Genomic DNA, 52,597 nt, shown 5'->3' with positions numbered 1-52,597 from the left:
TGTTATGAGGGAGGTCTCGACAAGAACGGCAAGCCTGCCGACACGCGTACTCCAGCCCAGAATCAGGCTCTGTATTCACTTCTGGAGAGCCTCTGCCTCTCCTATCCAGATGCAGAGATACTGGGCCACCGCGATTTGCCGAACGTTCACAAAGACTGTCCGTCGTTTGATGTCAAGCGATGGCTGAAGTTGGTAGATTTCCACATCTAGCCGAAGCCAGAGGATATAGATGTCTAAACTAAGAAAATTACAAAAAAAGGGTGTGTCATGCAGTTATGACACACCCTTTTTCTGTTTTAAGAACATAAACGCAGGCTCGTAAGTCAGCTAGGCGTGTTAGAAAGAAACTCATCAACAAAAGATTTTCATATCCCATATTTTTCTTCCAGATACTCATCACGCAGTTCTTTATCACTTTTATCTGAAGCGAACATGCCGCCCATTTCTTCCCAACTGAACATTTTTGACTCAGCAGGAGCTTTCATATCTTCCTTTTCAGATATATCAACAACAATTTTTTGCAGGATTTTATTTACCCAATCCTCAATATTAAGTTTATCTTTTCTTGCAAAGATTGCCGCTTTGTCATATACATCTGGTCTTAATGTAATTGTTGCCATAATAATCTTTTTCTATTTAGCAATTGCAAAACTACATTTTTTTATTGAAAGTGCCAAATGAATTTGAAAAAAAATGCATTATTTTACTCTTTTTCCTCATATAACGGAATTTTTCCCGAATCCCTGCTTATCGTACAAATCTCTCAAATATACGCAACGACAGAAGAAAATTGGATTGCATTGTATTTATTTTTTAAGTTGATTCAAGCCCCACAGGTAGTATTCCTGCGGGGCTTTTTCTTTTTCATCGGCGTTATATGAACTATTTATCAGAAAAATCATATACGAAAATGGAAAAAATAGCATCAATTTGTAAGAATGTGAAAAAAAAAGTGCAGAATTAACATTTAAAAGAGGTTATTTTTCGAAAAATATGTTATCTTTGCAGAAGATAAGCTGCACTCGGCAATTTGAAAGCAAGCTTTCATTGCGCTCATTTGCATTATCTTTGCAGAAGATAAGCTGCACTCGGCAATTTAAAAGCAAGCTTTCATTGCGCTCATTTGCATTATCTTTGCAAACTATATATAGCAAGAACTTGCAGAAACATGCACAATAAAAAGCAAGAGTTTGCAGAAAAACTAGAAATAGAATACGAGAAACAAAAAATAAACTTTATGCAAAAGAATCAGTTTACCCCTAGCGCTTGCCGCTGGATTTTGCTAGGTTGTTGCCTCACCCCTCCATCCCTTGCCTCGATACAGGCACAGAATGTGAATGGGAACGCAGCAGCCCAAACAGAAATTGCTGTTAAGCAAGGAGTGATAGAGGGAAAAGTTTTCGATAGCGGTGACCATGAACCCATGATTGGTGTAACCGTAGCTATCGAAGGTACAACCAACGCCGTAACTACAGACATCGACGGACACTTCGAACTGCCTGTCAGGAAAGAGTGCAACATCGTACTCTCCTTCATCGGCTATAAAAAGACAATAATCCGATTTACAGGCAGTAACCATGCCGACTTTGCCCGCATCATGATGAAATCTGAAGCCCAGAGTATCAAGGATGTGGTGGTTACAGGTGTATACCGACGCAAGAAGGAAAGCTTTACCGGTTCTTCGGCTACCTTCAAGGGCGATGAACTCAAGAGCGTGGGTGCACAGAACGTGCTCCAGAGTCTGAAAACCCTGGACCCATCTTTCAAGATTATGGACAACGCACTCTCAGGATCTAACCCTAACAAGATGCCTGACGTGGAAATCCGTGGCAAGTCGAGCGTGGCGGGACTGAAGGAGGAATACGGTTCCGACCCTAACCAGCCGCTCTTTATTCTGGATGGCTTCGAAACAACCCTGGAAACCGTGATGAACCTCAACATGAACCGCGTAGCATCGGTTACGCTGCTCAAGGATGCCGCATCTACAGCCATCTATGGTTCAAAAGCTGCCAACGGTGTGGTTGTTATCGAGACCAAAGCACCGGTAAAGGGTAAGCTGCAGATTTCATATAAGGGCGACTACAGTCTGGATTTCGCTGACCTTTCAGACTACAATCTGATGAACTCCCGCGAAAAGTTGGAGTTCGAAAAACTGGCAGGCGTATACAAGGACAATACCAATGATCCGTTCAACCAGATCAAGTTGGATAATCTCTACAATTCCCGTCTGCGCGATATCGAGCAGGGCGTAGATACCTACTGGCTCAGTGTGCCTCTGCGCACCGGATTCACCCATAAGCACAACGTATATGCCGAAGGTGGAGAAGGCAACGTGAGATACGGACTGGGACTTAACTTCGGACAGGTGAACGGCGTAATGAAGGGCTCAGACCGCCAGACTCTGGGCGGAAACCTCGACCTGATTTACCGCACCGGCAAATTCCAGTTCAGTAACAAACTCTCCATCGACTATCTGGAGACCAACAACCCGACCGTTAGTTTCTCGGAATATGCCTATGCCAACCCATATTACAGAAAGTATGGTGCCGACGGCAAGATCAGCAAATATCTTTACTATCCAGAAGAGGGGCTGAATGACAACCCTGTATCAAACCCACTTTGGAATGCGCATCTCAACAACTACGACAAGGGACAGCGTTTCGGCTTTACCAACAACTTCATCGCCGAATGGTTTGCTACAGCTGATCTCCGTGTGCGTGGCAAATTCGGTATCACCAAGTATGATGATACCCAGGACAAGCGCCTCTCGCCAGAGCATACCGACTTTGATGACCAGGAAGCAACCCAGAAGGGACTATTCCAACACAGCCTGCAGAAATATCTCTACTACGAAGGCGACCTTTCTGCCACCTACGGAAAGCTGATAGCAGAGAAGCATCAGATAAACGCCGTATTGGGTTTCAACTTCAGCAATACCACCAGCAAGACCAATGGCTATTCAGCCACCGGTTTTACCGACGACCAGTTTGATGCCCCATCCTTTGCCAACAACTACCCTACAGGCGGCAAACCAAGCTACAGCGAAAGCATCAAGCATGCCTCCAGTTTCTATCTGAACGGTGGCTATGCCTACGACAACCGCTATCTGCTGGACTTCAACCTGCGCAACGATGGTGCCTCAATGTTTGGCACCGACAACCGGTTCCGTACCACCTGGTCAGTAGGTCTGGGTTGGAATATCCACAACGAAGAGTGGATGCAGGAGAACGGCATTTTCCAGATGCTCAAACTGCGTGCCTCTGTGGGTAATCCGGGCAACCAGAACTTCTCTGCCTACCAGGCCTATACCACCTATATGTTCAACAGTCTGATGACCAACGTATTCGGTACCGGTGTCATCATCAACAGCTTGGGCAACAACGATCTGGCATGGCAGGAGACCATCAACTACAACGTGGGAGCCGATATCACCACGCTGGGCAACCGTCTGAATCTGACGCTTGATTACTACATCAAGAACACCGACCCATTGCTCGCCATCATCACCACCCCAGGTTCTATGGGTGTAACGAGCGAGGCTCTGAATGCCGGTAAGCAGAAGACCAACGGATGGGAAGCCACCATCAAGTTCTCGCCTATTTATATGCCTCATGAGCGCATCAACTGGAATATCTCGCTGAGTGCCACCCACTCCAAGTCGAAATATGCCAACATCGGCAATGCCTTCAGCGCACTGAACGAGAGCGGAAAGACAGGACTCCACAACACCACCCGCTATTACGACGGCGGAAGTCCAACAGCCATCTGGGCAGTACGTTCAGCAGGCATCGATCCTGCTACCGGCAAGGAGCTGTTCATCAAGCGCGACGGCACCTATTCGTTTACCTATGATGCCAGCGACGAGGTAGTATGCGGCGATACCGAACCGGATGTAGAGGGACTGCTGGGAACCACCTTCTATTACAAGGGATTCTCATTCAGCTGTTTCTTCCGCTACCAGTATGGCGGCCAGCTCTTCAACAGTTCGCTCTTCGACAAGGTAGAGAACATCGGAACAGCCGACATCTACAACAACCAGGACCGCCGTGCCCTCTACGACCGCTGGAGCATCAACAACCGCAATGCCCAGTTCAAGGGCATCTCGATGGTACAGAAAACCGACAAGTCATCCCGCTTCGTAATGGATGAGAATACACTTACGTGCGAGTCAATCAATCTGGGTTACGAATTCCCGCTCAACATCGCCAAGAAGTTTGGCATGCAAGCTCTTTCCGTTCAGGCCAACATGAACGACATCTTCCGTTGGTCAACTGTAAAGGCTGAGCGAGGCATCGACTATCCGTTTGCCCGTACCGTGTCATTCTCAATAGGTGCAACATTCTAAACAGAACGCAATGAAAAAGATATTATATACAATGATTTTAGCCTGCAGCACGATGATGGTATCGTGCGACAGCTGGTTGGAAGTGAAACCATACGACAAGATATCGGAGGGCGAGCTTCAGAAATCAGAAGAAGGCTACCAGAAAATGCTCAACGGTATCTACATCGACCTCAACAGCGATGCACTCTACGGTCAGTCGCTGTCGGTAGAGATGATTGAGGTGATGGGTGGTGCATACGCCATCGGTACCGACAACAGCGTATGGGGCAACTACAAAGACCTCTCCAACTACCAGTATGGCACAGAATACTGGCGCAACCGCCTGGACCAGACCTGGAACAAGGCTTATGCGCTGATTCTGAACTGCAACAAGATTCTGGAAAGTATCGACCAGAACCAAGGTCTCTTTACAGGCGGCAACTATTATGCCGTAAAGGGAGAAGCACTGGCGCTGAGAGCGATGCTGCACTTCGACATGCTACGCCTCTTCGGTCCGGTTTATGCCAAGGACAGCGATAAGAAGGCGATACCTTATTATAATAAGCAGACCAACAGTCCGGAGCCTATCCTCACAGCCAAGGAGGTGGCAGAGAAGGTGGTTGCCGACCTGGAGGAAGCCCGCATCCTGCTTGCCAACGACCCGGTGAAGACAGAAGGAACCCTGATGAGCGGTTCGCAAGACGGTACGAGCAACTTCATGCGCTACCGTGCTCTCCGACTTAACTACTATGCCGTAGAGGCCCTTCTGGCTCGTGTGAATCTCTATATGGGCAATAAGACCGAAGCGTTCAAGTATGCCACCGATGTCATCAAGACTGCCGACCAGGGCATCTTCCCATTCGTAGACAAGAGTCTGGTTATAGGTTCGCCAGCCGACCCTGACCGCATCTTCTCTTCAGAGGTACTGTTTGCACTGACCAACACCAGCCGCAGCAAGATTCACAAGAATTTCTACGATCCGTCACGATTGCCAAACTATGTGTTCCGCATGGACGATAACCTGATGAGCAACATCGTATATGGCGGTGCAGCAACAACCGGCGGCTATCAGGACGACTACCGTTACCGTGCCAACTGGATAGCAACAGGCAGCAACCGTTATTTCTACAAGTATAGCGATATGGTGGCTAACGGAAGCATCCAGAACACGATGATTCCGATGATACGTCTGGGTGAGATGTTCCTCATAGCAGCCGAGAGCCAGAGCGACGATCTGGCAAAGGGAGTACAGTATGTCAACGCCCTGCGCAGAAACCGTGGTGTAGCAAACCTTCAGACCCTGACTCCTGATTTACTGAAGTATGAGTACATCCGCGAGTTGTATGGCGAAGGCCAGCTGTTCTATCTCTACAAGCGATTGAACTGCGACATCATCACCTCTTCTAACGCGAACAAGAATCCAAAGGCAAGCGACCTCATCTTCGTGGTTCCACTGCCTGACTCTGAGACAGAGAACTAGTTAAGAGTTTATAGTTAAGACTAATTATATACGATTTTTATATGAAATATCAGATAAAGACTCTATTGATTGGAGCGATGGCAGCCCTATCTCTAGGCTCATGTAGCGAACAGGAACCGGATGTTTTTCAGAACATTAACGGCGTTTACCTGAACAATCGCTCCAACACCAATATCCTACAGGCAAACACCAATGTGACCTTTGTCTATCAGAAAGGCGATGAGATGCAGGTGCCTGTCAAGATACAGCTGGTAGGCCGTCCTACAGACCACCCTCGCGAGATAGCCCTCACGGTTAGCTCGGAGGATGCACAGGAAGGCACAGACTACATCCTGCCGGAAAAGGCTGAGATGCCAGCGGGCGAAACCGTACTGGAATATATGATTACGCTGAAACGTACTGCCATCCTGAAAACTCAGGAGAAGCATATACAGGTAAGTCTGCAGCCTAACGAGAACTTCACTCTTCCTGTTACCGAAGAGACGACAGCCAACGGCGATGTGGTTTCTACCCTTACTTATCAGATTATCTTCTCTGACAAGTTTACCACGGCACCAAAGGCATGGAAGACCGATCTGCTCGGCGGTTTCACCCAGCAGAAGTTCGAACTGGCTTGCAAGGTACTCGACCTGGACCCAGCCGATTTCAACGACGATTCAAAGATGACGCTTGCCATGCAGAGCTATGTAAGTTCTGAGATGCAGAGCTATGTGAGAGAGCAGCAGAAACTTCGCAACAACGGCGAGGCATACGATGCCGATGCATTCGATGCAAAGGGCAATGCGCTGGCTTTCTATGGAGAATAAAAAAAAAACTGGAAGATTATGAGAAATTATAAAATAATGGCAGCGGCTCTGATGATGGCTACGATGATGGCAGGATGCTCGCAAGATGAGGGCAACTACGATTATCACAGTCTGAACGAGCCTACTATCACCGGCGTACCTGAGACCATCTCGGTACTCACCCATGCCAACATCGACCTCGACCCGAATCTGGGCGATAACATCACCAACCTCGATGCCTACAACTACGAGTGGAAGGTCATCAATAAGTCGGGCAACAACGAGGTAACCGTACTTGGCAACGAAAAACATCTCGTGCAGGAAATGACGCTTCCTGCAGGAGAATATACCCTCTACTTCACCGCAACAGAGAAGAAGACCGGACTCTTCTGGCAGCAGAACTATACACTCACCGTGAGCGATACCTCTTCAGAAGGCTGGATGGTGCTCTGTGATGTGAACGGCAAGACCCGTCTCGACATGATATCGAAGATTACAGGAAAGACCTATCTCGACATCCTCAAGAGCAGCGGAATGCCTGAGTTGAATCATCCATACAGCATCCAGTATGCGCCAAACAGCGGACATTCCGACTCTCCTTTCTATCTCTTTACTGCCGACGGAGCCACCCGTCTGTCAAAGAACAGTTTTGTATGGCAGAAGGATTACGACTTCAAGTACGAGGTAGCCAAGCAGACCAATCTGAAGCCACAGAGCATGGTATGCGACCAGAGCGGCATGATGAGAATGATTGTGAGCAACGGCTATGCATATTCGGCATCCAACATGGGTATCCAGGGACTCTTCGCTGCCGTCAACAAGCAGCCTGTTCTTGCACCAGCTGTAGGAGCCAACATCGGAGCATCCTCTTACGCATCCATCTATCTGCTTTATGATAATGTGAACAAGTGCTTCATGTCCTGCTGTCCATTCCTGCCGGGCCTTTCACTCTCTGATGTTTCCTATCACAGCATGAAGGATATGGAAGAGATAGCTACCGGATACAAGGGATCGGATATGATAACCGGCAAAGCCTTCAGCGAATATCCTACCGGCAAGGATTTCGTGTATATGGAGAATACGAAATATGACCCGGGAAATGCCAAGATGGGCATCACATATACCATCCTGCGCAGCGGAAAGAAATATGAACTGTATGGCATCCAACTGGGTGATATGCTCTGCTATGCCGACTGCACCTTTGCACTGGGTAAGGCTTACTACGGCGACTTGAGCGACTGCAAAGACATCACCAATGCCTCTTGCTTCGCCTTCAGTTCGCAGAAGAACTACATGTATTATGCTGTAGGCGGTACCGTTTATCGCGTGAACCTCTCAGAGAAACCATTGAAGGCAGAGCGCCAGTTCAGTTTCAACGGCGAAACCATCACGATGATGAAGTTTAATTTCTATCAGAATTCAGCTTCAGCCCATGATTACGATCTCATCGTAGGTTCAGAGAACAGCAATGGTTCGGGTACACTCCGCATCTACGACGGCATGAGCGCAGAGGGCGATTTCTCTAAGGTTACACCTACCAGCTATTCAGGCTTCGGCAAGATTGTAGATGCTACTTACCGTGAGCGTACCAACTAATCATCAACTTTAAAAAAGAAAGTAAAAATGAAGAATAGAATATTATCATTGCTTCTGTTCCTGCTGGCTGCAGTGAACATGCACGCCGCTGAGGGCATCACCATTAGATTTGACGTCAAGAATCCGGTGCTCTCCAATGTAGTACTCGTTTACCACATGAGCGTCAACGAATTTCCACTGACCGACGGAAAGGCTACCGTGCAGCTCGACGGCATGGATGCTCTCTACGCCAACGTTTATTATGGCGAGAAGACAAAGAACGTATATCTGCAGAAGGGCGATGATGTAACCATCTCGTTCGATGCCAACGATTTCGACAACACTTTCGCCGTAATGGGCGGCAACGAGAAGGCTATCGATTACTTGAACAAGATTCAGTTAACCGGCTTGCCTAATGAGGCTTACATCCAGCCTTGGAGCGAGTTTAAGGCTACCGTTGACAAGAAGATAGCTTCGATGAAACGCCTGCTGAAGGCACGCAAGTTTGCTGCCGACGACAAATTCCTGAAGATGGAAGAAGGCAGAATCACCTACTTCTATGCCAATGCCTTCCTGATGTATCCGGTAAGTCATACTTATCTCACTCAGGATACCACTTTGGTATTGGGTAAAGACTATTACGATACCCTGCGCCAGTATGTGAAGGAGGATGATGATCTCGCCGACAACGATGAGTATCGCAACTATATGATTGAGACAGCCCACGTATTTGATGAAGCGGGAAAGAACATCCGCCAACTCTATCCTAAGGTGCTTGCAGAGATGAGCTATATCGGCGAGAATACGAAGAGCGACAAGGTGCGCGAATCGCTGATTCATTTCCTGGCTTTCACCTATGTTGAAGGTAATGGCGTGGAGAACATCACCGATCTGCAGAATCTGTACTATACCTATGTTACATCGCCTCGCCTGAATGACATCTTCAAGAAGGCATGTGCCAAATGGGACAAAGCGGCTGTGGGGCGTCCATCACCTATGTTCAAGGGTGTGGATGTAAACGGCAAGGAGATGACGCTCCGTGATTTCCGTGGCAAGTACATATATATAGATATGTGGGCTACCTGGTGCGGACCATGCCAGAAAGAGTTGCCATTCCTCAAGAAACTGGAAGAGAAGTTCAAGGGCAGAAACATCGTTTTCGTAGGTCTTTCTATCGATCAGGACAAGGCGAAGTGGGCAGCCCGGGTAAAGAGCGGTGCACTGAGCGGTACCCAACTTTATATCGGTAAGGGCAGCAAGTTCCAGAGCGATTACCGCATCAGCGGCATTCCTCGCTTCATCCTCCTCGATCCTAACGGCAGAATCGTGAATCCAGACATGACCCGTCCTTCAAGCGAGGACACAGAGAAGATTCTGAACAGTCAGCCTGGGTTGTAGGAATAGAGTTTAAAAACAATATATTTATTAATTAATTAAAACACAGCACTATGAAAAAATTGATTTCAATGATGTTGATGCTTTGTGCATTCATCACTTTCTCAGCGTGTTCGTCAGACGACGATGGGCCTACTAACCCAGTAAGCAATGCAGTGGTTCCAACTTCTGCAAAGATTGGTGCCGAGGTCACAGTACAGGGTAGCGGTTTCGCTGCTGGTCAGACTCTTTATCTCCAGCCTGAGCAGGGAACTGAGGTTAACACCAATGCCAAGATGTCTTCTAACGGTGCAACCTTCACCATTCCTTACACCATGACTGAAGGTAAGGTAAATGTAGTATTGAAGACAGGTAATGATAGCTGGACATTGGGCAGCATGACTCTTCTTGCAGCTGACAACCCAATCTCTACCTTGTCATTGCCAGGCGAGATGGGTATTGGCGAGGAAGTAACCCTTACCGGTATCGGTTTTGCTCAGGGCGACAAGATTGTAGTTGGTGACAAGAAATTAGAGACAACAGTTACAACTGATGGCGTAAAGGTTACTATTCCTGCTGATTTGGCAGAGGGCGAATATGCCGTATCTCTGGTTCGCGGCAATGCTTCTTGGGAGTTGGGTAAGGTATATGCCTTCCAGAAACGCCAGATTGAGAGCATTACTGTATCAGATAATACGGCACTCAACATGTATGCCCCATACTTGGGTCTTACAGAAGGCGTTTTAACTCTCAACATGTCTTACAATGAAGATGGAACTCTCAAGGAAATTACTTCTAATGGTAATCTTGGTTGGGTTTTCAATTACAACGGGAAAACTGTTTCTGTAGAGAATAATCCTTATACTTATACTCTTGATGACCAGGGTCGCGTTATCAGCAGTACAGGTATGGATATGATGACAGGCGAAGATGTAACTTATACATGGAGCTACGATGCAAACGGTTACCTAACAAGCGTTAAGCAGGTAGGTGCAGCAGATGATGCTGATGTAAATTTCCTGAGCACTTATACTGATGGCAACTTGTCTGCTTATACTCTAAGTTTAACTAACGAGTTCACAACAAATAAGAGTATCCGTACATGTCCAAACACCGTAGAGCCTTATTATTTGCTGAACACCTTTAGCTGGTTAATGAGCCGTGATGACTTATTCCTTGGTTTCCTTCTCAACCGCAACGTAAAGGTATCTACCTATGTTCCAAATCAGGTAGTTGCTGATGATCAGGATATGGAGACAGGAGAAATGATCAAAGCCACAACAGGTATTGAGAGTTCATTTGAGAACAACGCTTTGACCATACAGAGCACAGGTGCTGCCATTTCACAGGCACAAGGCATTTATGCCAACAAGGTAGTTGTCAAGTACAAGAACAAGTAATCGGTTAAGCCTTTACAAATTGCTTAAAAGATACACAATAATCAAAGCCCGACAGGAAGCTGTAACGCTCTCCTATCGGGCTTTTTCTATCTAAAACTATTTCTTCTTCGGCAAACCTATCTTCTTGCCTACCTTGAAACGGTCGAAACCTTCGCCATAAACACCGATGACGGCACTCTGGCTGACAAAGGCGGTAGGATCTATCTCGTCGATAAGACGGAATATCTTCTGAGACTCACGCTGACGCGCCAATACAAACAGCATGTGGACATCCTTGCCACTGTAACAGCCATGACCATCCATCACCGTACAACCTCGGTCGGCAGCGGTATTGATAGCTGCACTGAGCTCCAGATATTTGTCGCTGATGATGAAGAACTGAACCGAACGGCGCAACGCATTCACCACATGATCTACACAGAGCGACTGCACAAAGAGGCAGACATAACCGTAAATCACCATCTCCCAATCGCGCAATACCAGATAAGAACTGGTGATGATACACAGGTCGCAAATCATGATGGCATGACCAAGGGAAATGTTCCAATACTTGTTGATCATCGCCGCTACGGTATCAGAACCACCCGTAGAACCATTGCAGGAAAGACCCAGACCGGCACTGCTGCCCATGAAGAACGCACCGATGACCGTTGCCATGAACGGCTGGTCGTGAAGCAGCGGCGTCATGCCTACCGTATGCGTCTCTATCAGACGGGTAGTTAAGGCAAAGATACCAACACCATAGATGGTCTTCAGACAGAACTTATAGCCCAGAATGCGGAATGCGATGAGAAGCAGGAACACATTGAGCGCCAGATAAGATACAGATGCCGGGATGCCAAATCCCCAGCAAAGGATAGAAGCGATACCTCCTACACCACCCATCGTGATATGATTGGGAAGTAGGAAGATGTTCAAACCGATACTACCTTCTATCATCGCCAGGGCAATGATAACGTAGTCGCGGATTTCATGAAGTTTTGTTTTTCTCGTCATATAAATATACGTATTTCTTAAAATGCGGTGCAAAGGTACTAAAAAATAAGTAAAAAAAGGGCAGCTACGTGAAATATTACTTAAAAAACCAATCTTTTTTATGAAACCGGCACCTTAATTCGAAAAGATTTCCTATTTTTGCAGAAACTATGCATTATTAATAATCAAAAATTTCTAGTCTATGGCTAATTACGAAAATGAAATCAACTCGTGGCCAGTCCTGAAAAACGGACTGCACTACAAATGGCTTGTCGACTACGCTGCATTCAGCGCCTTCGGTACTTTTGAACTCACAGCAGAGGAATGGGAAAAACGCGACCTTATCGTCAACTTTAAAGGTAACTCTGAGCTCACAACGGAGATGGACCATCAGGAAGCCCTGAAGAAGGCTATCGGAATGGTATCAGACAAGCTGAAGAGTCTTTTGGGCGAAGAGGCTGCACAGTTTACCCTGGTCTGCATTCCTGCAGCTCTTGAGGCGCATACCAAGCGCCGTTTCAAGGAGTTCAGCGAGGAGATATGCAAGGCTACGGGCATGACCAACGCCTACCCTGCCTTCAGCTACACGCATGATGTAGATGAAGATGGCGATCCTGTAGATGAACTCCATATCGACGAGGCTTTCTTCCAGGGCAAAAAGATTATTCTCTTTGATGACATCATCGCATCCGGCAATTCGGTAGCCAAGTTTGCCGATCAGCTGGAAGGATATGGTGCCAAGGTAGAACTGGCGCTAGCACTGGGAAAAAAGATTTCTGACGGATATGACCAGAAATAAGATACTATAAATTAATAGTTTTTCAGGCACGGATTACCGTGCCTAAAAAACACCGTTTATTAACAGAAAGCGATTTGCTTTCCCTTTTCTATGAACTCTGCATTCACGATGTCGATATCCTTCCACATCGCCATATCCGACTCCAATGCGGCAAGGCTTGAGATATCCTCGCCATAACTGAAGAGGCGCTCTATCATCACACCATAGGTAAGATGCTCTATCTTCTCTATCGGATGAAGAACCACCGATTCCTCAAAACTGCTTTTCTTTCCATTCCGGATTTCTACCAATAAACGGGCACGTAACAGTTCCTTAACCGACTGGTTGACAATCTGTTGAGGTATCTTCGTTAAATCATGAATTTCTTTCGGAGTATAAGCCTGTTCGCCCTGATTGAACCGACGACATACCAGATGCATCACTACCCCACAAACCTTGATGCGCTGCACCAGTTTCAGGTGATCGTACTGCAAATCACCATCATAATAATGGATGTTCTGGTTGGTATGGCAAAGCAAGGCGCCAAACACTACGATAGCCCACGAAATCTGAAGCCATAACAGGAAAAGCGGAATGGCTGCCAGCGAACCATAGATGACATTGTAGCTGGACAGAAAAACCTGCAGATAGATATATCCATACTGAAGTGCCGTCATGCAGACACCCGCCAGGAACGATGGAACCAAGGTACTGCGAACCCGAATATAGGTATTCGGGATGACATAATAGCAGAACACGAAGAACAGGAACATCGGAACAAAAGCCGCCAGATGAAGGATGAACGAAGGAATGGTATCGCCGATATCCGCTATCCTGTCTACATTATCCACCATATTCACCGTCCATACATTGATGCTCGAAGCAAAGAGAATCAGCAGTCCCAGACCAAACAGAATGGTAGGATATTCGGTAACAATCTGCTTCCATGAACGCTCGCCCGTATGCCAGATGTCATCGAAGGTAAGCTCTATCTTCTGCATCAGCGAAACGATGGTATAGAGAAACATCACGATACCCGTACCGATGATGTAGTTGCTCTGCGTATTCTCGATATAATTGTGTACAAAGTTAACGATGGTCTGCGCTACAACGGGCTGTGCCTCGAAGGTGGTAGAGAGCCAGGATTCGAGCAGAGAGGCATAGCCGAAACCACGGGCTATGACAAACATCATAGCCATGAAAGGTATCAGAGCCATGAAGGAGGCAAAAGTCAAGGCAGCCACATCCCTGGCCCACATATCCTTGAGATAGAAGATGCGACCGGCAAGCATACCCATCTTGATCCAAGACTTGAATCTGCCCCGAAAGTCTTTGATATTAGAAGAATTGAACTCTCTGATATCTTCGTAAAAACCTAGTATTCTGTCTATTACCCCCATAAGTTTAAAGTATTGGTTTCACGATAAAACATCAAATCCCTCCACAACACCACCGGGATGCCGTGAAGGGATTTGTCTTAGTATAAATTGCTTCTGTTCTATGGATTAATAGAACTTGAAGTAGTTGCGAGCATTGTTGTAAGAGATATCCTCTACCATACGAGAGAGGCTCTCCATGTCGTTAGGAAGCAAGCCCTTCTCTACATCATTGCCGAGGAGGTTGCAGAGCAAACGACGGAAGTACTCGTGACGTGGGTAGCTGAGGAATGAACGAGAGTCAGTCAACATACCTACGAAACGGCTCAGGAGACCCAATACAGAGAGTGCGTTCATCTGGCGGGTCATACCATCGAGCTGATCGTTGAACCACCAGCCAGAACCAAACTGGATCTTACCTGGGCAAGAACCATCCTGGAAGTTACCGAGCATAGTAGCGATTACCTCGTTGGCACATGGGTTCAATGTGTAGAGGATAGTACGTGTAAGCTTACCCTCCATGTTGAGCTCATTGAGGAAGCTGCTCATAGCCTTGGCTGTAGTGAACTCACCGATAGAATCGAAACCGGTATCAGCACCGAGCTTGTTGTACATCAGTGTATTGTTGTCGCGGATAGCACCATAGTGGTACTGCTGTGTCCAGTCGGCAGCGTGATCCATCTCAGCGCAAACCTTGAGGAATGCATGCTTATACTGACGGATTTCGAGAGCAGAAAGCTGCTGGCCACGCATAGCCTTGGCAAAGATAGTCTCAATCTGAGAATCTGTGTATGGCTCATCGTAGAACTCCTCGATACCGTGGTCGCTCAACTTACAGCCGTTCTCAGTAAAGAAGTCGTGACGCTTCTGCAAAGCATCAACCATATCCTGGAATGTAACGAGATTAACACCTGCTACCTCACCAAGCTTGTTCATATAGTCAGCGAAATCTGGCTTCTCGATGTTCATAGCCTTGTCAGGACGCCAAGCAGGAATCATCTTGATTTCGAAACCGCTCTCACGTGTCTGCTTGTGGTAACGCAGGTCATCGATTGGGTCGTCTGTTGTACAAACGCACTCTACATTGTAATGACGCATCAAACCACGAGCGCTGAACTCAGGCAACTGCAACTTCTCGTTACACTCATCGTAGATTTCACGGGCTGTCTTAGGGCTGAGCTGCTTATCGATACCGAAAGCAGTCTTGAGCTCCAGGTGAGTCCAGTGATAGAGAGGGTTACGGAAAGTATAAGGCACTGTTTCAGCCCACTTCTCGAACTTCTCCCAGTCGCTAGTATCAGTACCTGTGCAGAAGCGCTCATCTACACCGTTGGTACGCATAGCACGCCACTTGTAGTGGTCGCCGCCGAGCCAAAGTTCTGTAATACTCTTAAACTTGTGATCATTGGCTACCATCTCAGGGATGAGGTGGCAGTGATAATCGATAATTGGCATTTTAGCCGCATGATTGTGGAAAAGATCCTGTGCAGTCTTCGTGTCGAGCAGGAAGTTTTCATCCATAAATTGCTTCATAATTCGTTATCGTAGTTTTTAAATGTTTATTTATACATTTCAAATTGTAGCGCAAAGATACAACAAATATCGGAAAAAAGAATCGTTTAAGCGAAATATTTTTGATAATTTCACTTAAACGATTACGTTGGCTGTATTATACAATGATTCTTGTCTTATGATAGCTTTCACGGAACTCGCTTGGCGAGCATCCTTTCTTCTTTTTGAAGATGCGGTTGAAGTTGCTGAGATTGTTGAATCCGCAATCAAAACCTATCTCGCTGATGCTCTTCGCGGTATCTACCAACATGCGGGCAGCATAACCCAGACGCAGGTCGATGATATACTCAGAGATATTTCTGCCGGTATGGAGCTTGAAGAAACGGCTGAACGCACTGCTGCTCATGCCTGCCAGCGAGGCAAGCTCCGGCAGACGGAGTTCATCCATATAGTTCTTGGAGATATAATTCTTCACCTTCAGGATGCGCCGGCTATCGTCTTCTACCGTTACCTTGGCATAACTGCTGGAAGCCAGGGTGCGGGCATTTTCGCAGCGTGACAGTTCGTAGAGAATGGTCAGGAACTGCTGTACGGCATAGAAACCGTCTTTTACGGAACTTAAAGTATCGAGCATTCCGTATACCTTCATGATTGCCTGCATCGGGAATGAGAGTCCCTTCTTCGCTTCCTGCATCATACGGGTAATGCTGGCGTAGGGATTTCTTCCGAAGAGCGTTTCATCACTCATGGAGAAATCAAACTGGATGGTAATCTCACGAATATCATCGCTGTGGCATTCGTTCTGCTCCCATACATGCTCCAGATCGGGCGATGTGATGAGACAGAGATCATAGTCGCCTATCACCTCCTGCGAATCTCCAACGATTCTTCTTACTCCCTTTGCATTCTCTACAAAGTTCAACTCGTACACCGAATGGTTATGGATAGGATAAGTAAACTCCTTCTTATGCCTGTCTGCAATATAGAGCACATCTTTACCCATCAGCGGTGTTATCTCGTGTATGATTCTTCTATCTTCTGCCATGGTACTAAATGATTAATAACTAATCACTATTTTAGATATTCAAAGTCTTCAGAATGTCGCTCATTTTCTGCTTGGTTGCGATACGGGTAGGAACCAGAGGCAAACGGAGCTCGTTCTCGATGAAGCCCATATCATTGAGGAGCGCCTTTACGCCGGCAGGGTTACCGTCAACGAAGAGCAGACTGTAGAGCTCGGTGAAAGAATGATGAATCTTACGGGCTGGCTCATATTCGCCACGGAACTCAAGACGGATCATACGGCTGAAAGCCTTAGGCAGGGCATTGCCGATAACAGAGATAACGCCGGCAGCACCACTGGCAATCATTGAGAAGGTAAGCGCATCATCGCCGCTGATAACATCAAAATTATCAGGTTTGTTCTTGATAATCTCATCTACCTGCTCCAGGCTGCCACTAGCCTCCTTCACGGCTACCACATTAGGGAAGTCGCGGGCGATACGGCAGGTTGTTTCAGGCTTCATGTTGATACCGGTTCTGCCAGGAACATTGTAGAGCACGATAGGCAGCGGACTAACCTGGGCGATGGCCTTGAAGTGCTGATAGAGACCTTCCTGAGAAGGTTTGTTGTAGTAAGGACAGATACTGAGGATGCCATCGATGCCACTCCAGTCGGTGTTCTTGATTTCTTCAACGACAGCAGCAGTATTATTACCACCACAATATTTCAATATCTTGATGCGACCCTTGTTCACGTCTTTCACCAATTCTGTGATTTTATCTTTCTCTTCCTGTGTAAGACATGGAGCCTCACCAGTTGTGGCAAGGATGCAAAGGAAGTCTGCACCATTGTCAATTTGAAACTCTACCAATCGCTTGAGCGACTGATAATCAACCGAGCCATCGGTGTTGAAAGGAGTAATAAGGGCAACACCTAAACCCTTGAATATGTTCTGTGCCATAATCTATAATATCAAAAACGTTGGCAAAAGTACACAATTATTGTCAATTTGCAAAATAAAATTGAACTTTTCTTTCAAGATTGTACCATTTTTGAAAAAAATCTGTATTATTATACCATATTTCACGTTTTTTTAGTAACTTTGCACCCGAATTAAGCAAAGAACGTAGAACAAATCAAAGCTCAAAGTTCATAGCAAAAAACAAAAAAGTTCAAAGATCATCATGAGATACTTCATATTCTTCGGTTACGACGGCACCAACTACCACGGCTGGCAGATTCAGCCCAATGCCAATTCGGTGCAGCAGGAGTTGCAGCGCGCCCTCTCCATACTTCTGAGAAAGGAAATGGAGGTGGTGGGAGCAGGAAGGACCGATACCGGCGTACATGCCCGACACATGGCAGCCCACTTCGATACCGACAGGATTCCGATGGAACCCGACCAGCTGGTATACCGCCTGAACCGCATCCTGCCCCGCGACATTGCCGTATACGAAGTAAGGGAGGTAGCCCCAGAGATGCATGCCCGCTTCTCTGCCATCTCGCGCACATACCATTATTATATACATACGCAGAAAGATCCGTTTGAGCGCCATTATTCACTGCAGATGAACTATCCCCTGAATTTCGAGAAGATGAACGAGGCGGCTCAGCATTTTCTGCATCACGAAGACTATGCAGCGTTCTGCAAGGCGGGTGGCGACAACAAGACCACCATCTGCCATGTAACAGCCGCCCGATGGATACAGACCTCTCCTACCACCTGGTATTTTGAGATTACCGCCAACCGTTTCCTGAGAAACATGGTGAGAGCCGTAGTGGGAACGCTCATCGATGTAGGCAGAGAAAAGATTACGATGGAACAGTTTCTCGATATCCTGCACAACGGAAGCCGCAGCGATGCAGGCGAAAGCATGCCGGGTAACGCATTGTTCCTGGAAGAGGTAGGGTATGATTTCAAAGATTAAATGATTAGAAACACAAGGGCGCGAGCCTCATTCAACATTCAACATTTAACATTCAAAAAAATGTGGTTAGTATTAGCATTTCTCTCAGCAGCGCTGCTGGGATTTTATGATGCCTTCAAGAAGAAGGCGCTTTCAGGTAACGCAGTGATTCCCGTACTCTTTCTGAACACGCTCTTCTCATCGCTCATCTTCCTGCCGTTCATCGTGATGAGCTATACAGGAAATTCGCTGGATGGAACGATGTTTCATGTAGCAGAAGGCGGATGGGAAGTTCACAAGTACATCGTGCTCAAGAGTTTCATCGTATTGAGCAGCTGGATCTTCGGTTATTTCGGCATGAAACACCTGCCGCTCACCATCGTGGGACCTATCAATGCCACCCGACCGGTAATGACACTCGTAGGTGCCCTGCTGGTTTATGGCGAGGTACTGAATCTGTATCAGTGGATTGGTGTCATACTTGCCATCATCTCCTTTGCCATGCTTTCGCGCAGCGGCAAGAAAGAGGGTATCGACTTCAAGCACAACAAATGGATTTACTTCATCGTACTGGCTGCCGTTCTCGGTGCAATAAGCGGTCTCTACGACAAGTATCTGATGGCTTCACCAGAGAATGGTGGTGTAGGATTAGACAGAATGATTGTACAGAGCTGGTACAACATCTACCAGTGTTTCCTCATGGGAGCCATGCTGCTGATGATATGGTGGCCTACCAAGAAGAATTCTACCCCATTCCACTGGCACTGGAGTATCATCTTCATCAGTATCTTCCTTTCGGCAGCCGACTTCGTTTATTTCTACGCATTGAGTCTGCCTGGTGCCATGATCAGTATCGTGAGCATGATTCGCCGCGGTTCGGTTATCGTCAGCTTCCTCTTCGGTGCAGCCATCTTCCATGAGAAGAATCTCAAGGCGAAGTTCGTAGATCTGCTCCTGGTATTACTCGGAATGCTCTTCCTCTATTTCGGAACGAAGTAATGATTAGATAAAAAAAGTCTTGCAAGCATATAGCCTGCAAGACTTTTTTTATGTTTTATATTTTTACCAGATATGTGCACGCTTGTTCTTAGGAACAAAGAGCTTGTCGCCCTTCTTGATGTTGAATGCCTTATACCATGAATCCACCATTGGGAGGGCACCGTTCACACGAGCCTCGTTTGGAGAGTGAACATCCACGGTCATCAGATACTGCAGGTACTCAGGACGGGCATTGCCTGCCCATACACGTGCCCATGCCAGGAAGAAGCGCTGTTCTGGAGTAAATCCATCCTTCACACCCAACTTCTCTGTCTTCATCACATTCTGAAGTGCACGGAAAGCGATGTTCAAACCACCATTGTCACCGATGTTCTCACCCAGGGTCATCTGGCCGTTTACCTTCTTGCCAGCCAACTCAATCTTGTTGAAATGGTCAACCAGAATCTTGGTGCGAGACTCGAAATTCTTCTTGTCAGCAGCAGTCCACCAGTTGTGCTGGTTACCGGTCTTGTCAAACTGGCTGCCCTGATCGTCAAAGCCATGACTCATCTCATGACCGATTACACCACCGATACCACCATAGTTCATCGCATCATCGGCTGTAGGGTCGAAGAATGGAGGCTGGAGAATAGCTGCAGGGAAGCAGATCTCGTTGGTAGTTGGGTTATAATAAGCATTGATAGTCTGAGGAGTCATTCCCCACTCTGTCTTATCTACCGGCTTGTTCACCTTGCGGGCGATGGCATCCTTGGTAAAGAACTCAGAGATATTTGCCATATTCTCGTAGAGAGAAAGGCTGTCATCTACCTGCAATCCGCTATAGTCCTTCCACTTGTCAGGATAACCTATCTTGATGATGAAGTTCTCCAGCTTGTCCTTAGCCTGTGCCTTGGTAGCAGCACTCATCCATGTAGCCTCGTCGATGCGCTGTGAAAGCGCAGTCTGGAGATTGTGAACCAGGTCGAGCATACGCTTCTTGCTGCTCTCCGGGAAGTACTTCTCTACGTAAATCTTTCCGATAGCCTCGCCCAACACACCGCTCACGGTACTTACAGCACGCTTCCAACGAGGACGGTCCTGCTGAACACCGCTCATTACCTTGCTCAACTCAAAGGATACGGCACGGAAATCATCGCTCAATACGCTGGTTGCACCAGAAATCACCTTGATCTCTGCGTATGTCTTCAGATCATCCAGAGAGGTCTCTGCGAGAATCTTCTCAACCTCGTGGATTGGTTCAGGCTGACCCACGCAAATTTCCTTGAAAGCAGGGAAACCGGATGCCAGGAACACATTGCCCCAGTCGATGCCAGGATAATCGAGCACGAGCTGGTTGTAGGTCATCTTGTGATAGTTCTTGTCGATGTCGCGGAGCTGTACCTGGCTATAGCTTGCCTTAGCGATGCGGGTCTCAATAGCCATCACAGCCTCCATCTTCTTCTGGGCGGTAACCTCGTCGTTGCCTACCATCTGGAAGAGCTTCTTCATATAAGCCTTGTATGCATCACGAATCTTCTTGGTCTGCTCGTCATCGTTTACATAATAATCGCGTACACCAAGACCAAGACCACTCTGGTCTACCTCAACGAGGTTGTTGGCGGCATCACGAAGATCGGCGCCCACACCGATGCCATACATCATGGTACCCTCGCCACGGAAATCGAGCTGAGCGGTAACGAGCTGATACTCTCTGCGGTCCTTGATGGCTGCAATGCGGTCGAGAGTTGGCTTGATAGGTGCCCATCCCTCCTTGTTCAGGCGAACGCTGTCCATACGGAGGTTGTAGAGCGAACCGATCTTCTGTCCGAGTGACCCCTTCTGCTGTGGCTTGGAAGCATATTCAAGGATGATGTCCTGGATGCGCTTCTGGTTCTGCTCAAAGAGATCGGTGAAAGCACCATTGTCGGTATGCTCGGCATCGAGTGGATGATTCTTCATCCAGTTGCCTGCGGCATAGCGATAGAAATCATTACCCGGCTTGATGGTCAAGTCCATGTTGGTCTTGTCAATACCGGAGCCCAACTTCTCCTGCTGGGCAAAAGCAGTTGTTGCACTGAGCAACAATGCTGCGAATAATACTTTTGTTCTCATTATTGTTTGTATTTAACTGTTTCTTTTTTTATAAGAGCGAGACCTGCAAAGGTCAGGGCGCCATTCAGCATCAGAAGCTCATAGCCGAACTTATAGCCCACATACTGCGAGGTAAGGGTATCGATGGCGAAGCAGATGAGCGGACTGGCGATGCAGACCCATGGCGACCAGCGGTCGTTTACCTGACGCTTGGTGAGCAGACTGAAGGCAAACAAACCCAACAGCGGACCGTAAGTATAAGAGCAGAGGATGTAGATGGCATCTATCACGCTCGTAGAATTAATCGCCTTGAAAGCAATGATGAAGAGCATGAAGACGAAAGCCACCAGCAGATGCATACGCTTGCGGAGCTTCATATCCTCTTTCCTGCCCAATATATCCACACAGAGACTCGTAGTAATGGCGGTCAAAGCAGAATCGGCACTCGAAAAGCTCGCCGCCACGATACCGATGGTGAACAGTACCACTACCAGGTTTCCCATCACTCCCGAAGCCGCAAACATCGGCAACAGATCATCAGGAGCATCAGGCAAAGCCACTCCCTGTTTCTGAGCCAGCATCACCAGCAACACACCCAGACTCAGGAAAAGCAGATTGGCAGGCACAAAGGCAAAACCATAGCTGCAAACATCCTTCTGGGCCTCACGGAGCGACTTGCAGGTAAGATTCTTCTGCATCATGTCCTGATCAAGACCGGTCATCACAATCACTACAAAGACACCGCTGAGGAACTGTTTCCAGAAGTTCTGTTTCGACATCCAGTCATCAAAGACAAAAATACGGGAATGACTGTCGTGAGCAATCGCAGTGATCGCTTCGGAAGGAGTCATGCCCAACGCCGACATCACCTGACAGATAATGAGGATGAGCGCAGCAAACATACAGAGCGTCTGAAAGGTATCCGTCCACACCAGCGTCTTGATGCCACCCTTGCGCGTATAAAGCCAGATAAGCAGTACCATGACAGGAACCGTGACCCAGAACGGAACACCAATCCCATCGAGCACGAAACGCTGCAAGAGGATACAGACGACAAAGAAACGGACCGCCGCACCCGTCATCTTGGACAAGAGGAAGAACGAAGCTCCAGTCTTATACGAACGTTCCCCCAACCGCTGCTGCAGATAACCGTAAATCGTAGTGAGATTATACCGGTAATAGATAGGAAGCAAAAGAAAGGCAACCAGGAAATAACCCAGGATGAAACCGATGCACATCTGAAGGTAGGTCATATCCGTTCTCATCACCATGCCAGGCACACTGACAAAAGTGATGCCCGAAATAGACGCACCCACCATACCGAAAGCAACCATATACCAAGGCGAACGGCGGTTGGCACGATAGAAAGTTTCATTACTTGCCATTTTACGGGCAGTAAGATGACTGAAGAGCAGCAGCACACAGAAGTATGCCAGAACAGTGATAACGATAGCCATATTCTCTTAGATTTAAATAAAAACAAAAAACCTCCGAGATCACTCTCGAAGGTTTCTGCGGTGCGTACGAGACTCGAACTCGTGACCTCCTGCGTGACAGGCAGGCATTCTAACCAACTGAACTAACGCACCATTATTATTATGGAGGAGTCGAAATGTTCAAATGAAATTAGCGGTGCGTACGAGACTCGAACTCGTGACCTCCTGCGTGACAGGCAGGCATTCTAACCAACTGAACTAACGCACCAATCATGAAATCAAATTGAATGGCTTAGCGCTCATTTTTCATTTGCGAGTGCAAAGGTACTACTTTTTTTTGGTTCTACCAAATTTTTATGCAACTTTTTTACAGAAAATATTGAAAAAACATCGCATCCTCATATCCAACTGGGCTACAAAGCCATTGTTTCAGGATATTATTCCCCTCAAATCCAACAGATTGCAGCATTTTAGCCGCTTTTTGGTTTCTGATACCTACAATAGCATAAATCTGCTGAAGATGAAGTATATTCCGGGCATATTGCAACAAGCGTGACACAGAAGCCTTCGCGTAACCCTGCCCCTGAAACTCCTTTTTGATGACAATTCCGAGTTCGGCACGGTGATGACGGGGATCAAAATCTGTAAGATCCAGGATGCCCACCTGCTCATTCTGCTCATTCTCTACTATCAGGCGCACCTGATTGTCTACATAAATATCTGCCGAAGCACTGGTTATATAGTCGAGCAGCACCCGGCGCGAATATGGAACATTGGAAACACCCAGTTCCCAAAGCCGATCATCATTCTCTATATGATAGAGAAAATCTAGATCTTCCAACTCTAAAGCACGTAATCGAATATTCGGTTCTTTCATAAACTACACTTATTAATAATGTACGCGCGTACCTTATAAAATAGAAATAAATCTATCCTTATAAATAACCAAATTCATCCTTATCCATCACCTCCCTATCCGTAATCACCTTACCGATGTCCTTCGTATAGGTAGCCAGTTTGATATTCTCGTCAGATCGCTGCGCAAGCTGATGCAGCATCTCTTCATAGCTCATCTCGTCAGCATCAAACAATACCTGGTTTGACAGGTCGACATGAGAAGGAGAAAAGAATCCCAGACTCTTTCTGATTCTCGCAGTCATCATCTGCGTAAAGGCTACAGAGGCACGGGCATAGATGGCAAATTTGATAGGAATACTCAAGAGATGCGACATACCCGAATAATGTTTACGGAAGAAGATAAGCATCGCCTCGTAAAACACATGAACATAGCGGAAGCTCGACTTCTGAGTACTTTCACCTTTGTAATGCAGGATATCTACAGGCAGATAATAGTTCTGATAACCACCCTTCAAGATACGGTAAGAAAGATCAATATCCTCGCCATACATGAAGAAATCCTCATCCAGCAACCCCACCTTCAGCAAGGCTTCACGACGAATCATACAGAAAGCACCGCTCACAACCTCTATCTTTGCCGGCTTATCCCATGGAAGATAACCCATGTAATAATGACCGAAACTGCGATGCTGAGGAAACCGGCTGCACAACCCCATCATCTTATAGAAAGCCACCATCGGAGAAGGCAATCCTCTCCTACTCTCAGGAGCTGGTTTGCCATTGGCTCCCAACATCCTTACACCCAGAGCACCGGCATCAGGATGAGAACGCATAAAACTGACAGCATCCTTGAGAACATGCTCACCGATAATGGTATCCGGATTCAGTAAAAGAACCAGATCACTCTCGCTCTTGCGGATAGCAAGATTGTTGGCACGGGCAAATCCGTTATTATGCGTACAGGCTACAACATGGAGATTAGGATATCGGGAAGCCGGGAAACACTGTTCGAGATATTCCACCGTCCCATCCTGAGAATGATTATCAACCACGATAATCTCTGCCGTATCGCCACTTGCATCACCCTGCTGCCCACACTCCAACACGCCGATAGCTTTCTCTACCGAACGCAGACACTGGGCAAGATAGTACTTCACATTATAGCTTACTATGATAACACTGAGTTTCATATCGAATAGCAAATATTAGATACTGAGAGTTTAACCTTCCGCCTCTGTTGTTTCGTCCTCACATCTTCCGACAGAAGGATAAACAAAGAAGAGACAGAGAAAAAGGATGATAGCCATATATCCAAAAGCAGGCGCCATCGTCTGATAATACATAAACGTATTGATCAGCATTGGCAAGCAGAGCATATTCAGACGGGCAGTGCCCAGAGGAAGAAGTGCATCTCCCTTACGGGTTACCAACTGACGGTGAATAGCCTTGAAACTGAAGAGTTTGAGCGCCAGAGGAATAACGGCAATGGTAAGAAACTCCATCGCTACGGTAATCACATAGACCAACGTGACATCCCCTGCCAGATTAGTAGGTTCCAGAATTTCTGTCTCATAGAGCAAGACCAGCAGGAACCCTACCAACAGGACAAAGAGGAAATTGGTCATCAATATTCGTTGTACTTGTTTGATTTTCATTTTGTTGTCTTTTGTTATTGTCCAAATGGAGTTCTGTTCAGAATACTCCGTCCGAGGGTAACCTCATCTGTATACTCCAATTCATCACCCACCGAGATACCACGGGCGATAACAGAGAGTTTAACAGGATAATCAGCAAGTTTACGGGAGATATAGAAGTTGGTAGTATCACCCTCCATCGTACTGCTGAGAGCAAAAATCACCTCCTTCACCCCACCTTCAGCCACACGCTGAACCAGCGATTCTATCTCTATATCCGAAGGACCGATACCATCCATCGGCGAAATGATGCCGCCCAAGACATGATAGAGCCCGTGAAACTGCTGCGTGTTTTCTATCGCCAGTACATCCTGCACATTCTCGACAACACAGATGGTAGAAGCATCGCGCCGGGAATCAGAACAGATCGGACAGACATCAGTATCGCTGATATTATGACAAACTCTGCAGTATTTCACTTCACGCCGCATTCTGGAAATGGTATCAGCAAAGAGTTCCACATCCTCACTCTTACGCTTGAGCATAAAAAGTACAAGGCGCAAAGCTGTTTTGCGCCCTATACCTGGCAATTTAGAAAACTCCGCCACTGCCTTTTCCAACAAAGTCGAAGAAAACTGTTGTTGCATCTTAGCAGTTTAGAGATAAATACCAATACCCAGTTTCAAACCTACGGTAGAATAATCTACATGCTTCTTGAAACTCTGATCGTAGTAGATAGCTGGCTCGAGGGTAACCGACTTACCGAGGAAGAAAGCATAACCTACCTCTACCCCTGGCATGAAATCATTATAACCTCCGGAATGAGCCAACTTTACGCCGCCACCCAGATACAGACCATTCTGCTCGATATAATAACGTACCTGGGCACCGACAGAGAAATAATCCTTCACGCCTTCAAGACCAGAATGATTATATTCTACCTGCCCCAACAGCATCCAATCGTCTTCTACGAAGTATCCAGCCTTAGCCTGAATACCGAGATTGAGGTCCTGAGAGCCATTATAACTCAAGTTTAAGCCCGTCATCGACGCACCTATATACTGTTTTCCACTTTCAAACTGAGCATGGGCAGCTGTCGAAACGACAAGTGCCAATGCTGCAATAGCTAATTTTTTCATTCGTATCATATAAATTTACGTATATTGATTAATACTTATATATAAATCTATTGTTTCTTCTGATAACTGCGATACCAACCCAGGAACCAAACCAAGGCAATCACCAGAATGATGACACTGCCCGTATAAGCCAGGCTCTCACCCAAAGCCAAAGCTGTTGGCGAAATGAGCAGGAAGGTTGAACATATCACGGTCATAAACAAGGCAGGAACCAGCGTCATCACAAAAGGCTTCTTCTGCTGTACCAGATAAACCGTCAATGTCCAGAGAGTGAACACAGAAAGCGTCTGGTTAGCCCAGCCGAAATACTGCCAGATGATATTGAAGCCATCAGGATTCTCCATCTGCCAAACCAGAATGCCCACCGTAAGAGCAAACAACGGAACGCAGATATAAAGACGCTTGCGCATAGAGCGCTGCTCCAAACCGATAAACTCGGCGATAATCAGACGGGCACTTCTCAAAGCCGTATCGCCACTGGTAATAGGCGCTGCGACGACACCCAACAGAGCCAGGATTCCACCAGCCACACCCAACCAGCTGGAACATACAATTTTCACAACGGTAGGCGCATCGAAGTTCTGTATAAGCGACTTGCCGCCATCAAACTGAGCTATAAACTGCTGAGCGGCCTCAGGACTTACGCATTCACGCCATCCACCATAGTAGAAGAAATACATGGAAACCGTAGCCCATATCAAGGCAACAACACCTTCTGTAATCATGGCTCCATAGAAAATAGGGCGACCCATCTTCTCATTCTTCATGCATCGGGCCATGAGCGGACTCTGCGTAGCATGGAAACCACTGATGGCGCCACAGGCTATCGTGATAAAGAGGCAAGGGAAAATCGGACTCTTCTGTACAAAAGACTCCGTTCCCAACCAAGCCGGATTCTCATTGAGATTGCAACTCTGCAAATTGCTCCAAAGTTCAGGCAATGAAGGCCACTTCACAAAGAGACCTATCATCAGAGCACCCGCCATAAAGAGAAGCGAGAAGGCAAAGAGCGGATAAACCTTACCGATAATCTTATCGATAGGCAGTAATGTAGCAATGACGTAATAAACGAAAATCACCACAATCCAAAACATCTGGCTGCCCCAGAATGCATCCGTATCACAAATGCCACTCATAATGATAGCCGGACTGTATACAAACACAGCTCCCACCATCATCAGCAAAAGTACCGAAAAGACCAACATCACTTTCTTGGTGCGTCCACCCAAATACTTACCTACCAATTCCGGCAAACCTGCTCCACCGTTACGGATACTGAGCATACCGCTCATGTAATCATGCATGGCTCCAGCGAAGATACACCCGAAGATAATCCACAGATAAGCCACCGGTCCGTACCAGGCACCCATAATGGCACCGAAGATAGGACCCGTTCCTGCAATGTTGAGGAACTGAATCATGAAGATCTTCCAACTAGGCAGTACCATAAAGTCGACCCCATCGGCTTTGGTCACTGCAGGCGTAGGGCGGTCATCGGGACCGAACACATGCGCCACAAACTTTCCATAAAGAAGGTAACCCAATACAAGGGCGACCAAACTAATAACGAAACTGACCATTTTTCTTTTATTGCTTAAAATTTTCTCTCTTTTCGGTGCAAAATGCACTTTATTTTAATATTTCAACCGCAAAAGTAATATTTTTATTTGAAATAAAAAAAAATATTGGTATCTTTGTTGCCAAATTGTAAGATTATGAAGAGATTTAAGATATTTTTTATCGTTTTATGCTCTGTTTTGGCCGCAAAAGCCCAGAGTATCGTGTTCAATAACCAGGTGCCGAAACATGAAGTAAGAGCTGTATGGCTGACAACCATAGGAGGTATCGACTGGCCACACTCTTATGCCCAGTCTTCTTATTCTGCCGAAAAGCAGAAAAAGGAACTGACGGATATACTGGACCGGTTACAGCAGGCTAAAATCAATACCGTACTGATACAGACCCGCGTAAGAGGTACCATGATTTATCCGTCGGCATACGAACCTTGGGATGGATGTCTGTCAGGATTTCCGGGCAGAAGTCCGGGCTATGATGCCCTGCAGTTTGCCATCGACGAATGCCATAAGCGCGGTATGGAACTGCATGCCTGGGTGGTAACCATCCCTGTAGGAAAATGGAACGCACTCGGCTGCAAAACCCTCAGACAGAAGATGCCGAAACTCATCAAGAAGATTGGAGCCGACGGATACATGGATCCGGAAAACAGTCGGACAGGTGATTATCTGGCAAACATCTGCAGGGAAATTACACATAAATATAATGTAGACGGTATTCACCTCGACTACATCCGTTACCCTGAAACCTGGAACATCAAAGTGAGCCGGGAACAGGGACGCCGGTATATCACCAACATCGTAAGAAAGATTCACGATGCAGTGAAGGCTGAAAAACCTTGGGTAAAAATGAGCTGCTCACCTGTAGGAAAGTATGATGACCTGAGCAGATACCGGAGCTTTGGCTGGAATGCATACACGAAGGTCTGCCAGGATGCACAGGGCTGGCTCAAGAGCGGTCTGATGGACGAGCTCTTCCCTATGATGTATTTCAAGAACGAACACTTCTATCCGTTTGCCATCGACTGGCAGGAACAGAGCCATGGCAAGATTGTGGTTCCAGGACTGGGCATCTACTTCCTTGATCCGAAAGAAGGAAAGTGGAACATCAATGACGTGACGGCAGAAATGTATCACATCCGAAACCTCGGAATGGGATATGCATTCTTCAGAAACAAGTTCCTCCTGGACAACAAACAGGGTATTCTCGACTTTACCCAACGTTTCAATCCATACCCATCATTGGTTCCGCCGATGACTTGGGCAAGCAAGAACCAACCGGAACAGCCACAGCAATTATCGGTAATCACCACCGATAACAAGGTATCAGTTTCCTGGAGCAATCCTTCAAACTATACGGATGGCACCAAAATAGCAACCCCTTATATATATAATAATGTATACGCGAGCAAGAAATATCCGGTTGACATCACCGATGCACGCAACCTGGTTGCCGCACGAATCATAGGAAATTCGTTCAAAATAGAAAATCCTGACGCAAAACGTCTGTTTGTTGCCGTAACTTCAATGGACGGATATGGCATCGAAAGTCTGCCAACCCAAGAAAAAGAGGAAGAGATTCAACTTTTTGCCAAAAACACAGGAGCTGCGAAATTACTCGAATGTGACGGAAAGAAGGTATATCTAGCAGAAACCACCAAAAATCTCGTTTTTGACTTTCTGATGGTCGAAACCCTGCAAGGATGCGATATTCTGTACCTCCATACAAAAGATAACACGCTAGATGTTAGAAACTTAAAGGATGGTATCTACCGCGTGGTAAGCATCAACAAGAAGGGGTATAGACATACGTTAGGAACCTTCAAGATGAAGAAAAATTGATTTTTTTCGAAAAAAGTTGCGAAAAAATTTGGTGGAATCAAAAAATAGTAGTACCTTTGCACTCGCAATTCAGAAATGAGGCTTTTAAATGTTGCACCCTTAGCTCAGTTGGTAGAGCAACTGACTCTTAATCAGTGGGTCTAGGGTTCGAATCCCTAAGGGAGTACAAAAGATAAGAATTGGCTCCGTAGCTCAACTGAATAGAGCACTTGACTACGGATCAAGAGGTTCAAGGTTTGAATCCTTGCGGAGTCACTCTCCTATCAAAGCTTCACTGAAACAAACGGTTTTGGCTCCGTAGCTCAACTGAATAGAGCACTTGACTACGGATCAAGAGGTTCAAGGTTTGAATCCTTGCGGAGTCACCAACAAACAGTTGCACCCTTAGCTCAGTTGGTAGAGCAACTGACTCTTAATCAGTGGGTCTAGGGTTCGAATCCCTAAGGGTGTACAAAAAGAGCATTTCTTAACAGAAATGCTCATTTTTGTTTTATATTTCTCCCCACCATTTAATATCACCTTTAAATATCACTTTATATCTCTTTAAATATCAATATAAAAAAAGTTGCAGCCATCCAAAGTTTACACCCAGACAACCGCAACCAATTTACCAATCAAAAATATCTAAAATCTCATCCCGTCATCATCATACAACTCTACTATCAACAGAAGAGCCAGTAAAGAACTGCCAGCATGGCTATCATAACAACAGCTACCATTGCTTTAATCATGCAGGTAGCCACCTTCTTTAAGACAAACAGTCCTACAACAAGGACTACCAATACCAGCGCATAATATCCAAAATCATTCATATCACATTATTATATAGTATAAACTACCAATCAGTATTCATCACCCTATTAACGATCATTTTTTAATGCCCTACGGAATTCAGCCGGTATCGGAGTTTCAAATTCCATAGGCTGATGCGTTACGGGATGATAGAAACACAACACATAGGCATGCAGGCACAAGCGCTGGCATGGATCATCACTATTACCATACTTGATGTCACCACACACCGGATGCCCCATATCAGCTGTATGAACACGAATCTGATTCTTACGGCCCGTTTCGAGTTTGAACTCCACCAGAGAATGAGCGGTGGTACGCTCTAATGTATGGAAATGGGTAACAGCATACTTACCGCCATTATCCGTATCACTGCTGTAAGTAATATAAGCCTTGTTATCTTTCAGCCAGTTGGCAACGGTACCTTCATCTTCTTCCATCTCTCCGGAAACCAGAGCCACATATCTGCGGTCGTACACATTATGATGCCAATCATCCTCCAAAGCCAACTCCGTCTGCTTATCCTTGGCATAAATCATCAAGCCCGAAGTATCACGATCCAGTCGGTGGACTACATGCGCCTGGCAGTTCTGGCGAGTCTTATGAAAATAATCATCAAGCACCGTTTTCACATTCAAAGTAGAATGACCGGCTGCCATACTCAATATACCAATGTTTTTCTCGACAACAATCAGATATCTGTCTTCATAAACAATCTTAAGGTATCTGCTTTTAAATACCTCCTGATTCTTCTTTGTCTTGCTCACACTCACCTTCATACCCGGTTTCAGGGCATAGTCAAACTGGGTAATGGTTTTGCCATTTACCTTGATTCCCCTACCCTGCAGAGTCTGCTTCACCTTAGTCTTGCTAGGTCCCTTCACATTCTCCATCAGCCATTCCAGCAACGGAGCAGGCTTTTCTACCTTGTAATGGTCATATTCATTTGGGTTTCCGTAGCCATAAGCATTATTGGTATGCTTATTAAAATTTCCTTTTCTATTTTGTTGTCTCATATTGTTATCGATATCATTTTCTTAACATGAAAAACACAGAATCAATGCTGCATTTTCTCAGTTTCAGCCTACAAAAGTAAGACTTTTCTGCAAAATAACAAAAAGCCACCATGTTTTTAACTAAAAATTAGTAACTTTTGCCAATAAATCATTGTGTTTCAAATATTTTTTTGTAATTTTGCAGCTGAATTAAAGATATAATCAGAATAAAAGATATTTAGGAACAAATAATGATTACAGTACAAAATCTTGCGATCCAATTCGGAAAGAGAGTGCTTTACAAGGATGTAAACCTCAAGTTCACTCATGGTAATATTTATGGTATCATCGGTGCTAACGGCGCCGGAAAATCTACTTTCCTCCGCGCTATCAGCGGCGACCTTGAACCAAACAAGGGTACAGTAGAAATGGGACCAGGCGAGCGCCTTTCTGTCTTGGAACAGGACCACTTCAAATATGACGATTTCCGCGTGATGGATACCGTTCTGATGGGCCATCAGCCATTATGGGAAAACATGAAGGAGCGCGAGCGCCTCTATGCTAAGCCAGAGATGACAGAAGAAGATGGTAACCTCGCTGCTGAGCTGGAGCTCAAGTTTGCAGAAATGAATGGTTGGGAGGCTGAAAGCAATGCCGCACAACTTCTGCAGAACCTCGGCGTAAAGGAAGACCGCCACGACAAACTCGTTGGAGATCTCTCTAATACAGAGAAGGTGCGCGTGATGCTGGCAAAGGCACTCTTCGGCAACCCAGACAACCTCCTTCTCGATGAGCCTACCAACGACCTCGACCTCGACACTGTTGAGTGGCTGGAAGACTATCTCAGCAACATTGAACAGACCGTACTCGTAGTATCTCACGACCGTCACTTCCTCGATGCTGTAAGTACCCAGACCGTAGATATCGACTTCGGTAAGATTACGATGTTTGCAGGTAACTACTCTTTCTGGTATGAGAGTTCTCAGTTGGCTCTCCGCCAGGCTCAGAACCAGAAGATGAAGGCTGAAGAGAAGAAGAAGCAGTTGGAAGAATTCATCCGCCGATTCTCAGCTAACGTTGCCAAGAGTAAGCAGACAACATCCCGCAAGAAGATGCTGGAGAAACTGAACGTTGAAGAAATCCGTCCTTCAAGCCGTAAATACCCAGGCATCATCTTCCAGATGGACCGTGAGCCAGGTAACCAGATTCTGGAGGTAGAGGGACTGAAAGCATGCGACGAAGACGGAACAGTGCTCTTCGACAATGTAAACTTCAACATAGAAAAGGGCGAGAAGGTAGTATTCCTCTCTCACAACCCTAAGGCGATGACCGCACTCTTCGAAATCATCAACGGCAACCGAAAGGCTGACGCAGGTGACTACAAGTGGGGTGTTACTATCACAACAGCTTATCTCCCACTCGATAATACAGAATTCTTCCAGAGCGACAAGAACCTGGTAGACTGGTTGAGCCAGTATGGTCCAGGTAACGAAGTTGCCATGAAGGGCTACCTCGGAAGAATGCTCTTCAGCGGCGAAGAAGTACTGAAGAAGGTAAATGTCCTCTCCGGAGGTGAGAAGATGAGATGTATGATTGCACGCATGCAGTTGCAGAACGCCAACTGCCTGATTCTTGATACACCAACCAACCACTTGGACCTGGAGAGTATTCAGGCATTCAACAACAACCTGGTAGGTTTCAAGGGCAATATCCTCTTCTCTAGCCACGACCACGAATTCATCAACACCGTGGCAAACCGCATCATCGAGCTCACTCCATCAGGCACCATCGACAAGCTCATGTCTTATGATGAGTATATCTACGATGAAGCTATCAAGGAGCAGAAGGCTAAGATGTACGGATTCTAAACAGAAAGTTATTCTGCTGTTTTAAACAGCAACCACAAATTATCTTATAATTTAATAGTGCCAATTCGATGAGAATCGGGTTGGCACACTTTTTGTCAAACAACCAATAACAAGAATTATCATGTTTAAAAAATTTAAGACTATGTCAAAAGAAAAAGAAATCAATATAGAGGACGGAAACGTTCAGGAGACTGTTCAGAATGAAAATAATGAGCAGACAACTCAAAATGAAAATACTGAGGAAAATCAGAATACTGACAACAAGGCAGAAGAAGGTGACAACAATACAGACGCTGCTGACAAGAAGGCAGAAGAGATTGATCCTTTAACAAAAGCACAGCAAGAGGTAGAGGAACTCAAGAAACAGTTGCTCTATAAGACTGCTGAGTTTGAGAATTACCGCAAGCGTACCCTCAAAGAGAAAGCAGAACTGATTTTGAATGGCGGCGAGAAGACTGTAACTGCTATTCTGCCTATTCTCGACGACTTTGAGCGTGCCATCGCTGACAAGAGCGAAGACCCTAAGGCTATCAAGGAAGGTGTCCAGATGATTTTCAACAAGTTCGTAAAGACACTCGAAGGTCTTGGCGTTAAGAAGATTGAAACCAACGACAAGGATTTCGATGTAGATTTCCACGAGGCTATTGCTATGGTTCCGGGAATGGGCGATGACAAGAAGGGAAAGATCATTGACTGCGTCCAGACAGGTTATACGATGAACGACAAGGTGATTCGTCATGCCAAGGTAGCTGTAGGTCAGTAAGAAAGAAATATCAAGAATTATTTTTCAAAATCCAGAACATTCCATTAGAATTCTGCAAGAAAATTCAATATTTGAAATAAGCAAATGGCTAAGAGAGACTATTATGAGGTGCTGGGCGTAGACAAGTCGGCATCAGAAGACGAAATAAAGAAGGCGTATCGAAAGATAGCCATTAAGTATCATCCAGACCGCAACCCTGGCAACAAAGAGGCGGAAGAGAAATTCAAGGAAGCTGCCGAAGCTTACGAAGTTCTCCACGATGCCCAGAAGCGCCAGCAGTATGACCAGTTTGGTTTCGACGGGCCACAAGGTGGATTCGGCGGATTCGGCGGTGGTGCCAGCATGGACATGAACGACATCTTCTCTATGTTTGGAGATATCTTTGGCGGACACGGCGGTTTCAGCGGCTTTGGTGGCGGCGGTTTCGGTGGCGGCTCACAGAAGCGGGTTTACCAGGGTGGCGACCTTCGCGTAAGAGTAAAACTGACTCTCCAAGAGGCAGCAACAGGTGTTACCAAGCGCTTCAAGATTCGCAAGGATGTAACTTGCTCTGCATGTCACGGAACAGGTTGCGAAGGTGGTGCCCAGCCAGAAACATGTCCGGAATGTCATGGAAGCGGCTATGTCTTAAAAACGGTGCGCAGCATGTTCGGCATGATGCAAACTCAGGCTGCATGTACAAAGTGTGGCGGTGAGGGAACTATCATCAAAAACAAATGTAAGGAATGCGGTGGCGACGGAATCGTGAAGGGCGAGGAACTCGTAGAAATCAATATCCCTGCAGGTGTCGACAACGATATGGTTGTTACCGTTGAAGGAAAGGGTAACCAAGGCAAGCACAATGGTCTCTACGGAAACCTACAGGTAATGGTAAGCGTAGAAAAGAACGATGATTTCGAGCGTGTTGGTCAGGACTTATATCATAATCTTGTTCTTGACTTTGCAACTGCCACTTTGGGTGGCGAGGTAGAAGTCCCTACCTTGGATGGTAAGACGAAGATCAAAATAGAACCAGGCACACAACCAGGCAAACAGATTCGTTTGCGTGGCAAAGGTATGCCGGCTATTAAGGGATATGGTTATGGCCGTGGTGATATTATCGTCAATATTACCGTTTTCATCCCTACATCTCTGACCAAAGAAGAAAAGGATCTTGTTGTGAAATTCAAGGAATGCGATAATTTCAAAGCAGATAATGCAGAGAAGAAATCTCTCTTTGAAAGTTTCAAGAATCTCTTTAAAAAATAAACTGTAAAGAGCAATCCCCGAAGAGGGCGAACTATCTTCGAAAGAACGGTTCGCTCTTTTCGGGGATTATCTGTATATATAATAAGGTATAACATATAACATGAATTATCAAGAAACTGTTGAATATCTTTTCACCAGCACGCCGGTTTTTGAAAAGATTGGAGCCAAGGCATACAAACCTGGGCTTGATACGATGTATAAAATGGACGAACACTTCGGACATCCTCATAACCAATATAAATGTATCCACATTGCAGGAACCAACGGAAAAGGTTCATCATCCCATACCCTTGCTGCAATCCTGCAGAGCCAGGGCTATAAGGTCGGCCTGTTCACATCTCCACATCTTGTAGATTTCAGAGAACGCATTCGCGTAAATGGTGAAATGGTAAGCGAAGAGTATGTAATCGACTTTGTAGAAAACAACCGGAATTTCTTCGAACCGCTACATCCTTCGTTCTTTGAACTGACCACCATGATGGCATTTCAGTATTTTGCAGAACAAAAGGTAGACTTTGCCGTCATCGAAGTTGGATTGGGAGGAAGACTGGATAGTACCAACATCATCACTCCTATCCTATCCGTTATCACGAACATCAGTTTTGACCACACCCAATTCCTCGGGAATACACTCGGCGAGATTGCAGGCGAAAAGGCAGGTATCATCAAGCCACAGATTCCTGTCGTTATTGGCGAATGGAACGAAGAGACCCAACCTGTATTCATCAAGAAAGCCCATGAGCAGAATTCTCCTATCCATTTTGCACATGCAACTGACGCAGACACGAACTTCGAACTGAAAGGCAACTATCAGAAAAAAAACTTCTGCACCATATCCGCAGCCGTAGAATGCCTGAAGGAAGAAGGAATAGAAATCAAAGATGAAAGCATAAAGAACGGCTTCGAACATGTATGCGAGCTGACAGGCTTACGTGGCAGATGGGAAAAACTCAACGAGCACCCTCTCACCATCTGTGATACAGGACATAACCTTGCTGGATGGGAGTATCTGGAACCTCAGATTGCATCCATCAAAGCCGATACGAAACATATTGTCTTCGGAATGGTTGACGACAAAGATGTAGAGCATGTAATGGGACTATTAGAAAAGTTGCCAAAAGAAAGCACGATTTTCTATTGGACACAGCCATCAACCAAAAGAGCGATTCCTGTAGACAAATTATACGGATACGCGCAAAAGCACAGCTTAAATGGAACATGCTATCAAACTATCGCACAGGCATTTAACAAAGCAAAAGCAAACGCAAAAAAAGATGATTTTATCTTTATTGGCGGATCAAGTTACGTCGTTGCCGATTTGCTATCAGAATCGTTTTAGGATTTTTTAAATCAAAAAGTTCATAAAATATTTGTAATACTCATTTTTTTTTAGTTACTTTGCAGTACATTACTTAAACCAGAGTAAGGTAACTAAAAAAAGTGAGATATTATGAATACAGAACCAGCAAATAAGTGTGGTTTGAAAAGAGAAGATTTTCAGACCACAGTGAATGGCAAGAAGACTGATCTCTTCGTGTTGAGAAACAAGCAAGGCAACGAAGTTGCAGTGACTAACTATGGTGGAGCAGTCGTAGCCATCATGATGCCAGACAAGGATGGCAACTATGCCAACCTCATCCAAGGCCATGACAACATACAGGACGTCATCAACTCACCAGAGCCATTCTTGAGTGTGCTCATCGGTCGTTATGGCAACCGTATTAAAGAAGGCAAGTTCATACTTCACGGCAAGGAGTATCACTTGGCATGCAACGATGGTCCCAACCACCTGCATGGTGGACCTACAGGTTTCCACACCAAAGTTTGGGATGCAACCCGCATGAGTGATAGCGCTGTCGTGTTGAAATATACGAGCCCTTATGGTGAAGAAGGCTTCACAGGTGAGTTGACAGTTTGGGTAGCTTACACTTTGACCGACGACAATGAGTTCGTTATCAAGTATCAGGCTACAACCAACAAGACAACCATCTGCAACCTGACACATCACGCTTTCTTCTCAATCCAGGGTATTGCTAATCCTACCCCAACAGTTGACAATATCATCTGTGAGGTAAACGCAAACTACTATCTCCCTATCGATGAGTATTCTATCCCTACAGGTGAGATTTTGAAGGTTGAGGGCACACCATTCGATTTCCGTACACCAAAGCCAATTGGTCAGGACATCAATGCAGACAACGAGCAGATCAAGAATGGTCAGGGCTATGACCACAACTATGTATTGAACAAGACAGAAGAAGGTGAGTTGAGTTTCGCTGCCCGTATAAAAGACCCTGTAAGCTGCCGTACCATGGAGGTTTATACCACAGAACCAGGTTTGCAGATGTACACAGGTAATTTCCTTGCAGGTATCTCAGGACAGTTTGGTGCAACATTCCCACGTCGCAGTGCAGTCTGCTTCGAGGCACAGAAGTTCCCAGACACTCCAAATCACACCTATTTCCCAAGTTGCAGATTAAATCCGGGTGAAACATACACCCAGAAGACAATCTATAAGTTTGGAATTGACAAATAAATCAGAATAAATCATGGGGCAGGTACTCTCTAAACAGCACTTGCTCCATTTTCGCGCTTGAATGACAAAACTCATCCAGCGCGACAACAATCTTAAAGAGAAGTCTTAACGTCTTTAAAGAAGAAACAACCTCTTAGAAGAAAAGAGTAGCAACCTCTTTACCATAAAAGAGAATTAATAACCTCTTCAAAAAGAGTATAAACAAGCTTTTCGCAAATATTAATAACAAATAACAATATCAACTATCAAAAAAAATGGAAAACCAAAGTAAAAATGGCAATATCATCGCCATTATCACGATGATGTTCCTCTACGCCATGATTTCGTTCGTAACGAATTTGGCTGCTCCTATCGGAGTTATTTGGAAAAATGTATTCGCTGACAGCGGAAGTGCTAACATGATCGGTATGTTGGGTAACGCCATGAACTTCTTGGCTTACCTCTTCATGGGTATCCCTGCAGGTAAGTTGCTCACCAAGATCGGTTACAAGAAGACAGCCCTCACCGGTATCGCTACCGGATTCGTAGGCGTGCTCATCCAGTTCCTTTCAGGTAAGTTCGGTGCCGACATCTCAGGCTTCGCCGTTTACCTCTTCGGTGCGTTCATCTCAGGTTTCGCAGTTTGTATTTTGAATACTGTTGTAAACCCAATGTTGAACCTCATCGGTGGTGGTGGTAACCGCGGTAACCAGTTGAACCTCATCGGTGGTACATTGAACAGTTTATCCGGAACTTTAACCCCAATGCTCGTAGGTGCCCTTATCGGTACAGTTACTGCTAACACCAAAATGGTAGATGTGAACCTCGTGCTTTACATTGCCCTTGCCGTATTCGCAGCAGCATTCGTTATCTTGAACTTCATCCCTATCCAGGATCCAGAGATGGGTAAGACTACAGACAAGACTGTATTCGAGCATTCACCATGGGCTTTTCGCCACTTCAACCTCGGCGTTATCGCAATCTTCGTTTATGTAGGTGTTGAGGTAGGCATTCCTGGAACATTGAACTTCTACATTTCTGATACAACAGCAAATGGTGGTGGTTTCATCAATGGTACAGCCTTGGCAAATGCAGCAGCTATCGGTGGTTTCGTTGCAGGTACATACTGGCTTCTGATGCTGGTTGGTCGTCTTTGCTCCAGTTTTATTGCTGACAAGGTATCTAGCCGCATGATGATGATGATTGCCAATGGTGCAGGTATGATCTTTATCGTCCTCGCCGTACTTCTCGGCAAGTCAACAACAGTAGAAATGCCTGTATTTACAGGTACATCATTCCAGATGGTTACAGTGCCTATCGCTGCCATGTTCCTGGTACTCTGCGGTCTCTGCACTTCTATCATGTGGTCTTCTATCTTCAACCTTGCTACTGAGGGTCTTGGCAAGTATACAGCCCAGGCTTCAGGTATTTTCATGATGATGGTAGTAGGTGGCGGATTGATGCCATTGGTACAGAACTTCATCGCAGACAACGCTGGCTATATGGCTAGTTACATTGTGCCTCTCATCTGTATGGCATACATGTTCTTCTATGCTGTAGCTGGTTGCAAGAACATCAACAAGGATATTCCTGTTGATTAAAAACACGAAATAAATTAGCCCTAAGGCATATATAGTCTTAGGGCTAAATCATATAATCAAATCTTTAGTAACAACACAACAAAAACTTAACTAATTATGGATATTGAAAAAGTAAGAAGCCGATTCATCAAGCATTTCGATGGTAAAACAGGTAACATCTACATGTCACCAGGTCGTATTAACTTGATTGGTGAGCATACCGATTATAATGGTGGATTTGTTTTCCCAGGTGCAGTAGATAAGGGTATCATGGCAGAAATCCGTCCTAACGGAACAGATACCGTCATGCTCTACTCTATCGACTTGAAGGACCGTGTAGAATTCAAGGTTAATGATCCTGAAGGTCCTCGCGCTTCATGGGCACGTTACATCTATGGTGTTTGCCAGGAGATGAAGGCATTGGGCGTTGACGTAAAGGGTTTCAATGCAGCATTCTATGGTGATGTGCCTCTCGGTGCTGGTATGTCTTCATCTGCTGCTCTTGAAAGCTGTTTTGCTTTTGCTTTGAACGACCTCTTTGGTGACAACAAGGTTTCTAAATGGGATCTCGTTCTCGCAGGCCAGGCTACTGAGCACAAGTATGTAGGTGTTAACTGCGGTATCATGGACCAGTTTGCTTCTGTTTTCGGCAAGGAAGGTAAGTTGATGCGCCTCGATTGCAACAGCCGCGAATTTGAATACTTCCCATTCGAGCCTAAGGGCTATAAACTCTGCCTGGTAAACTCTAAGGTAAAGCACGAGTTGGCAGGTTCTCCATACAACGACCGCCGCAACTCTTGCGAAAATGTTGTTAAGCACATTGCAGCAAAGCATCCAGAAGCTAAGTTCGAAACTCTCCGTGATTGCACATGGGAACAGTTGGAAGAGGTTCGCTCTGAGGTAGGCGAAGAGGATTACAGCCGCGCTCACTTCGTATTGGGCGAGAAGGACCGCGTATTGGTAGTCTGCGATGCTCTTGAGAAAGGCGACTACGAGACAGTAGGTCAGAAGATGTACGAGACTCACTACGGCTTGAGCAAGGAATACGAGGTAAGCTGCGAGGAACTCGACTTCTTAAACGATGTTGCTAAGGAGAACGGTGTTACTGGTAGCCGTATCATGGGAGGTGGCTTCGGTGGCTGCACCATCAACCTGGTAAAGGACGATATCTACGACAAGTTCGTTGAGGACGTGACAGCTAAGTTCACAGCTAAATATGGTCACGCTCCAGAGATTTACCCTGTAATCATCTCTGAGGGTTCTCACAAGGTTTGCTAATATATACATTATATATAATATAAGGAACTGCAGTTAGTATTTGCTAACTGCAGTTTTTTTTTGTCCCAAATAAGACAAAAACAGGCGTTTTCATACAAATAGTGTTAAAAAGACACTTTAGAAGAAAAAAAGTTAGGGAAAACGCTTGCAGATTCGAAATAAAATTGTAATTTTACACCCAAAATGAATAGACAATAAAAAACAGCCTAAAAATGAGTACATTTAAGACCCTATTTATGGGAGTTGGTTTTGCGGCTATCGCTACCCTCTCAGCTTGTTCATCAAGCAGCAATGCAAGTCTCACACAATCTGGTTTGAATCCAGCAGATTTCGATTCAACAGTATTGGGCAAGAAGACTGAGTTAGTAACTCTCAAGAATGCAAGCGGCATGGAAGTTTGCCTCACCAATTATGGTGGACGTGTCGTTTCCATTTCCGTTCCAGACAAGGACGGAAAGCCAACAGATGTGGTTCTTGGTTACGATAATATCCATCAGTATGCTGACACCCTTAACTCTCCTTCAGATTATGGTTCTTCTGTAGGACGTTATGCCAACCGTATCAAGGATGCTAAACTTTCACTTGCTGGTTCAACCTATCAGTTGAAGGCAAATGATAATGGCAACTGCCTGCATGGTGGTGGTGCTACAGGATGGTTGAACCAGGTTTACGACATTACAGAGAAGAACGACTCATCCGTTACCTTCACTATCAATGCGAAGGATGGCGAGAATGGTTTCCCTGGCAACGTAACAGCAACAGCTAAATATACAGTCAAGAGTGACAACACACTCGACATCGAGTTTGGCGCTACAACAGACAAAGAGACCGTTGTCAACATGACCAACCACAGTTACTTCAACTTGAATGGCGATCCATCTAAGGAAGGTTTCGATCAGGTAATGTACATCAATGCAGATAAGTTCACTCCTGCAGATTCACTTTACATCCCAACTGGTGAAATCAAGAGTGTCGAGGGAACCCCTATGGATTTCCGTACACCTGCAGAAATCGGCAAGAAGGTTGATTATAACTTTGATCAGATTAAGAATGCCACAGGTTACGACCACAACTGGTGTTTGAACACATATAAGAATGGTAAGGGCGATGACAAAACAGTTTGCGCAAGCCTCTACTCACCAAAGAGCGGTATCCTTCTTGAAGTATTTACCAACGAGCCAGGCATTCAGGTTTACACTGGTAACTTCCAAGGTACAGGTATTGCCTGCAAGCATGGCATCAAGTATCCTAAACACGTAAGCGTTTGCTTCGAGAGCCAGAAATATCCTGATTCTCCAACCAAGATTGCTCAGGGGGTAAAGGATTGGACAGATGCCACATTGAAGCCAGGAGAGAAATACTATTCTCACCTCGCTTACAAATTCAGCGTTAAAAAGTAAGCTTAAGTTAGTTTGAAAGTTAGCGAACCGGCGGATAAAGTCCGCCGGAACAGCTAACATCCAACAAGAAGTTTTTGCAATGACAAAAAACGAAATGTGCTGGATAAGAAACTAACATAATAAGCATCCAATAAAAGAAAAGAATAAACAAATAATAATAAACAAACAATCTTATAGTAATTATGAATTGGAATTCAACAGAATTCGTATGGCTTGATTGGGCTATACTCGCCATTGGTGTTATCGGCGTAATTTGGGCTGTCTGGCACGCAATCGTGAAAGACAGAAAGGCTCAGAAAGGTGAAGACTCTTCTGCCTACCTCTTCGGTAAGGGTGAGCCATGGTATGTAATCGGTATGGCTATCTTTGCTGCCAACATTGGTTCTGAGCACCTCGTTGGTTTGGCTGGTACAGGTGCCAAGAGTGGTGTCGGTATGGCACACTGGGAGATGCAGGGTTGGATGATCCTCATCCTCGGTTGGTTGTTCGTACCTTTCTATCAGTTGCTCATCAACAAGATGGGTAAGATCATCACCATGCCAGACTTCCTGAAGTTCCGCTATACCCAGCGCACAGGTTCATGGCTCTCTATCATCACCCTCGTAGCTTACATCCTTACTAAGGTGAGCGTTACAGCCCTTACAGGTGGTATCTTCTTCGAATATCTTTGGGGCTTGAACTTCTGGGTTGGTGCTATCGGCTTGATCATCCTCACCACCATCTTCACCGTATTCGGTGGTATGAAGGGTGTGATGACATTGTCAACCATCCAGACTCCTATCCTCGTCATCGGTTCTTTCCTCGTACTCTTCCTCGGTCTCTCTACCCTCGGCGGTGGCAGCATCTCTGCCGGTTGGGCCGACATGATGGATTACTGCGGCAAGTTGAACAACGGCTACGGTACAACTCACATGTTCCACTGGGAGGCTGGTGACTCTATGTATCAGGAGTATCCTGGTTTCGTAGTATTCATCGGTGCAACCATCATCGGTTTCTGGTACTGGTGTACTGACCAGCACATCGTTCAGCGTGTACTCGGTCAGGTTCCTGGCGAGAGCAACGTAGAGGTTATGAAGCGTGCCCGCCGCGGTACTATCGCAGCCGGTTTCTTCAAGGTACTCCCTTGCTTCATGTTCCTCATCCCAGGTATGATTGCAGCAGCCTTGGCTCAGAAGGGCGCTATCCAGATGAACGAGACTGATGCAGCCTTCGCCATCATGGTAAAGACCGTTCTTCCTGCAGGTATCAAGGGTATCGTAACTATCGGTTTCATCTGCGCACTCGTTGCTTCATTGGCAGCATTCTTCAATAGCTGTGCTACCCTCTTCACCGAGGACTTCTACAAGCCATTGAAGAAGGGCATGTCTGAGGCTCACTACGTACTCGTTGGCCGTATCGCTACCGTAGTAGTTGTAGTTCTCGGTTTCGCATGGTTACCAATCATGATGAAGATGGATACTTTGTACAACTATCTCCAGGGTATCCAGTCACTTCTGGCTCCAGCCATGGTAGCCGTATTTGCAATGGGTATCTTCTTCAAGAAGATTACTCCAAAGGCAGGTGAATACACCATGATTACCGGTTTCCTCATCGGTATGCTCCGCCTCGTTACCAACGTTATTACTGACACAGGTAAGGCAACAATGGATGGTGCATTCTGGGATTACACCGCATGGTTCTGGCAGACCAACTGGCTCGTATTCGAGTGCTGGTTGCTCGTATTCCTCATCATCTTCATGGTAGTAGTAAGCTGCTTCACTCCAGCTCCAAGCAAGGAGCAGGTAGAGGCAATCACCTTCACATCAGACTTCAAGAAGTCTATCCGTGAGAGTTGGGGTGCCTTCGATATTATCGGTACCCTCGTAGTAATCGGCCTCTGCGCAGCATTCTACGCATACTTCTGGTAAAATATTATTCACGTCAGGAGTAAGAAGTGAGGAGTCTGGAATTTTCTCAAAGATCAGATAAAACTGTTTCTGTTGAAAAAATCCGCGATCCTTTCTTCTCCTTCTTACTCCTTGATTTTCCTCTCGAACCTGCTCTATGAAGAGCAAGCAAAAGAACACAACTATACATACATTGAATCATTACATCAAAACAGTAGAAAGACCATGACCCAGTTTTATAATGAATACTCCAAAGTATTAGTATCCGTCGATTGTATCATTTTCGGTTTCGACGGTAGCAACCTCCAGGTACTGATAGGCAAACGCAAGATGGACCCGGGAAGAGGCGAATGGTCACTCTATGGTGGTTTCGTTGGCGCAACAGAAAATCTCGAAGATGCAGCTAACAGAGTCATCCTGGAACTTACTGGAATGAAAAACCTCTATATAAGACAAGTAGGAGCTTTCGGCCGCATCGACCGTGACCCAGGTGAGCGAGTTATCTCTATCGCCTATTGCACTCTCATCAATGTGAAAGACTATGATGACAGCCTCCGTGTAGAACACGGATTGGAATGGGTTAGTCTGAACGAACTTCCAGAACTTTACTCAGACCACAAACTCATGATCCGCAACGCTATCGCACAGATACGCCGCCGCATCAATCATGAGCCATTAAGCTTCAAACTCCTCCCAGACCTCTTTACGCTGACACAGCTTCAGCATGTATTCGAGGCAGTAATAGGCGAAGAGATTGATAAGCGCAACTTCCGCAAACGCGTGAAGGATATCGACTTCATCGAGAAAACAGAACTCATCGATAAAGTCAACTCGAAACGAGGCGCCGCCCTCTACCGCTTCAACAAGAAAGCATACGAGGAAGACCCATCGTTCAACTTGAAATAGAATAAATAACTTAAAACAAAAGATATTATGTTAGAAGAATTAAAAGAAAAAGTGTTCAAGGCAAACCTTGATCTCGTTAAGCACAACCTCGTGCTCTTTACATGGGGTAATGTGAGTGGCATCGACCGCGAGAAAGGTCTGGTTGTCATCAAACCATCAGGCGTCGATTATGACACCATGAAGGCTAGCGATATGGTAGTGGTAGACTTGGAAACAGGTAAGGTAGTAGAAGGCGATCTGAACCCTTCATCTGATACACCAACCCACTTGGTTCTCTACCGCGCATTCCCAGAGTTGGGTGGCGTAGTTCATACTCACTCTACTTATGCTACCGCTTGGGCGCAAGCTGGCTTGGACATCCCTAACATTGGTACAACTCATGCTGATTACTTCCACGATTGCATCCCTTGCACTGATGCGATGACAGAGGATATGATGGCAGAATATGAGCACAACACAGGTGTTGTCATCGTTGACCGTTTCAAGAAAGATAACATCAACCCAGTTCATACTCCTGGCGTATTGGTTAAGAACCATGGTCCTTTTACATGGGGTAAGGATGCTGACCAGGCTGTTTATCACGCAGTAGTAGCTGAACAGGTAGCCAAGATGGCTTTCATCTCATTCTCTGTGAATCCAAACACCACCATGAACCCATTGCTCGTAGAGAAGCACTTCAACCGCAAGCACGGTCCTAACGCTTACTACGGACAGAAAAAGCACTAATTAAAGGGTGTTTCAAATAAAGATATTGAATCACATTAACAATAACAATTAATACAACAAACAATCATGATTAAAGCATTTGAAAATTTAGAGGTATGGTTTGTAACTGGTGCACAGCTTCTTTACGGAGGCGAAACAGTTAAGATAGTTGATGGTCACTCAAAGGACATGGTAGATGGTCTGAACAACAGTGGCATCATCCCAATCAAGGTAGTTTACAAGGGCACAGCTAACTCTTCTGCAGAAGTAGAGGCTGTCATGAAGGCTGCCAACAACGATGAGAAGTGCGTAGGTATCATCACATGGATGCACACCTTCTCTCCAGCTAAGATGTGGATCAAGGGCTTGCAGGCTCTCGAGAAGCCTCTCCTCCACTTCCACACTCAGTACAATGCAGAACTCCCTTGGGATTCTATCGATATGGATTTCATGAACCTCAACCAGTCAGCTCACGGCGACATCGAGTTCGGTCACATCTGCACCCGTATGCGCATCCCTAGAAAGGTAGTTGTAGGTTACTGGAAGAGCGAAGAGGCTCAGAAGCAGATTGCAACATGGGCTCGCGTAGCTGCTGGTGTTGCTGATGCTCACAACGTACGCTGCTTGATGTTCGGTATGAACATGAACAACGTTGCCGTAACAGATGGCGACCGTGTAGAGTTCGAGCAGCGCTTGGGTTACCATGTAGATTACTACCCAGTATCTTCACTCATGGAGTACTACAAGAAGGTAACTGATGCAGAAGCTGATGCTCTCGTTGAGGAATACAAGAAGGAGTACACCATCAAGATTGATGAGTCTGGCGAGGAAGTATATTGGGAGAAGGTGAAGAACGCAGCTAAGGCTGAGATCGCTCTCCGTCGTGTATTGAAGGATGAGAACGCAGTAGCATTCACAACCAACTTCGATGACCTCGGCGATGCTGACATCGACGATCCAAACTTCTGCGGTTTCGACCAGATTCCTGGTTTGGCTTCACAGCGCCTGATGGCAGAGGGTTATGGTTTCGGTGCTGAGGGTGACTGGAAGACAGCTTGCCTCTACCGCACACTCTGGGTAATGAACCAGGGCTTGGAGAAGGGTTGCTCATTCCTCGAGGACTACACACTCAACTTCGCTGCCGACCGCACATCTAGCCTCCAGAGCCACATGCTCGAGGTTTGCCCATTGATTGCAACAGACAAGCCAAAGCTCGAGGTTCATTTCCTCGGCATCGGTATCCGCAAGCAGCAGACTGCCCGTTTGGTATTCACATCTAAGACAGGTAAGGGTGTTAAGGCAACTGTAGTTGACCTCGGCAACCGTTTCCGTCTCATCGCAAGTGAGGTAGAGTGCATCGAGCCAAAGGCAATGCCTAAGCTCCCTGTAGCTTCAGCTCTCTGGGTTCCACAGCCAACCTTCGAGATTGGTGCAGGTGCTTGGATCCTCGCTGGTGGTACTCACCACAGTGCATTCTCTTACGATATCACTGCTGAGTACTGGGAAGACTTCTGCGAGATTCTCGGTATTGAGTTCGTCAACATCGACAAGAACACAACAATCAGCAGCTTCAAGCAGCAGCTCCGCAACAACGAGATTTACTACATGCTCAACAAGGCGTTGAGATAATTTAAGTGAAGAGTGAAGAACGAAGAGTGAAGAATTCCATTGCTTTTCTCTTTGTTCCTTACATTAAAGAAAGAATCAATAATGAGCGCAAAAACTATTATAGAATCAGGTAAGGCCATTCTCGGTATCGAGTTTGGCTCTACCCGAATCAAGGCTGTCTTGATCGACACCGACAACAACCCTATCGCACAGGGTAGCTTTGAGTGGGAAAACCAGTTGGTTGATGGTCTCTGGACTTACAGCATCGACACAATCTGGAAAGGTTTGCAGGATTGTTATGCCGACCTCCGCAAGAACGTGAAGGCTGAGTACGACTGCGAAATCAAGCAGTTGGCTGCCATCGGTATTTCTGCGATGATGCACGGCTACATGGCTTTCGGTAAGGATGAGAACATTCTCGTTCCTTTCCGCACATGGCGTAACACCAATACAGCCATGGCTGCAGCTGAACTTTCAGAGCTCTTCCACTTCAACATCCCATTGCGTTGGAGTATCTCTCACGTATATCAGGCTATCCTGAATGGTGAGGACCACATCAACAAGATTGACTTCCTTACCACTCTCGCCGGTTATATCCACTGGCAGCTCACAGGCAAGAAGGTTTTGGGCGTAGGCGATGCATCAGGTATGCTCCCTATCGACTCTAACACCAACAACTACGATGCAGAGATGGTAGCTAAGTTCGATAAGCTCATCGAGCCTAAGAACCTGGGCTGGAAGATTCTCGACATTCTCCCTGAGGTGCTGAACGCAGGCGAAGATGCTGGCGTATTGACCGAGGAAGGTGCAAAGAAGCTCGACCCATCAGGCACACTCCAGGCAGGCACCCCACTCTGTCCTCCAGAAGGTGATGCAGGTACTGGTATGGTAGCTACCAACGCTGTCCGTCAGCGCACAGGTAACGTCAGTGCAGGTACATCTTCTTTCTCTATGATTGTATTGGAGAAAGCCTTGAGCCAACCTTACGAAGTCATTGATATGGTGACTACTCCAGACGGCAGCCCTGTAGCCATGGTTCACTGCAACAACTGTACTTCCGACCTCAATGCATGGGTAGGTTTGTTCAAGCAATATCAGGAGTTGCTCGGTGTTCCAGTAGATATGAACGAGGTATTCGGCAAGCTCTACAACCACGCTCTTGAAGGCGATGCTGATTGCGGTGGATTGATTGCTTACAACTATATCTCTGGTGAGCCTGTAACAGGTCTTGCAGAAGGTCGCCCTATGTTCGTACGTTCTGCCAACGACCACTTCAATCTTGCCAACTTCATGCGTGCCAACCTCTATGCTTCAGTAGCTGTATTGAAGATTGGTAACGATGTATTGTTCAAGGACGAGAAGGTACAGGTAGATCGCATCACAGGTCATGGCGGTTTGTTTAAGACCAAGGGTGTAGGTCAGCGCATCCTCGCTGCAGCCATTAACTCCCCTATCTCTGTCATGGAGACAGCAGGCGAAGGTGGTGCATGGGGTATCGCCCTGCTCGCAGGTTATCTCGTTAACAACGAAGAGAAGTTGAGTCTGGCAGATTATCTCGACAAGAAGGTATTTGCAGGCAATACTGGTGTAGAGATTGCACCTACTGCCGAAGATGTAGCCGGTTTTGATAAATATATTGAAACCTACAAGGCTGGTCTTGCCATCGAAAAGGCAGCAGTTGAGAACAAAAAGTAAATAAACGATAAATACGTTTGTGGGGATTCCTCCTCCACAAACGTATTATACTTAAAATCGACAACAATTAATAAGAACAATGATGAAGAAACTATTCGCTACCACATTGCTTTCAACAGCAGTTGCATTCTCCGCACAAGCTCAGGATGTAACAGGAACAATCCATGCCAACCAGGGAACACAGAAAATCAATAAAGAGATTTACGGCCAGTTTGCCGAGCATCTCGGAAGTTGCATCTATGGTGGTCTTTGGGTAGGTCCTGATTCTAAGATTCCTAACACTCAGGGTTACCGCAACGACGTGCTCCAAGCCCTCAAGGACCTGAAAGTGCCTGTATTAAGATGGCCTGGAGGATGCTTCGCTGACGAGTATCACTGGATGGATGGTATCGGTCCACGTGAGAAGCGACCAAAGATGCAGAACAACAACTGGGGTGGAACCATTGAGGACAACTCTTTCGGTACACACGAGTTTCTGAATCTCTGCGAGATGTTGGGTTGCGAGCCTTACATCAGCGGCAACGTGGGTTCCGGCACTGTTGAGGAATTGGCAAAGTGGGTGGAATATATGACAAGCGATGGAGATACTCCTATGGCAAAACTCCGCCGACAGAACGGCCGCGACAAGGCTTGGAAGGTAAAATACCTCGGTGTTGGTAACGAAAGTTGGGGCTGCGGTGGCAACATGCGTCCTGAGTATTATTCAGATCTCTTCCGCCGCTACTCTGTTTATTGCCGCAACTATGACGGGAACCAGCTCTATAAGATTGCATCTGGAGCGAGCGATTACGATTATAACTGGACTAAGGTATTGATGGACCGTATCGGCAACCGTGCCAACGCCATCTCTCTACATTATTATACAGTAACAGGCTGGACAGGCAGCAAGGGTTCTGCCACCAAGTTCAACAATGAGGATTACTACTGGACCATGGGCAAGGCGCTCGGCATAGAAGATGTCATCAAGAAGCACGAGGCTATCATGGACAAGGCTGATCCAAAGAAGCAGGTAGCCCTCCTCGTTGACGAATGGGGAACCTGGTGGGATGAGGAGCCTGGCACTATCAAGGGCCACCTCTATCAGCAGAACTGTATGCGCGATGCCTTCGTTGCTGCACTCTCGCTGAATGTATTCCACCGCCATACAGAGCGTGTGAAGATGACCAATATCGCACAGATTGTCAACGTACTCCAGTCAATGATCCTGACAGATACAAAGGGAACAGGTCACATGGTTCTGACTCCAACCTATCATGTATTCAACATGTACAAGGACTTCCAGGAGGCAACCTATCTCCCAATGGATGTAAAGTGCGACTCTATGGATGTTCGCGGCGATGATCACGCAAGAGATGGAAGAAAGATTCCATTGGTATCTACTTCAGCAGCCAAGAAGGCAGATGGAACCATTGTGGTTGCTCTTGCCAATGTCAGTCTTGACAAGGCTCAGCAGGTAGAGTTTAATCTGGATGGTGCAGCTGCTCCAAAAACTGTAACAGGACAGATTCTTTCCTGCAACAAGGTGAGCGATTACAACGACTTTGCACACCCGGATGTAGTGAAGCCTGCAGTTTTTAAGGATGCAAAAGTAAAGAAAAACACCCTTAAGGTAAAAATTCCAGCAAAATCTATCGTAGTTTTGAAAATAAAATAGTATCTTTGAAGGCGAAAAAAGGAAGTATCCTTCTTTTGAGTAGCCTTCAGAGCTAGAAAAACAAGAATATTTCAGCAGAAATAACAACAATAATAAATATAAAATTATGAACGACATTAAAGTAATGAATCATGCAGCTGATAACATCCGTATCTTGGCTGCTTCAATGGTAGAAAAGGCAAATTCCGGTCACCCAGGTGGTGCTATGGGTGGTTCTGACTTCATCAACGTGCTCTTCTCTGAGTACCTGGTTTATGATCCATCTGATCCAACATGGACAGGTCGTGACCGCTTCTTCCTCGACCCAGGTCACATGAGCCCTATGCTCTATGCTGGTTTGGCTATGCGCGGTTTCTTCTCTATGGAAGACCTCAAGCAGTTCCGCCAGTGGGGTTCTGTAACTCCTGGTCACCCAGAGCTCGACCTTCAGCGTGGTATCGAGAACTCATCTGGTCCTCTCGGTCAGGGTCATGCCCTCGCAGCTGGTGCAGCTGTTGCAGAGAAGTTCCTCGAGGCTCGTCTGGGTTCAACCATGATGCAGCACAAGATCTACGCATACATCTCTGATGGTGCTGTAGAGGAAGAGATTTCTCAGGGTGTTGGTCGTATCGCCGGTAACCTCGGTCTGAACAACCTCATCATGTTCTACGATTCTAACGACATCCAGCTCTCTACAGAGTGTGGCGTTGTAATGAACGAGGATACTGAGATGAAGTACAAGGCTTGGGGCTGGAATGTCATCAAGATCAACGGTAACGACGTAGCTCAGATTCGTGAGGCGCTCGATGCTGCCCAGAAGGAGCAGGACCGCCCTACCCTCATCATCGGTAAGACCGTAATGGGTAAGGGTGCTCTCCGCGCAGACGGAACAAGCTACGAGGCTTGCATCAATACTCACGGTGCTCCTCTCGGTGGCGACGCTTACGTTAATACTATCAAGCACCTCGGTGGTGATCCTGAGAATGCATTCGTTATCTTCGACGATGTAAAGGAAATCTACGCTAAGCGTGCTGAGGAGTTGAAGAAGATCGTAGCTGAGCGCAAGGCTGCAGAGGCTGAGTGGCGCAAGGCTAACCCAGAGAAGGCTGCCCAGATGGATGAGTGGTTCAGCGGCAAGGCTCCTAAGGTAGACTGGAGCAAGGTTGAGCAGAAGGCTGGTTCAGCTACACGTGCAGCATCTGCTGCTTGTCTCGGTGTTTTGGCAGAGCAGGTTCCTAACATGATCTGTGCTTCTGCTGACCTTTCTAACTCTGATAAGACAGACGGTTTCTTGAAGAAGACCAAGAGCATCGTTCGCGGTGACTTCTCTGGTGCTTTCTTCCAGGCTGGTGTTGCAGAGTTGACTATGGCTGATATGTGTATCGGTATGATGCTCCACGGTGGTGTGGTTGCAGCAATGGGTACATTCTTCGTATTCTCTGATTATATGAAGCCAGCTGTACGTCTCGCAGCCCTGATGCAGGTTCCTGTTAAGTTTATCTGGACTCACGATGCATTCCGCGTTGGTGAGGATGGACCTACTCACGAGCCAGTTGAGCAGGAGGCACAGATTCGCCTCATGGAGAAGTTGAAGAACCACGCAGGTAAGGACAGCGTTCGCGTATTCCGTCCAGCTGATGCTGACGAGACTACAGTTTGCTGGAAGCTCGCTATGGAGAATGTA

Annotated in this window: 41 protein-coding genes, 6 tRNA genes and 1 pseudogene (1 of these 48 running past the window's edge); 30 read left to right on the top strand and 18 right to left on the bottom strand. The window is 46.2% G+C overall.

Features of this window, described 5'->3' with window-relative positions:
* A pseudogene (locus DWV53_RS03080) lies at positions 1-210 on the top strand (N-acetylmuramoyl-L-alanine amidase); the annotation flags it as partial.
* 155 nt (positions 211-365) lie between these two features.
* Here the strand turns inward: DWV53_RS03080 and DWV53_RS03075 are convergent.
* Positions 366-620: a hypothetical protein gene (locus tag DWV53_RS03075; RefSeq protein WP_117586890.1), complete on the bottom strand. Its 255-nt coding sequence runs from the start codon at positions 618-620 to the stop codon at positions 366-368.
* 617 nt (positions 621-1,237) lie between these two features.
* Between DWV53_RS03075 and DWV53_RS03065 the strand changes: the two genes are divergently transcribed.
* The 6 genes from DWV53_RS03065 to DWV53_RS03040 are packed head-to-tail and all read left to right on the top strand — an operon-like array spanning position 1,238 to position 10,938.
* Positions 1,238-4,345, top strand: coding sequence for a SusC/RagA family TonB-linked outer membrane protein (locus tag DWV53_RS03065; protein WP_259318896.1), 3,108 nt, complete (start codon positions 1,238-1,240; stop codon positions 4,343-4,345).
* A 10-nt stretch (positions 4,346-4,355) separates the two neighbouring features.
* Positions 4,356-5,804: a RagB/SusD family nutrient uptake outer membrane protein gene (locus DWV53_RS03060; protein ID WP_118151570.1), complete on the top strand. Its 1,449-nt coding sequence runs from the start codon at positions 4,356-4,358 to the stop codon at positions 5,802-5,804.
* A 41-nt stretch (positions 5,805-5,845) separates the two neighbouring features.
* Positions 5,846-6,610 (top strand): DUF4843 domain-containing protein, encoded by a 765-nt coding sequence (locus DWV53_RS03055; protein WP_118151568.1) that lies wholly within the window; start codon positions 5,846-5,848, stop codon positions 6,608-6,610.
* Positions 6,611-6,628: 18 nt separating this feature from the next.
* Positions 6,629-8,185 (top strand): PKD-like family lipoprotein, encoded by a 1,557-nt coding sequence (locus DWV53_RS03050; protein ID WP_118151566.1) that lies wholly within the window; start codon positions 6,629-6,631, stop codon positions 8,183-8,185.
* A 27-nt stretch (positions 8,186-8,212) separates the two neighbouring features.
* Entirely contained in the window at positions 8,213-9,562 is a 1,350-nt protein-coding gene (locus DWV53_RS03045) for a TlpA family protein disulfide reductase (RefSeq protein WP_259318895.1), read from the top strand.
* Between the two features lie 50 nt (positions 9,563-9,612).
* The gene (locus tag DWV53_RS03040) at positions 9,613-10,938 is read left to right on the top strand and encodes an IPT/TIG domain-containing protein (RefSeq protein WP_118151564.1); all 1,326 of its coding nucleotides are present in this window, start codon (positions 9,613-9,615) and stop codon (positions 10,936-10,938) included.
* A gap of 96 nt (positions 10,939-11,034) precedes the next feature.
* Here DWV53_RS03040 and DWV53_RS03035 read toward each other — a convergent pair whose 3' ends face one another.
* Complete coding sequence (locus DWV53_RS03035) at positions 11,035-11,934, bottom strand: YitT family protein (protein WP_117693158.1); 900 nt, start codon at positions 11,932-11,934, stop codon at positions 11,035-11,037.
* A gap of 181 nt (positions 11,935-12,115) precedes the next feature.
* On the opposite strand from DWV53_RS03035, the gene DWV53_RS03030 reads away from it, so the two are divergent.
* Positions 12,116-12,712, top strand: coding sequence for a phosphoribosyltransferase (locus DWV53_RS03030; RefSeq protein WP_118065590.1), 597 nt, complete (start codon positions 12,116-12,118; stop codon positions 12,710-12,712).
* Between the two features lie 59 nt (positions 12,713-12,771).
* Here the strand turns inward: DWV53_RS03030 and DWV53_RS03025 are convergent, their stop codons facing one another.
* From DWV53_RS03025 to dapA, 4 genes are all read right to left on the bottom strand, one after another.
* Positions 12,772-14,091, bottom strand: coding sequence for a YihY/virulence factor BrkB family protein (locus tag DWV53_RS03025; protein WP_118151562.1), 1,320 nt, complete (start codon positions 14,089-14,091; stop codon positions 12,772-12,774).
* 105 nt (positions 14,092-14,196) lie between these two features.
* Positions 14,197-15,600, bottom strand: coding sequence for a glucuronate isomerase (gene uxaC / locus DWV53_RS03020; protein ID WP_117586887.1), 1,404 nt, complete (start codon positions 15,598-15,600; stop codon positions 14,197-14,199).
* A 136-nt stretch (positions 15,601-15,736) separates the two neighbouring features.
* The gene (locus tag DWV53_RS03015; RefSeq protein WP_118151560.1) at positions 15,737-16,624 is read right to left on the bottom strand and encodes an AraC family transcriptional regulator; all 888 of its coding nucleotides are present in this window, start codon (positions 16,622-16,624) and stop codon (positions 15,737-15,739) included.
* A 31-nt stretch (positions 16,625-16,655) separates the two neighbouring features.
* A complete protein-coding gene (gene dapA, locus DWV53_RS03010; protein WP_117693154.1) occupies positions 16,656-17,543 on the bottom strand; it encodes a 4-hydroxy-tetrahydrodipicolinate synthase in 888 nt (295 codons plus the stop codon).
* Between the two features lie 223 nt (positions 17,544-17,766).
* Here dapA and truA point away from each other — a divergent pair, with 223 nt between their 5' ends.
* Positions 17,767-18,510, top strand: coding sequence for a tRNA pseudouridine(38-40) synthase TruA (truA, locus tag DWV53_RS03005; RefSeq protein WP_022121063.1), 744 nt, complete (start codon positions 17,767-17,769; stop codon positions 18,508-18,510).
* A 60-nt stretch (positions 18,511-18,570) separates the two neighbouring features.
* Positions 18,571-19,488 carry a DMT family transporter gene (locus DWV53_RS03000; RefSeq protein ID WP_118151556.1) on the top strand — a complete coding sequence of 306 codons (918 nt, stop codon included), beginning with the start codon at positions 18,571-18,573 and terminating at the stop codon, positions 19,486-19,488.
* Between the two features lie 63 nt (positions 19,489-19,551).
* Here DWV53_RS03000 and DWV53_RS02995 read toward each other — a convergent pair whose 3' ends face one another.
* The 10 genes from DWV53_RS02995 to DWV53_RS02950 form a co-directional block, all read right to left on the bottom strand.
* On the bottom strand, positions 19,552-21,579 hold the full coding sequence (locus tag DWV53_RS02995) for a M13 family metallopeptidase (RefSeq protein ID WP_118151554.1): 2,028 nt from the start codon (positions 21,577-21,579) through the stop codon (positions 19,552-19,554).
* Positions 21,579-23,015 carry a sodium:solute symporter gene (locus DWV53_RS02990; protein WP_118151552.1) on the bottom strand — a complete coding sequence of 479 codons (1,437 nt, stop codon included), beginning with the start codon at positions 23,013-23,015 and terminating at the stop codon, positions 21,579-21,581. Before DWV53_RS02990 ends, DWV53_RS02995 begins: the two co-directional genes overlap by 1 nt.
* 58 nt (positions 23,016-23,073) lie before the next feature.
* Positions 23,074-23,147, bottom strand: a tRNA-Asp gene (locus DWV53_RS02985).
* Positions 23,148-23,188: 41 nt separating this feature from the next.
* A tRNA-Asp gene (locus DWV53_RS02980) sits at positions 23,189-23,262 on the bottom strand.
* Positions 23,263-23,361: 99 nt separating this feature from the next.
* Complete coding sequence (locus DWV53_RS02975; protein ID WP_118078943.1) at positions 23,362-23,871, bottom strand: GNAT family N-acetyltransferase; 510 nt, start codon at positions 23,869-23,871, stop codon at positions 23,362-23,364.
* A 58-nt stretch (positions 23,872-23,929) separates the two neighbouring features.
* A complete protein-coding gene (locus DWV53_RS02970; RefSeq protein ID WP_118139539.1) occupies positions 23,930-25,042 on the bottom strand; it encodes a glycosyltransferase family 2 protein in 1,113 nt (370 codons plus the stop codon).
* 30 nt (positions 25,043-25,072) lie between these two features.
* Positions 25,073-25,507: a hypothetical protein gene (locus DWV53_RS02965; RefSeq protein WP_144155377.1), complete on the bottom strand. Its 435-nt coding sequence runs from the start codon at positions 25,505-25,507 to the stop codon at positions 25,073-25,075.
* 14 nt (positions 25,508-25,521) lie between these two features.
* On the bottom strand, positions 25,522-26,133 hold the full coding sequence (gene recR / locus DWV53_RS02960; RefSeq protein WP_006846762.1) for a recombination mediator RecR: 612 nt from the start codon (positions 26,131-26,133) through the stop codon (positions 25,522-25,524).
* A 9-nt stretch (positions 26,134-26,142) separates the two neighbouring features.
* Positions 26,143-26,634: an outer membrane beta-barrel protein gene (locus tag DWV53_RS02955; protein WP_118151550.1), complete on the bottom strand. Its 492-nt coding sequence runs from the start codon at positions 26,632-26,634 to the stop codon at positions 26,143-26,145.
* 38 nt (positions 26,635-26,672) lie between these two features.
* On the bottom strand, positions 26,673-28,205 hold the full coding sequence (locus DWV53_RS02950; RefSeq protein ID WP_118151548.1) for a carbon starvation CstA family protein: 1,533 nt from the start codon (positions 28,203-28,205) through the stop codon (positions 26,673-26,675).
* A gap of 135 nt (positions 28,206-28,340) precedes the next feature.
* Here DWV53_RS02950 and DWV53_RS02945 point away from each other — a divergent pair, with 135 nt between their 5' ends.
* The 5 genes from DWV53_RS02945 to DWV53_RS02925 all read left to right on the top strand — a co-directional run bounded on the left by DWV53_RS02945 (position 28,341) and on the right by DWV53_RS02925 (position 30,492).
* On the top strand, positions 28,341-30,041 hold the full coding sequence (locus DWV53_RS02945) for a glycoside hydrolase family 10 protein (RefSeq protein WP_118151582.1): 1,701 nt from the start codon (positions 28,341-28,343) through the stop codon (positions 30,039-30,041).
* A gap of 93 nt (positions 30,042-30,134) precedes the next feature.
* Positions 30,135-30,207, top strand: a tRNA-Lys gene (locus DWV53_RS02940).
* Positions 30,208-30,222: 15 nt separating this feature from the next.
* Positions 30,223-30,296 (top strand) — tRNA-Arg (locus DWV53_RS02935).
* Positions 30,297-30,332: 36 nt separating this feature from the next.
* Positions 30,333-30,409 (top strand) — tRNA-Arg (locus tag DWV53_RS02930).
* Between the two features lie 10 nt (positions 30,410-30,419).
* Positions 30,420-30,492: transfer RNA gene (locus tag DWV53_RS02925), tRNA-Lys, on the top strand.
* Positions 30,493-30,703: 211 nt separating this feature from the next.
* Here the strand turns inward: DWV53_RS02925 and DWV53_RS02920 are convergent.
* On the bottom strand, positions 30,704-30,853 hold the full coding sequence (locus DWV53_RS02920; RefSeq protein WP_118151546.1) for a sulfate transporter: 150 nt from the start codon (positions 30,851-30,853) through the stop codon (positions 30,704-30,706).
* 48 nt (positions 30,854-30,901) lie between these two features.
* The gene (locus DWV53_RS02915) at positions 30,902-31,849 is read right to left on the bottom strand and encodes an RluA family pseudouridine synthase (protein WP_181992395.1); all 948 of its coding nucleotides are present in this window, start codon (positions 31,847-31,849) and stop codon (positions 30,902-30,904) included.
* 230 nt (positions 31,850-32,079) lie between these two features.
* Here DWV53_RS02915 and DWV53_RS02910 point away from each other — a divergent pair, with 230 nt between their 5' ends.
* The 15 genes from DWV53_RS02910 to DWV53_RS02840 form a co-directional block, all read left to right on the top strand.
* A complete protein-coding gene (locus tag DWV53_RS02910; RefSeq protein WP_118151544.1) occupies positions 32,080-33,696 on the top strand; it encodes an ABC-F family ATP-binding cassette domain-containing protein in 1,617 nt (538 codons plus the stop codon).
* A gap of 142 nt (positions 33,697-33,838) precedes the next feature.
* Positions 33,839-34,459, top strand: a complete 621-nt coding sequence (locus DWV53_RS02905; RefSeq protein WP_118151543.1) for a nucleotide exchange factor GrpE — start codon at positions 33,839-33,841, stop codon at positions 34,457-34,459.
* 84 nt (positions 34,460-34,543) lie between these two features.
* Positions 34,544-35,707: a molecular chaperone DnaJ gene (gene dnaJ / locus DWV53_RS02900; RefSeq protein ID WP_118065568.1), complete on the top strand. Its 1,164-nt coding sequence runs from the start codon at positions 34,544-34,546 to the stop codon at positions 35,705-35,707.
* Between the two features lie 100 nt (positions 35,708-35,807).
* Positions 35,808-37,046, top strand: coding sequence for a bifunctional folylpolyglutamate synthase/dihydrofolate synthase (locus tag DWV53_RS02895; protein WP_118151541.1), 1,239 nt, complete (start codon positions 35,808-35,810; stop codon positions 37,044-37,046).
* 111 nt (positions 37,047-37,157) lie between these two features.
* Positions 37,158-38,243, top strand: coding sequence for an aldose epimerase family protein (locus DWV53_RS02890; protein ID WP_181985916.1), 1,086 nt, complete (start codon positions 37,158-37,160; stop codon positions 38,241-38,243).
* A 254-nt stretch (positions 38,244-38,497) separates the two neighbouring features.
* Positions 38,498-39,823: an MFS transporter gene (locus DWV53_RS02885; protein WP_006846773.1), complete on the top strand. Its 1,326-nt coding sequence runs from the start codon at positions 38,498-38,500 to the stop codon at positions 39,821-39,823.
* 96 nt (positions 39,824-39,919) lie between these two features.
* Entirely contained in the window at positions 39,920-41,080 is a 1,161-nt protein-coding gene (gene galK / locus DWV53_RS02880; RefSeq protein ID WP_118151539.1) for a galactokinase, read from the top strand.
* A gap of 212 nt (positions 41,081-41,292) precedes the next feature.
* Positions 41,293-42,480 (top strand): aldose epimerase family protein, encoded by a 1,188-nt coding sequence (locus DWV53_RS02875; RefSeq protein ID WP_118065560.1) that lies wholly within the window; start codon positions 41,293-41,295, stop codon positions 42,478-42,480.
* Between the two features lie 182 nt (positions 42,481-42,662).
* A complete protein-coding gene (locus DWV53_RS02870) occupies positions 42,663-44,387 on the top strand; it encodes a sodium:solute symporter (protein WP_117693124.1) in 1,725 nt (574 codons plus the stop codon).
* 204 nt (positions 44,388-44,591) lie between these two features.
* Positions 44,592-45,272, top strand: a complete 681-nt coding sequence (locus tag DWV53_RS02865) for an NUDIX hydrolase (protein ID WP_040552774.1) — start codon at positions 44,592-44,594, stop codon at positions 45,270-45,272.
* Between the two features lie 27 nt (positions 45,273-45,299).
* On the top strand, positions 45,300-45,998 hold the full coding sequence (locus DWV53_RS02860; protein WP_006846778.1) for an L-ribulose-5-phosphate 4-epimerase: 699 nt from the start codon (positions 45,300-45,302) through the stop codon (positions 45,996-45,998).
* A gap of 66 nt (positions 45,999-46,064) precedes the next feature.
* Positions 46,065-47,606: an L-arabinose isomerase gene (gene araA / locus DWV53_RS02855; protein WP_117693122.1), complete on the top strand. Its 1,542-nt coding sequence runs from the start codon at positions 46,065-46,067 to the stop codon at positions 47,604-47,606.
* A gap of 81 nt (positions 47,607-47,687) precedes the next feature.
* Complete coding sequence (locus DWV53_RS02850) at positions 47,688-49,280, top strand: xylulokinase (protein ID WP_118151537.1); 1,593 nt, start codon at positions 47,688-47,690, stop codon at positions 49,278-49,280.
* 79 nt (positions 49,281-49,359) lie between these two features.
* Entirely contained in the window at positions 49,360-50,934 is a 1,575-nt protein-coding gene (locus DWV53_RS02845) for an alpha-N-arabinofuranosidase (RefSeq protein WP_006846781.1), read from the top strand.
* Positions 50,935-51,040: 106 nt separating this feature from the next.
* Positions 51,041-52,597, top strand: partial view of a transketolase family protein gene (locus DWV53_RS02840; protein WP_118151535.1) — the 5' portion only. Its footprint extends 465 nt past the window's final position; 1,557 of the gene's 2,022 nt are visible here — the first part of the coding sequence; it begins with the start codon at positions 51,041-51,043; its stop codon lies off the right edge, out of view.

It is taken from the genome of Segatella copri (genome assembly GCF_003465495.1).
GTDB lineage: Bacteria > Bacteroidota > Bacteroidia > Bacteroidales > Bacteroidaceae > Prevotella > Prevotella copri_G.
Note: the sequence above shows the minus strand (reverse complement) of the source record. Positions and strands in the feature narration are given on the sequence as shown.

Coding starts and splice junctions, on each gene's coding strand:
- DWV53_RS03015 (WP_118151560.1), bottom strand. CDS start 16,624: ATGGCAGAAGATAGAAGAATCATACACGAGATAACACCGCTGATGGGT.
- DWV53_RS02915 (WP_181992395.1), bottom strand. CDS start 31,849: ATGAGACAACAAAATAGAAAAGGAAATTTTAATAAGCATACCAATAAT.
- DWV53_RS02905 (WP_118151543.1), top strand. CDS start 33,839: ATGTCAAAAGAAAAAGAAATCAATATAGAGGACGGAAACGTTCAGGAG.
- DWV53_RS03050 (WP_118151566.1), top strand. CDS start 6,629: ATGAGAAATTATAAAATAATGGCAGCGGCTCTGATGATGGCTACGATG.
- DWV53_RS03000 (WP_118151556.1), top strand. CDS start 18,571: ATGTGGTTAGTATTAGCATTTCTCTCAGCAGCGCTGCTGGGATTTTAT.
- DWV53_RS03045 (WP_259318895.1), top strand. CDS start 8,213: ATGAAGAATAGAATATTATCATTGCTTCTGTTCCTGCTGGCTGCAGTG.
- recR (WP_006846762.1), bottom strand. CDS start 26,133: ATGCAACAACAGTTTTCTTCGACTTTGTTGGAAAAGGCAGTGGCGGAG.
- DWV53_RS02865 (WP_040552774.1), top strand. CDS start 44,592: ATGACCCAGTTTTATAATGAATACTCCAAAGTATTAGTATCCGTCGAT.
- DWV53_RS02955 (WP_118151550.1), bottom strand. CDS start 26,634: ATGATACGAATGAAAAAATTAGCTATTGCAGCATTGGCACTTGTCGTT.
- DWV53_RS02965 (WP_144155377.1), bottom strand. CDS start 25,507: ATGAAAATCAAACAAGTACAACGAATATTGATGACCAATTTCCTCTTT.
- DWV53_RS03040 (WP_118151564.1), top strand. CDS start 9,613: ATGAAAAAATTGATTTCAATGATGTTGATGCTTTGTGCATTCATCACT.
- DWV53_RS02890 (WP_181985916.1), top strand. CDS start 37,158: ATGAATACAGAACCAGCAAATAAGTGTGGTTTGAAAAGAGAAGATTTT.
- truA (WP_022121063.1), top strand. CDS start 17,767: ATGAGATACTTCATATTCTTCGGTTACGACGGCACCAACTACCACGGC.
- DWV53_RS02845 (WP_006846781.1), top strand. CDS start 49,360: ATGATGAAGAAACTATTCGCTACCACATTGCTTTCAACAGCAGTTGCA.
- DWV53_RS02945 (WP_118151582.1), top strand. CDS start 28,341: ATGAAGAGATTTAAGATATTTTTTATCGTTTTATGCTCTGTTTTGGCC.
- DWV53_RS03035 (WP_117693158.1), bottom strand. CDS start 11,934: ATGACGAGAAAAACAAAACTTCATGAAATCCGCGACTACGTTATCATT.
- dapA (WP_117693154.1), bottom strand. CDS start 17,543: ATGGCACAGAACATATTCAAGGGTTTAGGTGTTGCCCTTATTACTCCT.
- DWV53_RS03065 (WP_259318896.1), top strand. CDS start 1,238: ATGCAAAAGAATCAGTTTACCCCTAGCGCTTGCCGCTGGATTTTGCTA.
- DWV53_RS03060 (WP_118151570.1), top strand. CDS start 4,356: ATGAAAAAGATATTATATACAATGATTTTAGCCTGCAGCACGATGATG.
- DWV53_RS02990 (WP_118151552.1), bottom strand. CDS start 23,015: ATGGCTATCGTTATCACTGTTCTGGCATACTTCTGTGTGCTGCTGCTC.
- DWV53_RS03030 (WP_118065590.1), top strand. CDS start 12,116: ATGGCTAATTACGAAAATGAAATCAACTCGTGGCCAGTCCTGAAAAAC.
- DWV53_RS03075 (WP_117586890.1), bottom strand. CDS start 620: ATGGCAACAATTACATTAAGACCAGATGTATATGACAAAGCGGCAATC.
- DWV53_RS02895 (WP_118151541.1), top strand. CDS start 35,808: ATGAATTATCAAGAAACTGTTGAATATCTTTTCACCAGCACGCCGGTT.
- DWV53_RS02910 (WP_118151544.1), top strand. CDS start 32,080: ATGATTACAGTACAAAATCTTGCGATCCAATTCGGAAAGAGAGTGCTT.
- DWV53_RS03025 (WP_118151562.1), bottom strand. CDS start 14,091: ATGGGGGTAATAGACAGAATACTAGGTTTTTACGAAGATATCAGAGAG.
- araA (WP_117693122.1), top strand. CDS start 46,065: ATGATTAAAGCATTTGAAAATTTAGAGGTATGGTTTGTAACTGGTGCA.
- DWV53_RS02885 (WP_006846773.1), top strand. CDS start 38,498: ATGGAAAACCAAAGTAAAAATGGCAATATCATCGCCATTATCACGATG.
- galK (WP_118151539.1), top strand. CDS start 39,920: ATGGATATTGAAAAAGTAAGAAGCCGATTCATCAAGCATTTCGATGGT.
- DWV53_RS02850 (WP_118151537.1), top strand. CDS start 47,688: ATGAGCGCAAAAACTATTATAGAATCAGGTAAGGCCATTCTCGGTATC.
- DWV53_RS02870 (WP_117693124.1), top strand. CDS start 42,663: ATGAATTGGAATTCAACAGAATTCGTATGGCTTGATTGGGCTATACTC.
- DWV53_RS03055 (WP_118151568.1), top strand. CDS start 5,846: ATGAAATATCAGATAAAGACTCTATTGATTGGAGCGATGGCAGCCCTA.
- DWV53_RS02860 (WP_006846778.1), top strand. CDS start 45,300: ATGTTAGAAGAATTAAAAGAAAAAGTGTTCAAGGCAAACCTTGATCTC.
- DWV53_RS02975 (WP_118078943.1), bottom strand. CDS start 23,871: ATGAAAGAACCGAATATTCGATTACGTGCTTTAGAGTTGGAAGATCTA.
- DWV53_RS02995 (WP_118151554.1), bottom strand. CDS start 21,579: ATGAGAACAAAAGTATTATTCGCAGCATTGTTGCTCAGTGCAACAACT.
- DWV53_RS02920 (WP_118151546.1), bottom strand. CDS start 30,853: ATGAATGATTTTGGATATTATGCGCTGGTATTGGTAGTCCTTGTTGTA.
- DWV53_RS02950 (WP_118151548.1), bottom strand. CDS start 28,205: ATGGTCAGTTTCGTTATTAGTTTGGTCGCCCTTGTATTGGGTTACCTT.
- uxaC (WP_117586887.1), bottom strand. CDS start 15,600: ATGAAGCAATTTATGGATGAAAACTTCCTGCTCGACACGAAGACTGCA.
- DWV53_RS02970 (WP_118139539.1), bottom strand. CDS start 25,042: ATGAAACTCAGTGTTATCATAGTAAGCTATAATGTGAAGTACTATCTT.
- dnaJ (WP_118065568.1), top strand. CDS start 34,544: ATGGCTAAGAGAGACTATTATGAGGTGCTGGGCGTAGACAAGTCGGCA.
- DWV53_RS02875 (WP_118065560.1), top strand. CDS start 41,293: ATGAGTACATTTAAGACCCTATTTATGGGAGTTGGTTTTGCGGCTATC.